This window comes from Elioraea sp. (assembly GCF_051860475.1).
Lineage (GTDB): Bacteria > Pseudomonadota > Alphaproteobacteria > Acetobacterales > Acetobacteraceae > Elioraea.
This window is the reverse complement of record NZ_JBHYDW010000019.1, coordinates 1-46,433: the sequence shown is the minus strand read 5'-3', so window position 1 is coordinate 46,433 and position 46,433 is coordinate 1. Positions and strand designations below refer to the sequence as shown.

Here is a 46,433-nt window from a genome sequence, read left to right as displayed (position 1 = left end):
GGCGGGCAGGTCGCCGGTGAAGGTGCCGGGCAGCAGCAATCCCGGTGCGGTGGGCCAAGGGTCGCTCGCCTCCGCGACCGACGACGCGGCGATCGCAAGGGCGGCCGCCATGGTGATGATCCACTGTCGACGCATCGTCATTCCCCGTTCGCGCTGATCGGTCGCGACGGGTCTTGCCAGAGCCGCGCAGCCGAGCCCCACGCCGAAACGGCGCTCTCGCCGAGACGTGACCCGCGCCCTACCCGCGCGCGCGCATGATCCGCGCCTTGTCGCGCTGCCAATCGCGCTCCTTGATCACCGCGCGCTTGTCCACCTTGCGCCGGCCCTCGGCGAGCCCCAGCAGCACCTTCGCCCGGCCGCGGTCGTTGAAATGGATCTGCAGCGGCACGATCGTCGCGCCCTCGCGCGCCACCGCGCCGATCAGCGAGCGGAGCTGCTTGCGGTGCACCAGCAGCTTGCGCGGCGCGCGTGGCTCGAACCGGCTCAGCACACCGCCCTGGTATTCCGGGATGTAGAGATTGAACAGCCAGAGCTCGCCCTCGCGCTCGCCCGCCCAGGCCTCGGTCAGCGTCGCGCGGCCATGCCGGAGGCTCTTGACCTCCGGCCCCTTCAGCACGATCCCGGCCTCAAGCGTCTCCTTGATGGCGTAGTCATGCCGCGCCTTGCGGTTCTGCGCGACCATGCCATACGCGATCAGGCCCTTCTTCTTCGCGTCCTTCGCCACTCAGAACCCTTGCGTTCGCGCGCAGCCGCCACACCAACCCTGCGCGCACCGGCGGCCCTGGGGGCCACCGGGATCAGTTCATCAGCCCCGCATCGACCAGCGCGGCGCGCACCTTCTCCCGGCTCGCGGGTGCGATCGGCGCGAGCGGCAGCCGGCAGGTCTCCTCGCACTTGCCGAGCAGATGCGCGGCATACTTCACCGGCCCGGGCGAGGTCTCGCAGAACATCGCGTCGTGCACAGGGGTCAGCCGGTCCTGGATCTGCGTCGCGGTCGCCACGTCACCCTTGGCCCAGGCGCTCTGCATCTCCGCGCAGAGCCGCGGGGCCACGTTTGCGCTCACGCTGATGCAGCCCACCCCGCCCGAGGCATTGAAGGCGAGCGCGGTGTGATCCTCACCCGAGAGCTGGATGAAGTCCGACCCGCAGCTCCGCTTCTGGTGCAGTGGCCGCGTGAGGTTCGCGGTCGCGTCCTTCACGCCGACGATGTTCGGCAGCTTCGCCAGCCGTCCCATCGTCTCCGGTGTCATGTCCACCGCGGAACGGCCGGGGATGTTGTAGATCACGATCGGGATGTCCACGGCCTCGGCGATCGCCTTGAAGTGGAGGTAGAGCCCCTCCTGGGTCGGGCGGTTGTAGTAGGGGGTCACCACCAGTGCGCCATCGGCGCCGGCCTTCTTGGCGTGGCGCGTGAGGTCGATCGCCTCCTCGGTGCTGTTCGAGCCCGTGCCCGCCATGACCGGCACCTTGCCCGTCGCCACCTCGAGGCAGAGCTCCACCACGCGCTTGTGCTCGTCATGGCTGAGCGTCGGCGACTCGCCGGTGGTGCCCACGGGGACCAGCCCGTGCGTGCCCTCGGCGATCTGCCAGGCGACGAAGTCCTGATACGCCTTCTCGTCGACCGCGCCGTCCCGGCGCATCGGCGTGATCAGCGCGACGAGCGATCCCTTGAACATGGCGGTGCTCTCCCCGAAGGCGGCCTGGCCGCAAAGCGCGCAAACTGGCCCCTGCACGCCCCCGTGTCCATGGGGCGCTTGTTTTGTTAACTGCTCGGCCTCTACAACCGGGACATGCGCGGGCTCGCGAGTCGGCTGCTTCCGCTGCTGCTGCTGCCGGGGATTGCCGTCGCCCAGCCGCTGGATCCCGGCTGCCGGGCGGCCCTGACGGCTGCCGCCAACGGACGCTGGGGGGAGCCGGCGCGCTGCACCCAGCCGGTCGCGGCCAAGACCGTCACATGGCTGCGCCTGATCTCCGGACCCACCAGCGCCGGCGAGCTGGCCCGCTTCATCGCCGAGAACCCCGACTGGCCGTTGCAGATGACCCTGGCCCGCCGCGCCGAGGAGGTGCACGCGGCCCTGATCGACCACGCCGCCGTGCGCCGCTGGTACGCCCATCATCCGCCGACCGGCCTGAACGGACGCCTCCGCCACGCCGAGGCGCTGGAGGCGACCGGCGACCGCGCCGGCGCGACCCGGCTGCGGCGCGCCGTCTGGACCGACCTTCCGGGCAGCGGGACCGAGGAGCGGGCGTTCCTCGAGCGGCATGGCAGCATCGTGCGCGCGGAGGACCACTGGGCGCGGGCCGACCGGCTGACCTGGGCGCGCGACGCCGAGGGCGCACGACGGCGGCTCGACAGCATCCCGCCGGCAGGCCAGGCGGTGCTGCGCGCGCGGCTTGAGGCGCTGTCCGGGTCGGCCGGCGATTTCGGCTTCACGCCCGAGCACCGGCGCGACCCGGTGGTGTTCTTCGAGCGCGCCCGCGCGCTCCGCCAGCAGGACCGCGACAGTGAGGCCGCGCGGTTCTGGCTCGCCGACGGAACGCCTGCGCAGAGGGCGGCGCCGGTCGAACGCCAGGGGCAGTTCTGGTCCGAGCGTCACATCCTGATCCGCCGCCTGATCCGGCTGCGTGACGCGCCGGCCGCCTACCGGCTCGCGGCCGCGCACGGACTGACCGATCGCGGGTCCGTGGACTTCCTCGAGGCCGAGTTCCTCGCCGGCTGGATCGCGCTGCGCCAGCTCGGCCGGCCCGAGGACGCACTGCGCCACTTCGTCGCGCTCGAACAGGCAGCCACGGCGCCGATCAGCGTCAGCCGCGGCGCCTACTGGCGCGGCCGGGCGCTGCTGGCTGCCCAGCGTGCCGAGGAGGCGCAGGCCGCCTATCGCGCGGCGGCGGAACATCCCCTCACCTTCTACGGCCAGCTCGGAGCGCTTGCCGCCGGCGAGACCGAGGCATCGCTGCGCGGGCGCATCGCCGCACTCTCGGACCCCGAGGCCGACCCCGAGCACGCCGCCCTCTGGGAACGGCGCGAGCTCGCCCAGGCCGCGCGGCTGCTGGTCGAGGTCGGCGAGGCACGGCGCGCGCGCCAGGTGCTGCTCCAGCTCGCCGACCTTGCGCCCGACGCGGTGGATCGCGCGCTCGCCGCACGACTCGCGGTGCGTCTTGGCCAGCAGGACACCGCGGTCTGGATCGCGCGCCGGGTGATGGCGCGCCACGGCACGGTGCTGCCGCTGGCCGGCTGGCCGACCCCGTTCAGCCCGCCGCCCGAGGTCGAGCCCGCGCTGGCACTGGCGCTGATGCGCCAGGAGAGCAACTTCGAGACCAACGCCGTCAGCCCCGCCGGCGCGCGCGGGCTGATGCAGCTGATGCCGGCCACCGCGCGCGGCATGGCGCGCGAGCTGGGCGAACCGTCCCTCGCGACCCGGCTGTTCGAGCCGTTCGCGAACATGCGGCTGGGCACGGCCTATCTCGCCAAGCGGCTCGACGATTTCGACCGCGCGGTGCCGCTTGCCCTCGCGGCGTACAATGCGGGCGCGCATCGCGTGCGCCAGTGGCTCAACACGAACGGCGATCCGCGTGTGGGTGAAACCGACCCGATCGACTGGATCGAGCTCATTCCGTTCAACGAGACCCGCAACTACGTGATGCGCGTGATCGAGAGCCAGACCATCTACCAGGCCCGCGCGGGCGCGGGCGCCGGCCATCCGGTCCTTGTGATGGGACGATGAGCGGCAGGCTCGACGCGATCCGTGCGGTGGTGTTCTCTGGCTACGGCACGGTGTTCGACAGCATCGGCGCGGTGCTGCGCGCGGAGGACGCACTCGGCGACACGGCCGGACCGCTCGCGCGGCTCTGGCAGGCGAAGCGATTCGAGTATGCGTGGCTCTCCGCCATCACCGGACGGCGGATCGATCTCTGGGAGGTGACCGGCGAGGCGCTCGACCACGCGCTCGCCGTCCTCGGCCTCGGCAGGAACGCGCTCTTGCGCGCGCGACTGATGCAGGGCCAGCTCCAGGCCCCGCCCTTCCCGGACATCCGCCCGGTGCTCGAGGCGCTGAAACGCACGCGCGGTCGTCAGGTGGGCCTGCTCAGCAACGCCTCCGTGACCATGCTGACGGCGGCGGTGAAGGCGGGCGAGCTCTATCCGCTGTTCGACGCGCTGATCAGCGCCGAGCCGACCGGCCTGTTCAAGCCCGCGCCCGAGGTCTATGCGCTCGCGCCGGCGCGGTTCGGCGTCGCACCCGGCGAGATCGCCTATGTCTCCGCGCATCCCTGGGACGTCGCCGGCGCGACCGCGTCGGGCCTTGCCGCGATCTGGTTGAACCGCGACGGCGCGCGGGGCGAGTTCGCGTGGGCGCCGCCCGCCGAGACCATCGCAGCGCCGGAGGGGCTCCCGGCCCTGCTCGCGGGTGCGGCCGCAGCGGCGTGAGCGGGAGCGTCCGCCGGATCCCGGCCGCGGACGGTCTCGGCATCGCGGTGCGGATCTGGGGCGAGCGCACCGCGCGCACGCCGCTTCTGTGTCTCGCCGGCATGGTTCGCACCGGTGGGGATTTCGGCCGGGTGGCGCTGCGCCATGCCGGACGGCGGCTTGTTGTGGCGCCGGATTATATCGGTCGCGGGCTGTCCGAGCGTGCGCGCGACTGGCGGCGCTACCGGGCCGAGCGTTCCCTCGCCGACGTTCTCGATGTCTGCGCCGCCCTGCACATTCCGCGCGCGGTCGTGCTCGGCACGTCGCTCGGCGGGCTGCTCGCGATGGGGCTTGCGGCCGCGCGGCCAGGACTGGTCGTGGCGGCGATGCTGAACGACATCGGCCCGGAGGTCGGCGGCAGCGGGCTCGCCTTCGTGCGCGGCTTCGTCGGCGGCCGCCACACCCAGCCGGACCTCGACCATGCGGCTGGCTTCCTGCGGCAGACGCTGCCGTGGCTGTCACTGAGCACACCCGAGGAGTGGCGCGAGTTCGCGGCACTGACCTTCGCGCGCGATCCTGACGGGCGCTGGTCGGCGCACTGGGACCCGGCGATCGCGCGCACGCTGGACGGGCGATCCCTGCCCGATCTCTGGCCGCTGTTCGATGCGCTCGCCCGCGTACCGGTCCTCCTCGTGCGCGGCGGGATCAGCGACATTCTCTCGTCCGAGACCGCAGCGCGGATGCGCGCCCGCTGCCCCGACATGACAGAGCTGGTGCTGCCCGGTGTCGGTCATGCGCCGACGCTGTCGGAGCCGGAGATCGCGCCCGCGCTCGACGCGTGGATCGAGGCGCAGCCGTGACGCGCGCGATCGCCTCGCTGTTCGGCGTCGGTTTCCTGCACCCGGGTCCCGGCACCTGGGGTTCCGCGGTCGCGCTGGTGCCGGGAGCCGTGATGCTTGCGCTCGCCGGGCCGCTCGCGGTGGCGGCGAGTGCCCTGGCATTGACGGCGCTCGGCTGGTGGGCGGTCGCGCGGGAACTGGAACGGACGCCGGAGTCCGACCCGGGTTGGATCGTGATCGACGAGGCGGCCGGGATGTGGCTCGCGCTCGTCGGCCTGCCCGCGTTCGGCTGGGCCGGCGTGGCAGCAGCCTTCGCGCTGTTCCGGCTGTTCGACATCGCCAAGCCCGGCCCGGTCGGCTGGGCGGATCGCCAGGGCGGCGCGACCGGGGTGATGCTCGACGACCTGATCGCCGGCGCGCTCGCTGTCTTCGCGCTTCTCGCCCTGTCATCCGTTCTGCCGACCGAGTGGTTCCCATGATTGACCCGACCCTGCTGGCCGAGGCCGAGGCGCTGCTCGCGCTCTACCGGGCAGGCGGCCTGCGGATCGTGACCGCCGAGAGCTGTACCGGCGGGCTGATCGCGGCGACGCTGACCGCGATCGCCGGCTCGTCCGACGTTATCGAGCGCGGCTTCGTGACCTACTCGAACGAGGCCAAGGCGGAGATGCTCGGCGTGCCGGAGACGCTGATTGCGTCCGCCGGTGCCGTGAGCGCGGAGGTCGCGCGCGCGATGGTCGAGGGCGCGCTCGCGCGCAGCCTCGCCGACGTGGCCCTCAGCGTGACCGGGATCGCCGGGCCGGGCGGAGCGACGGCCACCAAGCCGGTGGGGCTCGTGTTCCTCGGCGCGCAGCGACGCGGGACCCAGCCCATGGTCGAGCGGCACGTATTCCCGGGCGACCGCGCGGCGGTGCGCGAGGCGAGCGTGGCGGCAGCGTTCCGGCTCGCGCGCGGCGCTGGTCAGTCCTGAGGCCAGACGGGGGCGCGCTTGTCGAGGAACGCGCCGATCCCCTCCTCCGACGCCTCGGCGAGCAACTGCGCCACCATCGCGCGCGAGGCGTCGGCGTAGGCCGCATCCAGCGCACGCCCCTCCTGGCGCAGGAACGCGGCCTTGCCGCCCTGCACCACGCTCGCGGGCCGTTCGGCGATGCGTGCGGCGAGCGCCCGCGCCTCGGGGAGCGCCTGTCCATCGCCGACCACCCGATTGACGAGGCCGATGCGGTGCGCGTGCGCCGCGTCGACCAGCTCGCCGGTGTAGAGCATCTCCAGCGCGTCGCGTCGCGGCACCGCGCGCGATAGCGCCACCGCCGGCGTGGCGCAGAACAGGCCGATATTGACCCCGGGCGTGCAGAACCGCGCGTGAGCGTCGGCGATCGCGATGTCGCAGGAGGCGACGAGCTGGCAGCCGGCCGCCGTAGCGATCCCGTTCACCGCGGCGATGGTGGGCTTCGGCAGCGTCGCGACCGCCTGCATCACCGCGGCACAGCGCGCCATGGTCGTCTCGAAGAACGCCCGTCCGCGGTCGGGATCGTTGCGCGCCTCGGTCAGCTCGCGCAGGTCGTGCCCGGCACAGAAGCCGGGGCCGGCGCCGGTGATCACCACGACCTTCACCGCACGGTTGGCGGCGAGCGCGGCGAGCGTGGTCTCGAGCGCCCCGAGCAGCGCGAGCGAGAGCGCGTTGCGCGCGGCTGGACGGTTCAGCGTCAGCGTAGCGACGCCGGTGTCGTCCTCGCGCAGCAGCAGGCTGGGTTGGGCGGTGGTCGCGGTCATGTCGGGGACCCGGGTTGGGCGTGACGCGGACGGTCCGGCAGGACGTGGACGCCGTCGGGCGCGGGCTCGCATTCCGGCGTCGTGCCGATCGGATCGGACCGGGGCGTGACGACGATCACAGCGCGCGCACTCGTGACTTCCCTACCCTCCGTGCCGCATCTGGGCATTGGAGGCAACCATGAAGCGCCTGTTCATCTCAAGCTTCGGCATCACCTTCCTCGCTGCCGGCAGCGCATTGGCACAGTACAGCTACAGCGCCCCCAACCCCTACGCGGAGCAGGGCGGGAGCTTCTACCCGGTCACCACGACCGTCGTCATGCTGACGCCGGAGGTGGCGCTGGAGCGTCTGCGGGTGCGCGTTCCGGGGGAGGCCGGGTCGCCCGGCCAGGGGATCCTCCGGTTCCGCAACGGCGGTCTCCACAAGGCCGTCACCTGCGGCACGATCGACGCGTTCTATCCCAACGGCGCGAGCGCGGCCCTCGCCGGCACCAGCAAGATGCCGGTGTCCTCGCCGGACGTGGCGTTCATGGCCTGGCGCCCTGATGGCACGCTCGTCATGGCCGAGGCGGCCGCCGAGGTCGAGGCGGACGCGCGCATGCAGGTGCAGCCGGAGAACGGCGGCATGGCGTCGCGCATCACCGTCGACGTCACCTACCGCGTGACGCGTACCCTGACGCTCGATGGCGTGCGTCAGCCCGAGGTGACCATGAAATTCACCTCCGCGCGGCGCGGCGAGGCGGCGGCCTTCACGCCGTACACGGCCATGCACCCGGTCGGCTTCGGCGTCGCCCCGATGGGCAACTCGATGAACGCCCTGCCCTTCGCGCGCCTTGCCTGCATGGCAAGTGGTGCGCTGGAGAAGGCGCTGCTGCTCGACGAGGCGACGCTTACGGCTGATCAGACCTGCATGCTCGGCCTCGCGCCAGCGGACAGCCCGACGTGTCCGCGGCTCGCCGCTCGCGCGGAGCCGCGGCCGGCGCCGGCGCGCGGGGGCCTGGGCGAGATGACCGCTATCGCAGAGCAGCGACCGCGCTGACGACGCGATCGAGCTTGTCCTCGGTGTTGTAGGCATGGGAGACGCGTGGACGAGCTCGCTCAGTCCGCGCGGCTCCATGTCCCAGCGCGCGAAGGGGGCGGTCGAGGATCGTCCGGCTGACGCCGAAGAATTCGATGCCGCGCCGCCCTGCCAGGTGCCGACGGTCGGATGGACGCCTCTGAGGTCGACCGATACCATATTGATATCGACATCAGTATGGAATACAGTTTCATTGGTTGACAGATGCGTGATGGTCGTAACGGAAGGACATCCCGTGCGCGTACGAGCCATTCCGGCCGTGATTGCACTTCTTTGGGCCCCTGGGTACGCCCTCGCGCAGTATTCCTATTCGCCGCCGCCGGCCTACAACGAGCAGCCCCCGCCGTCTCCGGCCCGCTCCGCGTTCTTCCCGATGCTGAACGGTGTCACAATGCGGTCGATCGAAGAGACACGAAGTGAGCTCGCGTTGCGCCTGAAGAATGCGCAGCAAGCCGAGCCTCCTCCGGCGGATTGGACGCGTCTCGAACGTCGCTTCGAAGGTGCGGGCCTGCTGAAGGCCGTGAATTGCGGCAGGGTAACCACCTACTACGCAGAGGGGATGATGCCCGGCCTGGCCGGCATGGAAATGCCGGCAGCAAGCCGGGAAACAACATTCCTTGACTGGCGCCCCGGCGGCTCGATGGCGACCGTCAGGACCGAAGCGTCCGTTACGGCCATCGTAACCCTCAGTTTGAGCCAGATGGCGGGCGACACCGCGACGCGGATCGCTCTCGCCGTCCGCTACACCGTGTACCGATCGCTCAAGATCGGCGACGGCGAGAAGCAGGAGGTGGAGATCGTCTTCAACGCCGACGCGGTCGGCGAGCCCTCCATGATGACGCCGTACTCGGCGATGCACCCCGTCGGCTTCGCCGTCGCTCCGACCGGCCGCAGCGCGAACGCGGCCCCCTTCGGCCAAATCAAGTGCATGTCCGCGGGCGTGCTCGAAGGCGCCCTGCTGCTTGTGAGCGCTGCGCCGAAGGACGACGAGAAGTGCGTGCTCGGTCTGCTCTCGGGGACCGACGCTAAGTGCCAATGATGCGCCACGGTGACGCCCCACCACCGGCAGCGCCCAGTGGGGACTTCATCGTCAGGGCAGTCCGGCGATCGCGGACACGAAGCGATCGAGCTCGTCCTCGGTGTTGTAGGCATGGGGAGACGCGCGGACGAGCTCGCTCAGTCCGCGCGGCTCCATGTCCCAGCGCGCGAAGGGGGCGGTCGAGACCGAGGTGTTGATCCCCTGCGCGCGCAGCCGCGCCGAGGTGTCGCGCGCAGTCACCCCTTCAAGCGTGAACGTCACGATCCCGCACCGCTTGCGCCCGAGGTCGTGCACGACGACCCCGGGAAGTGCCGCGAGCCGTTCGCGCAGGATCTCGGCGAGCGTGCCGATGCGCGTCGCGATCGCCTCGATGCCGAGCGCCAGCGCGTAGGCCACCGCCGCGCCGAGGCCGAGCCGGCACGCGATCGAACTCTCCCACATCTCGAACCGTGCCGCGCCGGGCTCGACCGCGTAGTCGCGCGCGCCGGTCCAGCGCGCGGAGTGCAGGTCGAGGAAGGGCGGGCGCAGGCGGTCGAGGATCGTACGGCGCACGTAGAGGAACCCGGTGCCGCGCGGGCCGCGCAGGAACTTCCGGCCCGTCGCCGAGAGCATGTCGCACCCGATCGCGTCCACGTCGATCGGCAACTGCCCGACCGATTGACAGGCATCGAGCAGGAACGGGATGCCGTGCGCGCGGGCCACCGCACCGATCGCGGCGGCCGGATTGACCAGCCCGCCATTGGTCGGCACATGCGTCACCGCGATCAGCTTCGTGCGCGCGTCGATCATCCGCCGCAGAGCCTCAACGTCCAGCACGCCATCGCCGTCCGACGGCACCACCTCCACCACCACGCCGCGGGCACGGGCGAGATGCAGGAACGAGATCACGTTCGAGGCGTACTCCGCCCGCGCGGTCAGGATGCGGTCGCCCTCGCCGAACTCGAAGGCGTGGAAGCCGAGCGTCCAGGCCTGGGTCGCGCTCTCGACCAGGGCGATCTCGTCCGGTGCGGCGCCGATCAGGCGGGCGATCGCGCGGTAGCCCATCTTCAATCCAGGCTCGGCCTCGTCCGCCGCCTCGTAGCCGCCGATCTCGGCCTCGCGCCTGAGATGCCCGATCACCGCGTCCAGCACGGGCGCCGGCGGCAGCGCCGCGCCGGCGTTGTTGAGGTGCAGAACCCTTGCGCAGCCGGGGGTGTCCGCCCGCAGCCGCGCGACGTCCAGGCTCATCCGCGCAGGATCGTCCGGATCGCGTCGGCCGCCTCCTCCACCATGGCGGCCGTCACGTCGAGATGCGTGCAGGCGCGGCCGCGGCCGTTCAGCACGCTGATCCAGATCCCCTGCCCGGCGAGCTTCGCGGCAAGGGTGGCGGCCGATGTTCCGGTGCCGGAGGGATCGAAGAACACGAGATTGGTGTCGGGCTCCTGCACCACCACACCCTCGATCTGCGCCAACGCACGCGCAAGCGACTTCGCGTTCGCGTGGTCCTCGGCGAGCCGCTCGACATTGTGGTCGAGCGCATGGAGGCAGGCGGCCGCGCAGATGCCGCCCTGGCGCATCGAGCCGCCCATGCGCTGCTTCCAGCGCCACGCCTCGTCGATGAAGCGGGCCGAACCGGCCAGCACCGCGCCAAGCGGCGCGCCGAGCCCCTTGGTGAAGTCAAGCCAGACGGAGTCGTAGCCGGCGGTCATTTCGGCCGGGGTCACGCCCGAGGCGACGCAGGCGTTCATCAGCCGCGCGCCATCCATATGCGTCGTCAGCCCCGCCGCATGCGCGACCGCGGCAACCGCGTCGAGCTCAGTCTTCGGCCAGACCGCGCCGCCGCCGAGATTGGCGGTCTGCTCCACCTCCATCAGCGCCTGGTTCGCGGCATAGCGGCCCTTGGGTGTGATCGCCGCCTTCAGCGCCTCAGGCGAGAACATGCCGCGCTCGCCCTTGAGCGTGCGCACGCCGGCACCCGCATTCGCCCACGGGCCGCCGTGCTCGCTGGTGACGATATGCGCGTGCTCGTGCGCGATGATCTCGTCGCCGGGGCGGCAGTGCACGCGGATCGCGATCTGGTTGCACATCGTGCCCGACGGCAGGAACACCGCCGCCTCCTTGCCGAGCAGAGCGGCCATGCGGTCGCAGAGCGCCCAGACGGTTGGGTCGTCGCCGTGCTGCTCGTCGCCGACCTCGGCCGCCATCATCGCCGCCTTCATCGCCGCTGACGGCTTCGTTTGGGTATCGGAATAGAGGTTGATGCGCGGCGGCGGCAGCCGCGGGTCGGGCTTGCGCGGCGTGTAGTGGAGGGCGGTGTCGGTCGCGACCATGGGAACTCCTTGCGAAGGCGGGGAGGAAAGCAAGGAGGGACGCGCTTGGCTACCCCGCCAGGCGCTTCTCCATGAAGACGCGCGGGAAACCGGCCTCGACGCTGCGCCCCGTTTCGGCATAGCCGAGCGCACGATAGAGCGCGACGTTCCGCTCCATGCGCTGGTGCGTGTAGAGCCGGATCGCGCCGTAGCCGCGGTGGCGCGCCTCGGCCTCGGCGAAGCGGATCAGCCGCCGCCCGAGCCCCTTGCCGGCGTAGGCGGGCGCAGTCGCGACATTGTCGAGCCAGAGAGCGCCAGCCTTCTCCTCGATCACCACGAGCCCGGCGAGCACGTCCGAGGCTTCCGCGACGACGAAGACCTCGCCGCGCGCGATCCTGCCGGCGTAGTCATCGTCCATCGGTCCGGGCCGCTGGCCGACCACCGGCACCCAGGGCGCATAGGCCGCCTCCACCAGCGCGGCCACGGACGCCGCCTCGTCGGCGCGCGCGGGGCGGACCGGCTCGTAGTTGCGGGTCCAGATCGCCGCCGCCGAAGGCCGCGCCGCCGTCGTGCGGACGACCTCGGCGATGCGCGGGCAGTGCTCATCCACCCACTCGGCCGGCCCGTTGGTCCAGCGGCTCATCACCAGGATCTGCGCGTCCAGCGCCGAGAACCGCTCGCCGAGCACGTAGGGGCCCGGGCCGAGGTTGCCATCGAGCAGCGACCACAGCCGGCGCGTCTCCGCGACCGCCGAGTCGCGCACGGCGGTCGTGCCGCCCGGGTCGGTGGTGTAGCGTTCCGGATAGTCGAAGCGCCCGACCGCGCCGTAGAGCTCGCCGGCGAGGAACGCCATCCAGCGCAGCACGGTCGCACGCCCGGGCGTGGCGGGCGGCGGGAGCAGCCTCGCGTCGGGCACGTGCTCGGCGAGCACCAGCACGCACGCCAGACTTTCGGTCACCAGCATGCCGCCCGGCACAACCAGAGCGGGTAGGCGCCGCATCGGATTGATCGCACCGAACGCGGCATCGAGCTGCTGGTCGCGCGCGATCGAAATCTGGCGAAACGCGAACGGTGCAGCCGCCTCGTTGAGCAGAATCTCGACGATCGTCGCGCCGGAATTCCAGTCGCCGTAGAGCGTCCAGGTCATCCGCCGATCGTGCGCAGCTCCCTGCCGAGCGTCCAACGCGAAAGCTTGATCGCACCGATCAGCGCGACCGGCGTCATCATTTCGTCAAACACAAAGCCGACGCTTGCTCCCTGCGCCGCGGATGGTTCAGACTTCACAACCAAAAGGCGCAAGACCCGTCCACCAAGAGGGAGTTGCCGATGAACCTTCAGCAGCGGCTCATGACCTTGACCGGCCGCCACGCTGCTCTCGAGGAGCAGCTTTCGGCGGAGATGACCCGGCCCCGCGCCGACGAAACAACGGTCACCCGGATCAAGCGCGAGAAGCTGAAACTGAAGGAGGAAATGGAGCGGCTCAGGAAGGAACTCGAACTCACCTGACCGGCCCAGCCGGACTCAGGTCCCTGCGCTCGGCAGGGGCCGGGCGGCCGGTGCGGTGTCGGGCGGCCCGTAGATGCGGCGCGCCCGGCGCTCGAACGCGTTCACCATCAGCTTGACCGCCTCGTTGAACACCAGCCCGATCGCCGCCTGAAGCAGCTTCGAGCGGAACTCGAAATCGACATAGAAGTCGACCAGCGTGCCGTCGTTCTCGGGAACGAAGCGCCAGTGGTTGTTGAGGTAACGGAACGGGCCTTCCAGGTAGCGCACATGGATGTGGTCCGGCCGCTCCAGCGTCACATGGCTGGTGAAGCGCTCGCGGAACACCTTGAAGCCGATCACGAGATCGGCGACCAGCAGCGTCTCGGTCCGCTCGCGTACGCGTGCGCCGACACACCAGGGCAGGAACTCGGGGTAGCGGCCGACATCCGCGACCAGGTCGAAGAGCTGGTCGGGCGCGTAGGGCATGAACTGCTTCTGCGCGTGCGTCGGCATGGCACTTCAATCTAGGCGCCGGCGGCGCGAAGGAAAGGACAAAGCGGGGATCGGTCCTATGCGCCAGCCGCCAGCTTTGCCGCGCGCGCGGCGCGCAGCGCCGCGAAATCGGCATCCGCGTGGTAGGACGAGCGCGTCAGCGGGCTTGATGCCACCATCAGGAACCCCTTGCCGCGGGCCAGTGCCGCGAAATCGGCGAACTCCTCCGGCGCAACGAAGCGGTCCACCGCCGCGTGCTTCACGGTCGGCTGGAGATACTGGCCGAGGGTGAGGAAATCGACCTCGGCCGCGCGCAGATCGTCCATCACCTGGATCAGTTCCTCGCGCGCCTCGCCGAGCCCGACCATCAGCCCGGACTTGGTGAAGATCGTGGGGTCCATCTCCTTCACCCGGCCGAGCAGGCGGAGGCTGACGAAGTAGCGCGCGCCGGGGCGGATCGTGGGGTACAGCCGCGGCACGGTTTCGAGGTTGTGGTTGAACACGTCCGGCTTCGCCTCGACCACGGTGGCGATCGCGCGGTCACCCTTGCGCAGGAAGTCGGGCGTCAGGATCTCGATCGTGGTGCCGGGCGCGGCCGCGCGGATGGCGCGGATCACGGCGGCGAAGTGGGCCGCGCCGCCGTCGTCCAGATCGTCACGATCGACCGAGGTGATCACCACGTGGCGCAGCCCGAGTGTGGCCACCGCCTCGGCCACGCGCCGCGGCTCGTCCGCGTCGAGCGGACCCGGCACCCCGGTCGCGACGTTGCAGAAGGCGCAGGCGCGCGTGCAGGTGTCGCCCATGATCATCATGGTGGCGTGGCGTTGCGACCAGCACTCGCCGATGTTCGGGCAGGCCGCCTCCTCGCAGACCGTGACGAGCTTCTTTTCGCGCAGCAGGTTGCGCGTCTCGACATAGACCGGATGGGTCGGCGCCTTGACCCGGATCCAGGCGGGCTTGCGCTGGATCGGGTTGTCCGGGCGGTGCGCCTTCTCGGGGTGGCGCGCGGCGCCTTGGCGGTGGTCGATCTCGATGCGGGTGGTCATGGTGGTCAGGTGGCGCGGAATGCGGCATGGGTCAAGCGAGGGCCCTCACCCTGTCCCTCTCCCGCGCGCGGGAGAGGGAACCCGGTGGCGATGCGCGTCCCCTCTCCCATCATGGTGGGAGAGGGACAGGGTGAGGGTCAGATGTGGATCACCCTTCCGTACGCGTCGAGCACGCTCTCGTGCATCATCTCCGACAGCGTCGGGTGCGGGAATACGGTGTGCATCAGCTCCGCCTCGGTCAGCTCCGCCGTGCGCGCGATCGCGTAGCCCTGGATCAGCTCGGTCACCTCGGCGCCGACCATGTGCGCGCCGAGCAGCTCGCCCGTCTTGGCGTCGAACACGGTCTTCACCAGGCCCTCGGGCTCGCCGAGCGCGATCGCCTTGCCGTTGCCGATGAACGGGAAGCGCCCCACGCGCACCTCGTGGCCCTTCGCCTTCGCCGCCGCCTCCGTGAGCCCCACCGAGGCCACCTGCGGCCGGCAATAGGTGCAACCGGGGATGTTGGTCGCGTCGATCGGGTGGACGTCGTTCTTGCCCGCGATCGCCTCGACGCAGACCACGCCCTCGTGGCTGGCCTTGTGCGCGAGCCAGGGCGGGCCGGTCAGGTCGCCGATCGCATAGACCCCCGTCTCGCCGGTGCGGCCGAAGCCGTCGGTGACGACGTGCGTCTTCTCCACCGTCACCTTGGTGCCTTCGAGGCCGATCCCCTCGACATTGCCGACGATGCCGACCGCGCTGATCACCTTCTCGACCGCGATCTCGTGCACCTTGCCCTTGCCGTCCTCGACGATCACGGTGGCGGTGGCGCCGTTCTTCTTCACGCCCTGCACCTTCGCACCGGTCAGGATCGTCATGCCCTGCTTGGTGAAGGCCTTGTGCGCGAAGGCGGAGATCTCCTCGTCCTCCACCGGCAGCACGCGGTCGAGCACCTCGACCACCGTCACCTTGGCGCCCATGTTGGCGTAGAACGAGGCGAACTCGATGCCGATCGCGCCCGAGCCGATCACCAGAACCGACTTCGGCATCGTCTTGGGCACCATCGCTTCCTTGTAGGTCCAGACCGTTTCGCCGTCAGGCTCGATGCCCGGCAGCACGCGCGCGCGCGCGCCGGTGGCGAGCAGGATGTGCGGGGACTTCAGCTCAGCGTCCTTCTCGGCCGCGACGGTCTGGGGCCCCGCGAGCTTGCCGTGGCCGTCGATCACCGTGACCTTGTTCTTCTTGAGCAGGTGCTTCACGCCGCCCGAGAGCTGGCTTGCGACCTGGCGCGAGCGCTTCACCACCTTGGCGAAGTCGTAGCGCGGGTTGTCGGCGGCGAAGCCGTAGGCGTCGAGCGTGTGCAGCAAGTGGTTGATCTCGGAGGAGCGCAGCAGCGCCTTGGTCGGGATGCAGCCCCAGTTGAGGCAGATACCGCCCAGGTGCTCGCGTTCGACGAGCGCGGTCTTGAGGCCGAGCTGGGTGGCGCGGATCGCCGCGACATAGCCGCCCGGGCCGCCGCCGATCACGATGAGGTCGTAAGTATCAGCCACCCGCTCCTCCATTCCCAGAGATCCGGCCAAGTTTGTAGCCAGGAAGGTCCACGTAACGAAAAGTCTTGATTTTTGTTTGATCAGAGAAAGTTATTTCTGCCACACACAAAAACGGTGCATATACAAAAGTTTTCATAGCAAATAAACCATGTCTATCTTTCGAAACAAATGACTGCTTACCCCAAGCATCTCCAAAATAATACTCTACACTCTCTATATCTTCCATGCCCTTAAATTCCTTCCTTTGTGGTGATATGTGGCGATCAAGTTCAACTTTTACCTCCCAATGCATTTGACCAGACTGTGTTTCCAGGCCAAATGCGCTAACCTCTTTGTCATTCATCAATCGAGCCTCATGAACAATAAATATATTTCGTTGGTCAAGGTAAATTTGATGCCTAAAGTCACGAATGCTACTTACATCTTCTTTAGCAGACAGGCCTCTACTCCCATCACTTTGAATATGTCCGTCCGGCGTCACCGTTGGTGCATCGAACTCGACTGGTCCGAATTTTCTTATTGGCCCTGCTTCTGCCAACTTCCGCGCGCTGTGAGACAGCGCAAGTGCAATTGGTTCACGAAATAGAAATGCAAATGCGATTACTGCGCCAGGCCAAGCGAGCTTCGAAAGCGCCTCGACTAGCCAGATAAACCAGCGGGGACCATCGGTAAGTAGGCCCCAGAGAATGAGTAAGCATAGAACAAAACTTAAGATAGTCCATACGAATTTACGGGCGCAAAGCCTTAGGGTGTCCATTTCTGTTGTCACCCCTCTGTTATTATTCTCTCCAATTATAGCATCATCTGCAAGGGATCCTCGACGATCCCCTTGAACACGCCGAGCCACTCGGCCGCCAAGGCGCCGTCGATCACGCGATGATCGACGCTGATCGTCACCGTCATCATCGTCGCGATCGCGAGTGCGCCGTCCTTCACCACCGGCCGCTGTTGGCCCGCGCTCACCGCCAGGATCGCGGCCTGCGGCGGATTGATGATGGCGGAGAAGTCCTTCACCCCCATCATGCCCATGTTGCTGATCGAGAACGACCCGCCCTGGAACTCCTCGGGCTTCAGCTTGCCCGTCTTCGCTCGCGCGGCGAGGTCCTTCATCTCGTTCGAGATCGTCGCGAGGCCTTTGAGGTCGGCCTTGCGGATGATCGGCGTGATCAGACCGTCCGGGATCGACACCGCGACCGAGATGTCCACGTCCTGGTACATCACCATCGCATCGTCCTGCCACGACGCGTTCACCTTCGGCAGCCGGCGCAGCGCGATCGCCGAGGCCTTGATGACCATGTCGTTGACCGAGACCTTCCACGCCCCGGGCCCGTCCTTCGGCGACTTCGCGTTCAGCTCCGCGCGAAGCTTCAGCAGCGCGTCGAGCTCCACATCCACCGTGGCGTAGAAGTGGGGAATCGTCGCCTTGCTCTCCGACAGGCGGCGCGCGATCACCTTGCGCATCGTCGAGTGCGGAACGATCTCGTGCGGTGCGGCGATCGGCGCGGCCGGTGCCTTCGGCGCGGGAGCGGCAGCCGCCGGAGCAGGTGCCGCAGCCGGCGCGGCGGCGGCCTTCGGCGCGGCACCCGACATCGCCGCCTCGATATCCGCCTTCACGACGCGCCCGTTCGGCCCGCTGCCCTTCAATGCGGCGAGGTCGATCCCGGCCTGCGCAGCCATGCGCCGCGCGAGCGGGGACGCGAACACGCGCTCGCCCTTGTCGTGTCCGTTGCCGGCGGGCTTCGGCGCCGGCTCGGGCTTCGGTGCCTCGACCTTGGGCGCCTCGGCCTTCGCCTCCGGCTTCGGCGCGGCCTTCGCGCCCCCCTCGCCCGCCAGCTCGGCGATCGGCGCGTTCACCGCCACACCGGCCGTGCCCTCGGGCACCAGGATCTTCTCAAGCACCCCCTCGTCGACCGCCTCGACCTCCATCGTCGCCTTGTCGGTCTCGATCTCGGCGATCACGTCACCCGCCTTGATCGTGTCGCCTTCCTTCTTCAGCCAGCGCGCGAGCGTGCCCTCGGTCATGGTCGGGCTCAGCGCCGGCATCAGGATCTGCGTGCCCATCGTCCGTCTCTCTCCCCGACCTCAGCGATACGTCACGCGCTTCGCCGCCTCGACCACCTGCGCCACCGAGGGCAGCGCCAGCTTCTCGAGATTGGCGGCATAGGGCATCGGCACATCCACGCCGTGCACCCGCACCATCGGCGCATCGAGCCAGTCGAAGCAGTGCTCCATCGCCACCGCAGCGATCTCCGAACCGATCCCCGCGAAGGGCCAGCCCTCCTCGACCGAGACGAGGCGATTGGTCTTCTTCACGGACTCGACGATCGTGTCGATGTCGAGCGGACGGATCGTGCGCAGGTTGATCACCTCCGCGCTGATCCCTTCCTCGGCGAGCTTCTCGGCGGCCGCCATCGCGTAGCCGACCGCGATCGAGAACGCGACAATCGTCACGTGCTCGCCCGCGCGCTCGATCTTCGCCTTGCCGATCGGCAGGATGAAGTCCTCCGAGACCGGGCACGGGAAGGTCTGGCCGTACACCACCTCGTTCTCGAGGAAGATCACCGGGTTCGGATCGCGGATCGCGGCGCGCAGCAGCCCCTTCGCGTCCTCCGACGACCAGGGGGCGATCACCTTCAGCCCGGGGCAGTGCGCGTACCACGACGCGTAGCACTGGCTGTGCTGCGCGGCGACGCGCGACGCGGCACCGTTGGGACCGCGGAACACGATCGGGCAGCGCACCTGGCCGCCCGACATGTAGTTGGTCTTGGCGGCCGAGTTGATGATCTGGTCGATCGCCTGCATCGAGAAGTTGAAGGTCATGAACTCGACGATCGGTTTCAGCCCCGCGAACGCCGCGCCGACCGCAAGCCCGGTGAAGCCGTGCTCGGTGATCGGCGTGTCGATCACGCGCTTCGGCCCGAACTCGTCGAGCAGGCCCTGGGAGATCTTGTAGGCGCCCTGGTACTGGCCGACCTCCTCGCCCATCAGGAACACATCCGCGTCGCGCCGCATCTCCAGCGCCATCGCGTCGCGCAGCGCCTCGCGCACCGTGATCGGCTTCGCTTCGCCCCAGTCCTTGTCGCGTGTGGCCGCCTTCGCCGCCGGCGGCGGCTTGGCGGGCTCGGACGCCTTGGCCGGCTCGGGTGCCTTCTCGGGTGCCTTGGTCTCCGCCGGCTTGGGCGCCGGTGCGGGCGCCGAGGCGTCGCCGTTCAGCACCGCGATCACGGAATTCACCTGCACCCCCTCGGTGCCCTCGGGCACGACGATCTTGGTGAGCTTCCCCTCGTCGACCGCCTCGACCTCCATGGTCGCCTTGTCGGTCTCGATCTCGGCGATCACCTCGCCGGCCTTGATCGTCTCACCCTCCTTCTTGAGCCACTTCGCGAGCTTGCCCTCCGTCATGGTCGGGCTGAGCGCGGGCATCAGGATGTTCGTCGCCATGGTCGTGTCCCCTGCCCGCTCAGGCCGCCTCGGTCAGCACATCGGTCCAGAGCTCGCTCTCCGGCGGTTCGGGGCTTTGCTGCGCGAAGTCCGCGGCGTCCTGCACGATCGCCTTCACCTCGTCCTCGATCGCCTTGAGCTCACCCTCGGCGACGCCGAGCGTCTCGATCAGCACCTTGCGCGCGCCCTCGATCGGGTCGCGGGTCTCGCGCATCTTCTGCACCTCGTCGCGGGTGCGGTACTTCGCCGGGTCCGACATCGAGTGGCCGCGGTAGCGGTAGGTCAGGATCTCCATCAGGTACGGACCCTTGCCGGAGCGGCAATGCGCCACCACCACCTCGGCCGCCTCGCGCACCTTCAGCACGTCCATCCCGTCCACCTGCATCCCCGGAATGCCCCAGGGCTCGCCCTTCTTCGAGAGATCCTTCGAGGTGGTGGCGCGCGACTGCTCCGTGCCCATCGAGTAGCGGTTGTTCTCGATGATGAACACGCAGGGGAGCTTCCACAGCGCGGCGAGGTTGAAGCTCTCGTACACCTGCCCCTGGTTGGCCGCGCCCTCGCCGAAATAGGTCAGGGACACATTGTCGTTCTCGCGATACCAGTTGGCGAAGGCGAGACCGGCGCCGAGGCTCACCTGCGCACCGACGATGCCGTGCCCGCCGTAGAACCCCTTCTCGGTGGAGAACATGTGCATCGAGCCGCCCTTGCCCTTCGAGTAGCCGCCGATGCGCCCGGTGAGTTCCGCCATCACGCCGCGCGCCTCCATGCCGCAGGCGAGCATGTGCCCGTGGTCGCGGTAGGAGGTGATCACCTGATCGCCCGGCTTGAGCACGGACTGCATGCCCACCACCACGGCCTCCTGGCCGATATAGAGATGGCAGAATCCGCCGATCAGCCCCATGCCGTAGAGCTGGCCGGCCTTCTCCTCGAAACGGCGGATCAGCAGCATGTCGCGGAACGCGGTGAGCAGTTCCTCGCGCGACATCGCCAGCGGCTTCGCAGCCTTGCCCTTCTTGCGCTGCGCGGTATCGGCGGTTGCCATCCTCGTTCCCCCCGTTGGATCGGTTCGGTCGTGCCTGCACCTAAAGGGCACGCATGGGCTTAGCAAGACAGAGGAAACTGTTGCCCGGCAAGCCACCCGGACGCAACAGAGCGTCCCTGCCCCACCCGTACGCGACGCGAAAGCTGCGCGCCGCAGGGCGCGCTCAGCGGCCCAGCCGGTCGCCGCGCGGCAGGGTGCGCCTGCCGCCCGAGGGCTGGAACACCATGACCGGGGCACTCCCGTCCCACCCGTCGACCGCTATGCTGGGATCCGGGGTCGGGTCGGGCCGGACCGAATAGACGCAGGTCGCGGCACTGCTCACGACCTCCGCGTTCAGCAGCTCGGCAAGCCGGCGGCAGAACTGCTCGCGCGCGACGTTGTTGAGATAGGCGCGATCGAGCGTCGGGCTGCGCTCGCCACACGCATAGAGCCGCACGCGGCGGAACACGTTCTGCACCGGTGCCCAGTGATGCAGCGTCGGGCTGCCGAGGCCGGTGCCGAGCTGAAGGGCATAGCCCAGTCCCGAGATGCCGTAGGCGTCCGAGACGGGGCCCGGCACGTGCGGCCCCGAATAGCCGAACGCCATGCCGTGGCAGACGATGTCGAGCTCGGCGGTCTCCGCGCCCCGGCGATGGGTGGCGAGGACACTCTGGAGCCGCGCGACGATGCCCGGCTGATCCTCGCCCTCATCGGTGGTCAGCGTGATGCGGCAGCGCGTCAGCCAGACGCGCCGCCGTTGCGCGCGCCAAGCGGCGACCGCGTCGAACCGCCCCTGCTTGGAATGCGGCGATGGCACGCGCAGATCGACCAGCCCGATGCAGAACGTCATGACCAACCTCCGTCGCGATTCTGAGGGGGTCAAGCCGGACGACGCAACCTCGCCGGGCTGCCGCCGGTTAGACCGCAATCGGCGGCGCGCGGCGCAGTGATGATCCGGGCCAGGGTCGCGCCATGTCCGCGTCCGCGCCGCTGCACCGCCTCACCGCCGCTGCCTTCGCCGCCCACGCGGCGGACCAGCTCGTCTTCGCCGCCCTGCCGCTGCTCGCCGTACTGCTCGGCCACGGGCCGGGCGTGGTCGGGGTGCTGGTCGGGGTGCAGTCCTCCGCCTGGCTGCTGGTGTCGCTGCCAGCGGGGCGATGGGCTGACCGGCTTGCGACCCGGGCGCTGGTGCTGCGCGCGCTGATGCTGTCGCTTGCCGGGCTGGCGGTCGGCGCCGCTTCCGCCGGCGTCGAGGCCGTCGCGATGACGGCGCTCTCCGGCTTCGCCGTCGCCGGCGCGGCGGCGGCGGTCGCGATCGCCACGGTCGCCGCGGTGCCGCGCCTGGCGCCGCCGCCGCTTGCGCGCGCCAATGCGCGGGTCGAGCTGGCCCGCGCGGCCGCGAGCCTCGGCGCGCCGCTCTGCGCCGGGCTGCTGGTGGGGCTCGACGCCCGTCTGCCCTTCGCCGCGGCGGCGGCTGTGATCCTGCTGGTCACGCCGGCAGCGTCTCGACTGCCGGACGACGACGCGCGGCCGGTCGGCCACGCCGCGCCGTCGACCGGGCTGCGCGACGCGGCCGCGAGCATCTGGTCGGAGGCGCGGCTGCGTGCGGTCGCCTGCTGCGCGGTCGCGTGGAATTTCGGTTTCTTCGCGCTCGCCGGCGTGTTCGTGCCGCTTGCAGCCGCGCGCGGGCTCTCGTCCGCGACGATCGGTGCGGTGCTGTCCGGCTACGGCGCGGGGCTGATCCTGGGCGCGCTGGCCGCGCCCCGCGTGCTGGCGCGTGCCGCCCCGGGTGCGGTGCTGGTGTTCGGGCCTGCGTCGTCGATCCTGGGCGCCGCGCTGATCGCGGCCGCGCCTCAGGCGGTGGCCCTCGCCGCCGGACAGTTCCTGCTCGGCCTCGGGCCGATGCTGTGGATGGTCGCGCGCACCGGGTTGCTGCAATCCGTCACGCGGCCGGATCAGCGCGGCCAGGTCGCGGCGGTGATGCAGGTGAGCGTGTTCGGCGTGCGCCCGCTCGGCGCGCTGGCCGGCGCGGCGCTGAGCGCGGCTGGCGGCATCGAAGCGACACTCGCGCTCGCGCTTGCCGCCTTCACCGCCTCGCTGGTCGTGATCCTCGCCTCGCCGGCGGGAGCGCTGCGCCGCGCCCCGGCTCAGTAGAGCCGCTCGTTCGGGCCGTAGGGCAGCACGATGTCGTCGGGCGCCGCCATGTTCAGCATCAGCCGCACGCGCTCGTCCAGCGCGTCGCCGTCGAGATGCTCGACCCGCAGCGCATTGACCTTGCGCTCCATCCGCAGCCGCTCGCGATCGAGCCGCGCGACCTCACCCTCGGCCAGCGCGATCTGCTCCTGGATCGCGCCGAGCGCGATCAGGCCGCGGCTGCCGTGCAGCGTGTGCCAGGCGAAGAAGCCCACGAGCGCCAGTCCCAGCACGGGCGGCACGGCGGCGAGCGCGCGGCGCTTCAGTTCGGCGGCGACGGACATCCGTGACAGGGAATCATCTCCCGCCGCGTCGGCGCAAGAGCCGAGTTGTCCTCAGCTTCGCATCACCACACGGCGGCCGCCGTAGCGGCCGGCCTCGCCCAGCATCGCCTCGATCCGCACGAGCTGGTTGTATTTCGCGGTGCGGTCCGAGCGCGACAGGCTGCCGGTCTTGATCTGCCCACAATTGGTTGCGACTGCGAGATCGGCGATGGTCGCGTCCTCGGTCTCGCCCGAGCGGTGGCTCATCACGCAGCGCCAGTTCGCGCGGTGCGCCATCTCGACCGCAGCCAGCGTCTCGGTGAGCGTGCCGATCTGGTTCACCTTGATCAGGATCGCGTTGGCGCTGCCCTTCTCGATCCCCTGGGCCAGCCGGTCGGTGCTGGTGACGAACAGGTCATCGCCGACGAGCTGCACCTTTGCGCCGAGCGTGCGCGTCAGGTGCGCCCAGCCCTCCCAGTCATCCTCGGCGCAGCCGTCCTCGATCGAGACGATCGGGTACTTCGCGCAGAGCCCGGCGAGGTAGTCGGTCATGCCGCCGGCGTCGAAGGTCTTGCCCTCGCCTTCCATGACATACTTGCCGTCCTTGAAGAACTCGGTGGCGGCGCAGTCGAGCGCGAACACCACGTCCTCGCCCGCACGGTAGCCCGCCTTCTCGATCGCACGCGCGAGGAAGCCGAGCGCCTCGTCGGCCGATTTCAGGTTCGGCGCGAACCCGCCTTCATCGCCGACATTGGTGGCATGACCGGCCGCCGAGAGCTCCTTCTTCAGCATGGCGAACACCTCTGAGCCGATCCGCACAGCGTCCGCCATGGTGCCGGCGCCGACCGGCAGGATCATGAACTCCTGGATGTCGATCGGGTTGTCGGCATGCGCGCCGCCGTTGATCACGTTCATCTGCGGCACCGGCAGGGTGCGCGCCATGGTGCCGCCGACATAGCGGTAGAGCGGCATGCCCAGCGCCATGGCCGCCGCCTTGGCGACCGCGAGGCTGACGCCGAGGATCGCATTCGCCCCCAGGCGCGACTTGTTCGGCGTGCCGTCGAGATCGATCATCAGCTCGTCGATCTTCACCTGCTCGGTCGCGTCGAGCCCCGAGAGCGCATCGAAGATCTCGCCCTCGACCGCGTCGATCGCCCTGCGCACCCCCTTGCCGCCGAAGCGCGCCGTGTCGCCGTCGCGCAGTTCGATCGCCTCGTGCGCGCCGGTCGACGCGCCCGAGGGCACGGCCGCCCGGCCCATCGCCCCGTTGTCGAGCACCACATCCACCTCGACGGTCGGGTTGCCGCGGGAATCGAGGATCTCGCGCGCGACGATGTCGGCGATGGCGGTCTCGGTCATCGGGGAGGCTCCAGAGAAGGGGACGCCCGGACCTAGCGCGGCGGGCGCAAACCGGCAACCCTGCGGCCCCAAAGGGAGGAGACCGCATGCGCATCACGGACGTCACGCTGACCCTGTTCGCCTGGGACGGCATCCCGCCGACCGTCTATGGCGCGCACACCGGAAAGTTCTCCGGCTCGTCTGCCCTCGGGCTGCTCGCCGTCGAGACCGACCAGGGGATCACCGGGCACGCCTTCCTCGGCTCGGCCATGAACCCGGCGACCGGCGACGGCCAGGCGCTGATCACGCATCTGAAGCCGATCCTGCTGGGGCGGAACCCGCTGGACCGCGAACTGCTCAACCGCGACCTCTGGCGGCGCCAGCGCAGCGCAGGGGTGCGCACGATCGGCGCAGCCGACATCGCGCTCTGGGACATCGCCGGCAAGGCAGTGGGCCAGCCGATCCATCGGCTGCTCGGATCGTTCCGCGAGTGCCTGCCGGCCTATGCCTCCTCCGCCGTGCTGGCCTCGCCCGCCGCCTATGCCGAGGAGGCGCAGGGCTTCAAGGCGAACAACTGGGCCGCCTACAAGATCCATCCGCCCGCGCGCCGTGCCGAGGACATCGCCGTGTGCGAGGCCGTGCGGCGCGCGGTGGGCGACGACTACACGCTGATGCTGGACGCGACCTGGAGCTACGACTTCCCCGACGCGCTGCGGGTGGGCCGTGCGATCGAGGCGCTTGGCTTCCACTGGTACGAGGACCCGCTGTCGGACCAGGACATCTACAACTCCGCCAAGCTGAAGCAGGCGCTGCGCATTCCGCTGCTCGCGACCGAGTATCCGATCACGGGGCTGGACGGCTACGCGCCCTGGATCCTTGCCCGCGCGACCGACTATCTGCGCGGCGACGTTGCGGTGAAGGGCGGCATCACGACGCTGATGAAGGCGGCGCACCTTGCGGAATCGTTCCGGATGAACTTCGAGATCCACCACGGCGGCAACTCGCTGAACAATGTTGCCAACCTTCATGTCGCGATGGCGATCCGCAACACCGAGTTCTTCGAGGTGCTGCTGCCGGATGCGGCGCAGAAATACGGGCTGGTGCAGGACATCGTGGTGGACGCGAACGGGCTCGTGCACGCGCCCACGGCGCCGGGGCTCGGCTACGAGATCGATGTCGGGCTGGTGACGCGCAAGACGATCGCGGTGCTGCGCTGAGCGCCCTCACCCTGTCCCTCTCCCGCACGCGGGAGAGGGAACCCGGTGGCGACGTGCGTCCCCTCTCCCACGCAAGTGGGAGAGGGTCAGGGTGAGGGAAGTGCCGCATGCCTACTGGTACTTCCGCCGCTTGAACGCGGCGAGATCGGCTGGCTTGAGCTTGAACCACTCGCCGCTGGCTCGCTTGTTGGCGAAGCGACGGTGCCAGTACGCCTCGATCCCGGCCGGATCGTCGGTCCTGATGGTGTGCACGAGCGTCGCGGCCTCTGGCAGAGCGTGTAGACGTTTCGATCTGAACGGACGGTTGGCATGAGCGGCGGGGATGGAGGCTGCGGCACGGAGCCACAGGCGAAGCGCAGCGCCCCGGCCGGCCCGATGGAAGGGCCCCATGACCCAGACCGAATGAAAGGTGAACCGCGCCAAGGCTGGCCTGCCGGAGCTGGCCGCGCAGTTGGGCAACGTGACGCCGGCGTGCCGCGTGCTCGGCTACAGCCGGGAGCCGTAGGCGGCCAGAGGCCACACCCGCCACGCCAAGCCGGACGACCGTCAGATGAAGTTCAAGTGCAGACTTCTACAACGACCGGCCGCTTCCACCTGATCGGACACCAGACACCGCAGATGTCATCGGCGTAGACGTTCATCAGACTGCCAGCGCCGCCACCCCCGGCAGGGTCTTGCCCTCCATCCACTCCAGGAACGCCCCGCCGGCGGCCGAGACATAGGTCAGGTCCTCGGCCACCCCGGCATGGCGCAGCGCCGCGACTGTGTCGCCGCCGCCCGCGACCGACAGCAGCGTGCCGGCCTTGGTCAGCCAGGCGACCCCCTTGGCGACGCGCACGGTGGCGACGTCGAAGGGCGGGGTCTCGAAGGCCCCGAGCGGGCCGTTCCACACCAGCGTGCGGCATGCCGCAAGCCGGTCCAGGACGCTGGCCGTCGTCAGCGGACCGACATCGAGAATCATCGCATCGTCCGGCACTGCATCGATCGTCACGGTCTCGGAGGGCGCGCCGGCACGCAGATCGCGCGCGACCACGGCGTCCACCGGCAGCAGGATCGCGCAGCCGGCCGCCTTGGCCTTGGCCTCGATCTCGCGGGCGGTGTCGTGCAGCTCGGCCTCCTGGAGGCTCCTGCCGACCGCGACGCCGCGCGCGGCGAGGAAGGTGTTCGCCATCGCCCCGCCGATCACCAAGTGGTTCACCTGCGCGACCAGGTTGCCGAGCAGGTCGAGCTTGGTGCCGACCTTCGACCCGCCGACGATCGCCGCCACGGGGCGCGCCGGGTTCCCCAGGGCCTGCTCCAGTGCCTCGAGCTCGGCCTGCATCAGCCGCCCGGCATAGGGGGGCAGGCGGTGCGCCAGCGCCTCGGTGGTGGCATGGGCGCGATGCGCGGCCGAGAACGCATCGTTCACGTAGGCGTCACCGAGCCTGGCGATCGCGTCCGCCAGCGCGGGCTCATTCCTCTCCTCGCCGGCGTGGAAGCGGGTGTTCTCCAGCACGAGCACGTCGCCCGGCTGCATCCCAGCAACGGCCTTCTCCGCCGGCGCGCCGATGCAGTCCGCGGCGAAGCCGACCGGGCGGCCGAGCACGCGGCCCAGCGCCTCCGCCACGGGCTTGAGCGACATCTCCGGCACGCGCTTGCCCTTCGGCCGGTCGAAGTGGCTCAGCACGATTACCTTCGCGCCCTTCTCGGCGAGCTCACGAATGGTGGAAGACAACCGCTCCAGCCGCGTGAGATCGCTGACTTTCCCGTCCTGCATCGGCACGTTCAGGTCAGCACGCAGCAACACCCGCTTGCCGCGCGCCTCAAGCGTGTCGAGGGTGCGGAACCCCGGCATCAGAGCGTGCCCAGCAGCACCGCCGTGTCCGTCATGCGGTTCGAGAAGCCCCACTCGTTGTCGTACCAGCCCATCACGCGCACGAGGCTGCCCTCGATCACCGCCGTCTGGGTGGCGTCGAAGGTGCAGGAGGCGGGGCTGTGGTTGAAGTCGGAGGAGACCAGCTTCTCGGTCGAGTATTCGAGAATGCCCTTCATCGGGCCGTCGGCGGCGGCCTTCATCGCCGCGTTCACCTCGTCCTTGGTGACCGACCGCTTCAGGTTGGCGTCCAGCGACACGAGCGAGACGTTCGGCACCGGCACGCGCACGGCGGTGCCGTCCAGCTTGCCCTTGAGGTCCGGCAGCACAAGCCCGACCGCGCGAGCGGCCCCCGTGGTGGTCGGGATGATGTTCACCGCCGCGGCGCGCGCCCGATGCAAATCGCGGTGCAGCGTGTCGACCGTGTTCTGGTCGCCCGTGTAGGCGTGAATGGTGACCATGTAGCCGCGCTCGACCCCGAAGGCGTCGTGCAGCACCTTCACCATCGGTGCCAGGCAGTTGGTCGTGCAGGAGGCATTCGACACCACCGTCATGTCCTTGGTGATCACGTCGTGGTTCACGCCGTAGACCACGGTGGCGTCCGCGCCGTCACCCGGGGCCGAGATCAGCACCTTGCGCGCACCGGCCGTGAGCAGCGGCTGGACCTTCTCTTTCGAGGTGAAGATTCCGGTGCACTCCATTGCCACATCAACATTCCTGAGCGGCAGCTTGCCGGGATCTCGCTCGGCCGTCACCGTGATCGGGCCGAGCGTGCGGCCGCCATGACGGATGATCATGCTGTCGGCCGTGGTCTCCACCGTGCCGGGGAAGCGGCCGTGCACGGAGTCGTACCGGAACAGGTGCGCGTTCGCCTCCACCGAGCCGAGGTCGTTGACCAGCACGCACTCGACGTCGCTGCGCCCGGACTCGACGATCGCGCGCAGCACCAGCCGTCCGATCCGGCCGAAGCCGTTGATCGCAACCTTCACCGCCATGGTTGGTCTCCCTCCTCCGAATTCACGACAGGCGACGCGTCACCGCGGCCGCCACGGCCTCCGGCGTGATGCCGAAGTGCCGGTAGAGCTTCTCGTAGGGGCCCGAGGCACCGAACCCTGTCATGCCGACGAAGATCCCCGAGAGCCCGAGCCAGCGCTCCCAGCCGAAGCCGCAGGCCGCCTCGATGCCGACGCGCAGCGCGCCGCCGAGCACGACGGCCTGCCACGCCTCCTCCTGCCGGGAGAACAGCTCGAAGCAGGGCATCGACACCACGGCCGTGGGGACGCCCTGGGATTGCAGCAGTTCCCGCGCGGCGAGGGCGATCGCGACCTCGCTGCCCGAGGCGATCAGCGTGGCCTTGCGCTGCCCCTCGGCATCGGCGAGCACGTAGCCGCCGCGCGCGACCATGTTCTCGGGCGTGTGGGCCGTGCGCACGGTCGGCAGGGCCTGGCGGGTGAGCGCCAGCGCCGACGGCCCGTCGGTGCGGGCAAGGGCGAGCGCCCAGGATTCCGCGGTCTCGACCGCATCGGCCGGGCGGAACACGCAGAGGTTCGGCATCGCACGCAAGGCCGCGAGATGCTCGACCGGTTGATGTGTCGGCCCGTCCTCGCCAAGGCCGATGGAGTCGTGGGTGAACACGTAGACCACCCGCTGCTGCATCAGCGCGGCAAGCCGGATCGCGGGACGCATGTAGTCGCTGAACACCAGGAAGGTGCCGCCATAGGGGACGAGCCCCCCGTGCAGCGCCATCCCGTTCAGGGCCGCGCCCATGCCGTGCTCGCGCACGCCGAAATGGATGTGCCGTCCGGCCCAGTTGTCGCGGCTGAGCGTGCCCATCGCCTTGACATGGGTCAGGTTGGACCCGGTGAGGTCCGCCGAGCCGCCGACCAGCTCCGGGACCGCCGGCGCGAGCGCCTCGAGCGCCTTCTGGCTGGACTGGCGCGTGGCAAGCTTCGGCTGCTCCGCGGCGCAGGCTTCCTTCCAGGCGTCGAGTGCGGCGCGCCAGCCCTCCGGCAGGCGGCCCGAGATGACGCGCTCGAACTCGGCATGCTGGGGCGAGCGCTGGTAGCGGCGCAGCCAAGCCATGCGCTCCTTGGCACCACGCCGTCCGGCCTCCTGCCAGGCGCGGGCGATCTCGGCCGGCACGGTGAAGGGGGGGGCATCCCAGCCGAGCGCGCGCTTGGCGGCAGCCGCTTCCTCGGCGCCAAGCGGCGCGCCGTGGGTCGCGGCCGTGCCGGCCGTGGTGGGGGCGCCGAAGCCGATGATGGTGCGGCAGGCGATCAGGGTCGGCTTGCCGGACCGCTCGGCATAGGAGAGGCCGGCGGCGATCTCGGCCGGGTCGTGCCCGTCCATGCGCTTGGTGGCCCAGCCATAGGCGGCGAAGCGCTTCAGCGCGTCGTCAGAGCAGGCGAGCGAGGTCGGCCCGTCGATCGAGATCGCGTTGTCGTCATAGAGCACGGTCAGCTTGGCAAGCCGCAGGTGCCCGGCAAGCGAGGCGGCCTCATGGCTGACGCCCTCCATCAGGTCGCCATCCGAGGCGATCACCCAGGTGCGATGGTCAACCAGCGACCGGCCGAACCGGGCGGCGAGCATGCGCTCGGCCATGGCCATGCCAACGGCGGTGGCGATGCCCTGGCCAAGGGGCCCGGTGGTCGTCTCGATCGCGGGGTGTTCGCCGTATTCGGGGTGCCCGGCGGTGCAGCTGCCGAGCTGGCGGAAGCCGCGCAGCTCCTCCATCTCCATGCCGTCATGGCCGGTGAGGTGCAGCAGCGCGTAGAGCAGCATCGAGCCGTGCCCGGCGGAGAGCACGAAGCGGTCGCGGTCCGGCCAGCGCGGATCGGCGGCGTCGAACTTCAGGAACCGGGTCCAGAGGACGGTGGCGACGTCGGCCATGCCCATGGGCATGCCGGGATGGCCGGACTTCGCGGCCTCGACGGCGTCGATGGCGAGCGCGCGGATGGCGTCGGCCATCGCGCGCTCCGGGCCGGCGGTGTCGGCGAGCAGGTTGCGCATGGTGTCGAGCGCGGGGTTGGCGGCAGGCGCTTCGGTGACGGCCACCTGGCACTCCGTTGGGTTCGAGGGAGGGCGGGGGCTGCTATAGAAAGCGCGCGGCGGAGGGGCAAGGGTCAGGGTCGCGCAGGCAGCCCAGACGGGCCCGATATCGGGACACTCACACCCGCCCGGTCCAGGCCATGCGCGCGACCGCCCATTGCGCCCCCAGAAGCGGCCCCGCCACGCGCGGATCCCCCGGATCGAACCCAACCCGGCGCAGCCGGCGCAGCGTGCGCACGCCGAGCGCCGCCGGCAGCAGCGCCGGGCGCGCCTCCCGCGGGACCTCCGGCAGCAGCCCGCGCAGCGTCACCGCGTGGTTCTCGGCAAGCTCGGCGATCACGCGCGCCACCCGCCGCACCCCCTCCCCGGCCGGCGTGCGCGCCAGATCGGCCAGCCGCACCCCCTCGGCGCGCAGCAGCGCGCGCGGCAGCAGCGTGCGCCCGCGCGCCGCCAGCACCGGAGCGGCGCGCAGGATGCCGCTGAGCCCGTACACGGCGCCGCCATGCCGCGCGGCCGACACGCCAGCGGGCGTCTCCGCCCCCAGCACGCCGAGGGCGAGCCGCATCAGCCCGCCCGCGCTCGCCGACGCATAGGTCTCCAGCGCGGCCGGATCGGGGATCCCCTCCTCGGCGAGTTCCGCCTCGCGCGCGGTGATCACGGCGTCGAGCAGCGCGGGGTCGAGCCCGCGCGCGGCGATCAGCCGGCCGAGCGGCTCGGCCACCTCGTGGCGGCGGAAGCGCCCGTGCGATGCCTCCTCCACCACCTCGCGCCACCACTGCAGCCGGATCAGCCCGAGCGCCGGCTCGGTCACCGCGTCGCGCACCCCCGCCAGCGCCACGTTGAACGCCCCGAGCGTGAACAGCGCCTCGCGCACAGGCTCAGGCGCGAACAGCGCGCAGAGGAAGCGGTCCGGGTCGTCGCGGCGCAGGATCGCGCCGCAGGGCGAGAGCGGGGGCGGCATCGCGCGTCACGTGGCACGGCGCGGCCCGGTTGACGATCCCCCGCAACGGGCCTTACCTGCCGCCTGCCTTCACCCCCATTCCGCGGAGACAGACGCCATGGCCTTCACCCTGCCGTCGCTGCCCTATGCGCATGACGCCCTCGCCGCCTCGGGCATGTGCCAGGAGACGCTCGAGCTGCATCACGGCAAGCACCACCAGGCCTATGTCACGGCGCTGAACGGTTTCGTCGAGAAGGACGCCAACCTTCAGGGCAAGTCGCTCGAGGAGATCGTCAAGCTGTCCCACGGCAAGGCCGAGATGGCGGGCGTGTTCAACAATGCCGGGCAGATCTGGAACCACAACCTGTTCTGGCCCTGCATGAAGCCGAACGGCGGCGGCAAGCTGCCCGGCAAGCTGGAGGCGAAGATCGCTTCCGACTTCGGCTCGGTCGATGCGTTCAAGGACGCGTTCAAGCAGGCCGGGGCGACGCAGTTCGGCTCGGGTTGGGCCTGGCTCGTGGTCGGCAAGGACGGCAAGCTCGCAACCGCCAAGACGCCGAACGGCTCCAACCCGCTCGCCGAGGGCCAGGGCACCGCGATCCTCGGCTGCGACGTGTGGGAGCACAGCTACTACCTCGACTTCCGCAACCGCCGCCCCGACTACCTCACCAACTTCCTCGAGAAGCTGGTGAACTGGGAGTATGTCGAGAGCCTGCTGGCCAAGGCCTGAACCAGCCGGGGCGGCCACGTGCCGCCCCACCGCTTCCCGGAGAGACGATCATGATCACCCGCCGTTCGGCTCTGGCGCTCGCCCTCGCCGCCGTGGCCGCGCCCGCGGCCGCGCATCACGATCACCGCATCGAGGTGCAGGAGCCCTGGGCGCGCGCGGCCCTCGCCGGGCGGACGAGCGCGGCCTACATGACGCTGGTGAACCCCACTGAGACGCCGGACCGGCTCGTGTCGGCGGCGAGCCCGGTCGCGCAGACGGTGGAGCTGCACGCGCATCTGCACGACGGGGGTGTGATGCGCATGCGCCCCGTCGCCGGCATCGAGGTGCATCCGGGCGAGCCGTCGGTGCTGGCGCCCGGCGGGCTGCACGTGATGCTGATCGGGCTCATGCGCGACCTTAGGCGCGGCGAGACGATCCGGCTGAGCCTCACCTTCGAAAAGGCGGGCAAGGTCGAGGTCGAGGTGCCGGTGCTGGCCGCCGGCGCGCGGGGGCCGGAGGGCCATGGCGGCCACGGCCGCCACACCCACTAGCTACAGCGCGATCAAGGCGGCGGCCACGCGCCGACCCTCCGCCGCAAGCGTCGGGTAGGTGCGGCAGGCGGCGGCCGTGTCCATCGCCTCGACGGCAACGCGGACCGCACGCAGTGCCGCCGCCACCTCCGCGGGCGCGAGCGCGAAGCGCCGGCCGGTACCGAGCACCAGCAGATCGAGCTCAGCGCCCGCCGCGATCACGGGGCCGAGGCTCGCGGCGTCGGCCTCGGCGAGCGAGCCGGCCGCCCAGGGCAGCATCCGGTCCGGCAGCAGGATCACCGAGCCCGCCACGGTCGCACCCGAGATGCGGAACCCGCCCGGCCCATAGCCCTGGAGCACCGGCGCCGCGGGGTCGGCCACGCTCAGGCCTGGCGCGGCGGCGTCTGATCGTTGGCCGGGCTCGGTTCCTGTGGCGCCTGATGCGGCGGCTCAGCCTGTTCGGCCGGCGGCGGCTCCGCGGCCTCGGCCGGCGCTTCCGTCGGCGCGGCCTCGGCCTCGGGCCGGCCCTTGCGCCGCTTGCCCTGGCGCTGCGGCTGCGGCTGTTCGGCGTCCTCCGGCTTCGGCGGCTCTGTGGGCTCGCGCAGCACCGACTGGATCGTGCTCTTCACCACCGTCACGCGCAGCTGCGGGTTCTTCGAGACCTCGACGATCACCTCGTCGCTCTCCGGGGTGACGCGGATCACCGTGCCGAACACGCCCCCACCGGTCACCACCCGGTCGCCGCGCTGGAGCTGACCCAGCATCTCGCGGTGCTCGCGCGCCTTCTTCTGCTGCGGCCGGATCAGGATGAAGTAGAACACGACGAAGATCAGGATCAGCGGGGCCAGGCTCATCAGCCCGCCGGTGGGGTCGCCGGCCTGCGCATAGGCGGGAGAAATCAGCATCGCTCGCTCGTGCCCATGTCTCGGGAAAGGGCGCGGACCATAGCAGCGGCCCCCTGCCCTTCATACCCCGCGGGCCCGGCCTCCCGCGCGCCGATGCCGGGGGAGCCGAGGGGCCCGTGCCAGGGCCGCGCCCGGGCGCCGACCATGGCACCGCGCATCCACACCGTGCCCGCCCCAACGGTGAAGATGCTCTTGATCTGCACGGCACTTATGTTACAAACGCATGACCAGGAGATGACTCCGGGGTCGGGATGGCGGCGCGTGGGACCGACGTCCAACCCTCCGCCGGGGTCGGAAGTCTCGGGATCGCCAAGGATCCCCAATAAGTCCACCCCAATAAGTCGCCTAGCGTTGCAGTGTCCTCTTCCACCCCGCGTCCGAAACGGGGGAAGCGGGGCGTGGTGGAGGCTCGGAGGAGGCTTACCACCATGGCCGAGACCGGCTACAACTGGCCGTTGATCACCGGCGTGTTGATCGCGGTGGGGCTCTATTGGGCCTACTGCATCTACTGGAGCATCGTTGGCTACCGGCAGGCGCGCACGCTCGCCGGATGGGGCATCTCCGGGCGCACCCTGCCGCCCTGGCTGTTCCTGCTCGCCGCCTCGGTGACCTCCTTCAGCGCCTGGACCTATATGGGCCATCCCGGCACGGTCTATGCTGGCGGGCTCGCCTATGCCTTCGCCGGGCTCTACGCCATCACTATCCCGTTCACCGGCGCGCTGTTCCTCAAGCGCCAGTGGATGCTCGGCCGGCGCTACGGCTTCATCACGCCTCCCGAGCAGTACCGCACCATCTTCGACTCCAACCTGTTCGGGATGACGATCGTCGTCGTCTCGTTCCTCTACAGCTGCTTCTACGTAGCGGTGCAGCTGATCGGCTCGGGCCTGCTGTTCACCGTCATCACCGGCGGATTCTTCCCCTTCATCATCGGCTCCGTCGCGCTCGCGCTGATCATGCTGATCTATGTCGGCGCCGGCGGGCTGCGCACCATCGCCTGGGTGGACGCGCTGCAATATTTCCTCGTGTTCGGCGGCATCACCCTGATCGGCGCCTCCGTGCTCTACGGCTTCGGCGGCTGGGCCAGCTTCATGGACCAGGTGACGACGCTGCACACCTACTACACCCACTCGCATGGCTGGGTTCTGTGGAGCTGGAACTGGGTCGGCGATGTCGGCGGCATCGGCCCGATGGTCCATTGGACCGGCATCATGATGCTGACCTACATGTTCGCGCTCGCCGGTATCCAGGCCTCGCCCGCCTTCACCATGTGGGCCTACAGCATGCGCCATGCGCGCCTGATCGCCTGGCAGGTGACCGTCGGCATCGGCACGGTCGTCACCGCGACGCTGGTGCTGTGGTCGGTGGTGCAGGGCATGGGCGCGCGCATCCATGCGCACCAGGACCCGGGCACCTGGGGCGGTGCGGCGCTGGTGAACTTCATCCGCGCGGCCGGCGCGATGGGCGCAGGCTCGGACGGCGTGGTGCCGATGCTGATGCTGAACTACCTGCCGCTGGTGCTGATCCCGCTCGCCGCAATCGGCCTGCTGGCCGCCGCGCAGTCCACCGCCGGGCCCTATGTCTCGTCCTTCGCCGCGATCGCGACGCGCAACATCGTCGGCGAGACGCTGCTGCATCGCGCCCGGCGCCGTGCGCGCGACACGGCCGCCGCCTCGGCGGTCGGCGCCGACGTCACCGCGCAGGGCGAGCCGCGGCGCATCCGCGACGTCTTCCCCGAACAGTCGCAGGTGCACTGGTCGCGCTTCTTCTGCCTCGTACTGCTCGGCTGCGCGCTCTACGTCGCCTTCGCCCAGCGCGACCTGATGGTGATGCTGGGCGGGCTCGCGGTCTCCTACGGGTTCCAGCTCTACCCGGCGCTGATCGTGACCTGCTACGGCTTCCGCGGCTGGCCGATGCGCTGGACGCCGCAAGGCATCCTCGCCGGCCTGATCATGGGCATCATCTTCGTCACGCTGAGCTACATCTGGGTCGACTACCGCTACACGCTGAGCATCCATTCCGCCGGCTGGGGCATCATCTTCAACCTGCTGACGATCTGCGCGGTCTCGACCGTCACCTCGCCGAGCCGGACGCACGAGGAATGGATGCAGCGGCTGGACTCGTTCTACCGCAGGCACGATCCGGCCTTCTACGAACCGAAGGCCCAGGCGTGGCGCCGCTTCCTGTGGTTCTACATCCCGTTCTGGTGGATCATGTTCGTCGGGCCCGGCATCGAGTTCGGCAACTACCTCGACGGCGTGGTCTTCGGCCTGCCTGGTCTCTGGACCTGGCTGATCCTGGGCGGGCTCACCGGCGTGTTCCTGCTCTGGAGCATGTGCTGGCCGGCGCAGATGGCGACCGCGCCGCGCTACACGCCGCAGCCCAGAGACGAGACCGCCCTGGCCTCGATCGACCACATGCGCGGCTGAGAACAGAGGAGGCACGTCATGGGCGCGGGAACCAGCACCTTCATCGCCCTCCTGGGGTGGGCATTGCCGATCGCCATCGCCCTCGGCCTGATGATCAGACTCTACGAGTCGCCCTCGCCGGAGGAGCTCACCGAGACCGACAAGGTGCAGCCGGACGACCCCGCACCGCAGGCGGCGGAGCGGCGGTGAGCGCCATGCCGCTCCGCCGCGGGGCCGCCGCCCCGCTTCACCGCTCGGGAGGATGACGCATGCCGACCCAGACGACCCGGATCATCGCCGCGGTCGACGGCTCCGAGGACGCGGGCCGTGCCGCCGCCGTCGCAGCGGGACTCGCGAGGGAGATGAAGCGGCCGCTGACGCTGCTCTACGTGTTCCCCGCGCCCGGGCCGCATGAGTTCGTCAGCCTCGACTCCGTCACCGGTGCGCTCGCCGAGCCCGCCGTGCTCAGCCCTCAGGGGCTCGAGGAGGCGAGCCGCAAGGCTGCCGGGAAGGTGTTCGCGGCCGCGCGCAAAGCGGTCGGCGACGGGGTGGAAATCGAGGAGCGGATCGTCAGCGGCGCCGTGGTGCCGGAGATCGGCAAGGTGGCGGACGGTCTGAAGCCGGCGATCGTCGTGGTCGGGCGCCGCGGCCTCGGCCGGCTCGGCGAGTTCCTGCTGGGCAGCGTCAGCAACAAGCTGGTGCACCAGCACGCCTTCCCCGTGCTGGTGGTCTGAGGCCGCGCGCCGGGGAGCGTCCGCCACGCGCCCGGCTCCGCATCATTCCCGGCACGGCCGCATGGGCACAGCCCTCCGCCACGCCCTGCTCGCGGCCCTGTTGCTCGCCGCAGGCTGCGACCAGACGGACCACGCGCTGTTCGAGGCCGCCCGGTCCGGCGATCCCGGCGCGGTCGCGGCCGCACTCCAGGCCGGGGCACGCGTCGATGCGCTGAACGCCGAGGCGCAGACGCCGCTGATGTTCGCGGCCTCCCGCAACACCCTTCCGGTCGTGCGTGCCCTGCTGATCGCCGGCGCGGAGGTGAATATCGGCGACCGGCGCGCGGTCACGCCGCTGATGCTCGCGGCCTCGCGCAACGACGCGGCGGTGGTGCGCGCGCTGCTCGCCGCCGGCGCCGACATCCATGCGCGCGACTTCGGCGGCGCCACCGCGCTGATGATCGCCGCACGCAACAACACCGCCGAAGTGGTGCGCGCGCTGATCGAGGGCGGCGCGGAGGTGGACGCGCTCGACCAGGGGGGCGCGAGCGCGCTGATGATCGCGGCCGGGCACAACGACGCGGCGGTGCTGCGCGCGCTGATCGCGGGCGGCGCCTCGGTCGATGCGCGTCCCGAGGGCGCCTGGACCCCGCTGATGATCGCCGCGCGCCGCAACGACGCCGCTGCGGTCGCGGCGCTGATCGAGGCCGGCGCGGCGGTCGATGCGCGCGACCGCGACGGTGCGACCGCGCTGATCATCGCCGCCCGGCACAGCGACGCCGCGGTGGTCGGGCTGCTGGTCGGTGCGGGTGCGACGCTGGAGGCGCGCGCCCGCGGTGGCTGGACCGCGCTGATGGTGGCGGCGCGCGGCGGCGGCGCGGAGGTGGTGCGCGTCCTGCTCGCCGCCGGGGCCGATGCGGACGCCACGGACCCGGCCGGGATGACGCCGCTGATGATCGCCGCCGCGGACAACGAACCGGCGGTGCTGCGCGCGCTCCTCGATGCCGGCGCCGACCCGGCGCTGCGCGACGCGCGCGGCCGCAATGCTGCCGACCACGCGCGCGGCAACCGCCGGGTTCGGGGAACCGAACTCGCTGGCCGGCTTGACGCGGGGCAGCGGCAGTGACCGCGAAGCGCAAGCACGGCACGGCGAAGCGCGCGACGCCGCGCGTGGCACCGCCGCCTGCGCCGGATCTGCCCGCGGAGATCGCCGCCGCGCTCGAGCCCGGCGAGACGGTGGAGGCGCATTTCGAGTTCGGTGGGCTCGTGATCTGGGCCACCGGCACGCGGCTGTTCGGCTGGCGCGAGGGGCGTGCGATCGACATCCGCTACACCGAGATCACCGGCGCACGGCGGCGCACCGCCGACTGGCGCAGCCTGGGGGGCCTGGGCCGGATCGGACTCGGCCTGGTGTTCGTGCTCTCGGGCGTGATCACGGGCTTCGCCGGTCCGGTTGCGGCACTGATCGGGTTCGCCCTGATCGCGATCGGCGCCTTCTTCGTCGGGCTCGGCGCGATGCGGCGCGAGGACTGGGTTGAGCTGAAGATCGACCGGCGCGAACCGCCGCCGTCGTTCTGGTACATCGTTCTGTTCCTGCCGTTCTGGCTGATCATGCAGTCGCGCCGGCGCTATCGCGTCGCTGGCGATCCGGCGCAGGTGGACGCGTTCCACGGGTTCCTGACCGCGCGGCTCGGGGTGCGGCCGTAGACGGGCGCGAAGATTGCGCGCGGGTTCAGGCGGCGCTGGCCCGCTCCTGCGGCTCGCGGGTGCGGCGCCAGGCACCGGGCGGGATGCCCATCACCTTCTTGAAGGCGCGGTTGAACGCCTCCTCGGACTCATAGCCGACCTCGCGCGCCACCTGGGCGATCGCAAGGCCAGGCCGCTCCAGCAGCCGTGCCGCGAGCTGCAACCGCCACCGACCGAGATACTGGATCGGCGCGAGGCCGACGAACTGCGCGAAGCGCTCGGCGAACACCGTGCGCGACAGCCCGACCTCGCGCGCCAGCCCCTCGAGCGTCCAGGGCTCCACGGGCCGGCCGTGGATCAGCCGCAGCGCGGCGCCGACATGGCGGTCGCGCAGGCCGGCGAGCCAGCCACGCGACTCCTCGGGTAACCCTTCCAGGTAGCCGCGGATCACCTCGACGAACAGCAGTTCGCTCAGACGCGCGAGCACGATCTCGCCACCCGCACGCCGCGTCTCGGTCTCATGCACCGCGAGCTCGATCAGCCGGGTGATCCAGGCCGCCCCACCCGCCCTCCCCTGGGCATGGATGATGGTCGGCAGCGCGTCGAGCAGCGGGTTGAACGGCTTCGTGTCGCAGCCGAGATAGCCGCAGACGAAGCGGGTCGTCTCGGCCTCGCCCCCGCCGCCGCGCAGCACGAAGGGGAGCGGGCGATCGTTCGGCCGGCAGTAAAGACTGAGATCGCGCACGCCGCGCATGCCCGGCGTGGATGCCAGCGAGTGCGCGATCCCTGCGGGCACCACCAGCACGTCCCCGCCCTCAAGCCGGAGCGGGGGCAGCGAGTGGTCGTCCATCTCGGCCCAGCACGCGCCCGCCAGTACGGCGTGGAAGCAGATCACCCGGTCCGATCCCGGCATCACGCGCTGCGCGAAATCGGCCACGGGCGGCCCCTCCGCGACCCATGGCGCGGTCATCTCGCTGTCGAAGAACAGCGCGCCGTCGAGCCGCACCGCGCGTAGCACCTCGGAGAGAATGTCCATGCACGATCTCCCGACAGACGGCCGATCAACCGGACCGGACGCGCCGTCAACGCGGCGCCGCGTTCCGGACGAAGCGTCAACGCAACAGGATGTCCCGTCATGGCGCGCGCCCAGCCATAGGCGCAGTTTCGGGGCCTCATCCGGCCATGACCGCCAGGAGGCTAGCATGCTGATCGACACACTGGAAACTTTGCGGCCGCGCCTGCGCGGCGATCTGATCGGGCGGAGCGATCCGCGCTATGATGACACCCGCGCGCTGTACAACGGCATGATCGACAAGCGGCCCCTCGCGATCGCGCGCTGCGTCAATGTCGCCGACGTGATCGCCGCCGTGACCTTCGCGCGCGAGAACGGGCTGCTGCTCGCGATCCGTGGCGGCGGCCATAACGGCCCCGGCCTCGGCAGCTGCGACGACGGCCTGGTGATCGACCTCTCGCCGATGAAGGGCGTGCGCGTCGATCCGGCCGCGCGCACCGTGCGCGTGGAGGCGGGCTGCACCCAGGGCGACGTCGATCACGCCACGCACCCGTTCGGGCTCGCGGTGCCCTCGGGCGCGGTCTCGACCACGGGCATCGCCGGGCTGACGCTCGGCGGCGGGCACGGCTACCTGACGCGCCAGTACGGGCTGACGATCGACAACCTGATCGAGGCCGATGTGGTGCTCGCCGACGGCACGCTCGTCACCGCGAGCGCCGAGCAGCACCCGGACCTGTTCTGGGGCCTGCGCGGCGGCGGCGGCAATTTCGGCGTCGTGACGAGCTTCCTGTTCCGCGCCCATCCCGTGCGCTTGGTCTATGCCGGGCCGATCATCTGGGACCGCGCCCATGCCGGCACCATCATGCGCTGGTACCGCGACTGGCTGCCGACCGTGCCGCGCTCCCTCACCAGCTTCTTCGGGCTGAAGACCGTGCCCTCGACCGCGCCGTTCCCGGAAGAGCACTGGGGCAAGCCGGTCTGCGGCCTGGTCTCCTGCGTGAACGGCACGCAGGAGGAGGGCGATGCGGCGATGCGGCGCGTGCGCGACGAGCTGCCCGCGCCGCTGTTCGACTGGATGGGGCAGATGCCCTTCCCCACCGTGCAGTCGCTGTTCGATCCGCTGCTGCCGAAGGGCTTGCAGTGGTACTGGAAGGGCGACTTCGTCACAGAGCTCTCGGATGCGGCGATCGAGACGCATCTGCACCACGCCGCGCGCGCGCCGAGCGAGCTGTCGCTAATGCATCTCTATCCGATCGATGGGGCGGCGCATGACATCGCCCCGGCCGAGACGCCGTGGGCCGGGCGCGCGGCGCGCTGGTCGATGGTGATCGCGGCGATCGACGCCGATCCGTCGAAGGCCGAGGCGCTGAAGGCGTGGGGCCGCGCCTACTGGCAGGCGGTGCACGCGTTCAATCCGGGCGGGGCCTATGTGAACTTCCTGCACGACGACGAGGCTGCCGGCAGGCTGCGCGCGTCCTACGGCGCGAGTTGGGACCGGCTGGTGGCGGTGAAGCGCATGTACGATCCGCAGAACCTGCTCCGGGTGAACCACAACATCGATCCGTCTGTGTAACGGCGCCGCCGGATCGCGCGGGCCGACCGCCTTCCCTCTCCCCCCGCGCGCGGGGGGAGAGGGTTGGGTGAGGGGGGGATGTGCCGCAGTCTCGCCCGACTGCGCGAGGACTCGATGCTGCCGCATCCGCGCGTCAGGCTGCCCGGCAATCGTCGCGCGGCGGCACCCCCCTCACCCAGCCTCTCCCCCCGCAAGCGGGTGGAGAGGGGAAGCGAAAGGCGCTGCTCGCGGAGCGGTCCCGACACCGGCGATCGCCCTGCGGAACGTCGCAGCGCGCTCGACATCCGGCGGAGGCATGGCAGGCTGCCCGCGCAGCAGCAAGGACAGAACCATGCCCCATCCCGGCTTCGACCTCAGCGGCCAGCGCGCGCTCGTCACCGGCTCGACGCGCGGCATCGGCTTCGCGATCGCGCGCGCGCTCGGGCTCGCCGGCGCCGAGGTGGCGCTGAACGGCCGCTCGCCCGAGTCCGTGGCGGCGACGGCGGAGGCGCTCGGCCGCGAGGGCATCGCCACCCGCCCCGCCCCCTTCGACGTCACCGACACCGAGGCTGCGCGCGCGGTGCTCGCCACACTCGGCCCAATCGACATCCTGGTGAACAACGCCGGCCAGCAGCACCGCGCCCCCGCCGTCACGTTCCCCGACGACGCCTGGAGCGCGATCATCGAGACGCACCTGAACGCGGCGTTCCGGCTGATCAAGCTGGTCGCTCCCGGCATGATCGAGCGCAAGCGCGGGCGGATCATCAACATCGCCTCGGTGCTGTCCGAGCTCGGCCGCGCCAACATCCCCGCCTATGGCGCGGCCAAGGGCGGCATCCGCTCGCTGACGCGCTGCCTCTCCACCGAATGGGCGAAGCACGGCGTGACCGTGAACGCGATCGGCCCGGGCTATGTGCTGACCGAGATGAACAAGCCGCTGGTCGAGGATGCGGCCTTCAACGCCTGGGTCTGCGACCGCACCCCGGCCGGGCGCTGGGCCGCGCCGGGCGAGATCGCCGGGGCGGCGGTGTTCCTCGCCTCGCCAGCCGCGAGCTACGTCTCGGGCCAGATCCTCTACGTCGATGGCGGGTTCACGGCGGCGATGTAGCCGCCCGTCTTGACGCGGCCGCGTGCGCCGACGACACCCCGCGGCCATGATGGACAGCCACGACACCCCGGCCCTGCTCGCCCGCATCGCCACCGCGCTGGAGCGGCTCGCGCCCCCGCCGCCACCACCCGCCGACCTCGCCACAGCGGATGCCTTCGTCTGGCACCCGGAGCGCGCGATGCTCTGGCCGGTGCCGAAGGTGAGCGCGATCCCGCTCGACCTGCTGCGCGGCATTGAGCGCCAGCGCGACATCCTGCTCGAGAACACGCGCCGCTTCGCTTCCGCCCTGCCCGCCAACAACGCCCTGCTCTGGGGGGCACGCGGCATGGGCAAGTCCTCGCTGGTGAAGGCGATCCACGCTTCGGTCAACGACGAGACCCGCGCCACCGGCGGCGTGGCGCTGATCGAGATCCACCGCGAGGACATCCGCTCCCTGCCGACGCTGATGGGGCTGCTGCGCGAGGCGCCGCGGCGCTGCCTGCTGTTCTGCGACGACCTTTCCTTCGACGCCGGCGAGAGCGACTACAAGAGCCTCAAGGCCGTGCTGGAGGGCGGGGTCGAGGGGCGGCCGGGCAACGTGCTGTTCTACGCCACCTCGAACCGCCGCCACCTGCTCTCGCGCGACATGATCGAGAACGAGCGCTCCTCGGCGCTCAACCCGGGCGAGGCGGTGGAGGAGAAGGTGTCCCTGTCGGACCGGTTCGGCCTCTGGCTCGGCTTCCACCACTGCGACCAGCAGACCTACTTCGCCATGGTGGAAGGGTACGCCGGCGCCTACGGCATCGCGGTCGATCCCGAGACGATCCGCAGGGAGGCGGCCGAGTGGGCGGTCACGCGCGGGTCGCGCTCGGGCCGCGTCGCCTGGCAGTTCATCCAGGACCTCGCCGGCCGGCATGGCGTTCGGATCGGCTGAGCAGGATGGTATCCGCCACCCCGGCGGACATGCTATCGCGACGCCCCCCGCCGTCACGGAGACCAGTCCATGGGCCAGTGCTTCGCCACCGAACGCCGCCTCGTGTCCGAAGCCGAGTACGGCCAGATCGTGAAAAGCCACTACCCCGAGGTGGAGACGCTGCCGGAGGAGGAGCTGCGCGCGCTCGCCCGCTGGCTGCGCGAGGCGCGCGACCGGGCGCGCGGCGTGATCGCCGGACGCCGCCGGGCACGCCGCGGCAAGGCCGGGAACCCCGAGGCCGGCGCCGCCAGCGAGCGGGGCGTTGCCGCCAAGAAGCAGGTCTATGCCCGCGCGCTCAAGCGGGTGAACGCGCGGCTCGACCGGTTCTCGGCCGAGCGCAAGCGGGCCTCGATGCAGGCGCGGATGGAGGCGGCAATGGCGCGGCGGCGCGAGGCGCCGGTGCACCACCCGGATGCCGGGATGGCGGCAGGGCGCGGCATGGCGGCCAAGGGCATCCGCCGGTCGCGGCAGGGGCCGCCCGGGATCGTCGTCGGCAGCGTCTCGCAGAGGGGCAAGGCGGCGCAGGCGCGTCGCGACGCGCGGGGCTGAGGGTGCCACGACCCTGTCGTTTGGCCCGGCCATCTGACAGTTCCCAGCCTACTTCCCTCCTCGGCGCACCGTGGCATTTCGCGAATGGGGCACTTACCCCTAGCGTCGTCCCAAGCAAAACGGCATGAATGGGATCTCTAAGAATTGCGTAGCGAATCGGTTCACGGTAGCTCATACTAGAGATAGGAATAAATGCTCGCCAGACAACGTCGGAGACAAGACGGATAACAAGAGTTGTCGTATTTCTTCTCAGTACCGCATCCCTTGGCAGAGCACAGGAGGGTCGTGATGGGGTGGTCAGAAGAAAAAGAAGACTGGCTCGGTAACAAATATACCCAGCATTACGACGACAGCGGAAACAAGACGGGCTGGTCAGAGCACAAAGAGGATTGGCTCGGCAACGAATATACACAGCACCACGACTCAGATAGCAACAAGACGGGCTGGTCAGAGCAGAAAGAGGATTGGCTCGGCAACGAATATACACAGCACCATGGCGCAATACAAAAAAATACCAATATTGCGTACAATGAAAAAACATCAAGCACGCGAACATCACCACCTACAGGCCTTATAAAAAGTGCCAAAAGTTCATGTAGATCTGATGTCAAGCATGACGGAGGAGGCAATACCGACGGCAGTGGACGGTTTCTTTTCTTTGTGTTTTTCTTCTGTACAGTTATTGGCATTGTTATCCTTTTCCAGGACGCTGACGTCCGCAACGGTTCGACTTTGCCGGACCCGGTTGAACGCGCATCTGGCCCCCCCACTCACGCCGCACGACCGGCCGAACCACCCTCGGGAGTCGCCGTCGGTTCTCAAGTGACCAGTGGCCCGTTTAACCCCAGAGTGGTACCGCCTGAACCTGTGAGGTCCTCTGAACCCGTGCGGCCCACAGCGCCGCCCCCCGCGCCCGCGCCTTCCACGGCAGTGGCCCCTCCCGATGGCTCCGCGAGAGCGGCGGCTCCTCCTCTGACTTCTCCTATGGAACCGCACCTGCAAGGCAGCCCCAACCGAGTCGCGATTTCTCCGCCGAAAGCGTCAGTCGATCACCAAGCCGCCCAGGCAAAGGCCCCAGTCGGCAGCGTGGGTCCTGATATTGGGAGCCGCCCACGTCGCGCGGACGCAGCGGAAGACCCTCTTGTGGATGCGGTCGGCCGTGCTGTGATCGAAAGGTTACAGGCGAGCCTTGCCATCCTTGGGTTTGATGTTGGGCCAGTAGATGGGATAATGGGGCCACGAACGAGCCGTGCAATCAGAGCATTTGAGAAGAGTCAGAGTTTACCGGAAAGTGGTATTGTTAGCGTTGTTCTCATGAACCGCCTTGAGAATCTAGTGCCGAGAAGCCAATTAATTGTATTCTTTAGGCGGAGTGTCCCGACGCCTCAACACGAGAATCAGATCGCTGTTCATCCCCCCGCCCGGGGGCGAACAACCGTCCCAGGAAATTGCCTTGCCTTTGACGGTCGCACATTCTGCGACTAACGGATCGACAGTGGAAAGAAATGCTGTGGCGGCCGCAGTCTAGCCCATGATCCCATATGACTCACCGTACCCTCGTAGACAGGGAGAAGTTGACCGGGGCCATCGACAAACCCAACAAGGCGAGACTCTCCAGAAAAAGTATACAAGTTATCAAAGCAATTTAATAAGAATCTGAATGTGTTTTCTTCAACATGCTGCGACGTTCCATGACAAAGACTCCTTCCATTTAATCTTAAGATTGTGATAGGTACGGGGCTTTCAGTTTGCTTGGGCGGGATACCGATGTGCACTGAGCCTGAAAAATCAAAGAGGGCGGGCTCGGATCGGAGTATTGCCTCAATTGTTGTGATGCGCCTGGTCCTAGCATCAAACGTATCAACAAGTGCTGGGACGTCTGGCGAAGGGGCATTGACCATCGAAATAAGCCGATTAAGATCAACAAATTTCTGCCCATCAAATATCATAGTGCATCTAATTGGTATACTTTTAAACCTTATGCTTTCCTCGCAAAATTTGTGACCCTGGCTGATCAAATGCACATTTGTTGGAAGGCTCCCTTTGATAGTACAAGTGATCGTGCCAATGTTTGTAACATACAGGAGAACATTGGATATTCCCCATCGAAAGCAAAGAAGTGTGCTTCCCTCAGTATAGCGCATGGGTTGGTAGAAATCAGGACTCTTATAAAGCGCCTCAAGAAGACTGACATCAATTTCATCATCTCCGTCCAAACTTCGAAATCTCCGAAAATCACGGGCAGCGCGTCGTGTCGATGGTCCCACCCGTCCGTCTACGGACGCTTTTAGGTGACCATACGCACGAAGTGCTATCTGAATGAGTACTACATTGCTTTCTATATTAAGGTCACCTGAATTCCATTCAGGCTGAATTTGACCCATCGAGCATGAACAGAACCAGATCAAAATGAAAAGCGAGGAGACGCGCCTCATCTTTCTCTTTTCCTTGACACTGTGGATATTTGCATTCAATCCTCGATGTTTTCCTATGAAAGAAAGACCACCCCTGCATAGATGCAATCTAGATCCACGCACACCAAACACAGAGTCACAACAGGCGAGGAGCGGAGAGCGGTCGTATAACCCTCCTATCCATTAGCAGCTATATCCAATCTTGTTGCGTGTCATTGATTCGCCACCTGCCCGCCGAGATAGCGCATCGGATCGACCGGGCGGCCGTCGCGGCGCACCTGGAAGTGGAGCTGCGGCGCGCTCACCGCGCCGGTGCGGCCGACCCGGCCGATCACCTGCCCCTCGCGCACGCTCTGCCCCTGGCGCACCGCCACCGCGTCGGCATGCGCATACGCCGTGACCACGCCCGAGGCATCGCGCACCAGGATCAGATTGCCGAAGCCGCGCACCTCGTTGCCGACATAGACGACCGTGCCGGCATGCGCCGCGCGGATCGGCGTGCCGAGCGGCGCGGCGATGTTCACCCCGTCATTCACCAGCCCCCCGCCCTTGCGGCCGAAGGTGGATACCACCTGCCCGCGCACCGGCCAGGCGAAGCGGCCCGACCCGCGCGTCCAGCGCTG

Annotated in this window: 49 protein-coding genes; 22 read left to right on the top strand and 27 right to left on the bottom strand. The window is 69.5% G+C overall.

What is annotated here, in order from left to right; all coding sequences use genetic code 11:
• Positions 1-238 precede the first annotated feature (238 nt).
• Both smpB and dapA read right to left on the bottom strand, forming a co-directional pair.
• Positions 239-682: an SsrA-binding protein SmpB gene (smpB, locus tag ACTIFU_RS05970; protein WP_439577379.1), complete on the bottom strand. Its 444-nt coding sequence runs from the start codon at positions 680-682 to the stop codon at positions 239-241.
• Between the two features lie 115 nt (positions 683-797).
• The gene (gene dapA / locus ACTIFU_RS05965) at positions 798-1,676 is read right to left on the bottom strand and encodes a 4-hydroxy-tetrahydrodipicolinate synthase (protein WP_439577373.1); all 879 of its coding nucleotides are present in this window, start codon (positions 1,674-1,676) and stop codon (positions 798-800) included.
• 114 nt (positions 1,677-1,790) lie between these two features.
• Between dapA and ACTIFU_RS05960 the strand changes: the two genes are divergently transcribed.
• The 5 genes from ACTIFU_RS05960 to ACTIFU_RS05940 are packed head-to-tail and all read left to right on the top strand — an operon-like array spanning position 1,791 to position 6,211.
• Complete coding sequence (locus ACTIFU_RS05960) at positions 1,791-3,725, top strand: transglycosylase SLT domain-containing protein (protein ID WP_439577372.1); 1,935 nt, start codon at positions 1,791-1,793, stop codon at positions 3,723-3,725.
• Positions 3,722-4,426, top strand: a complete 705-nt coding sequence (locus ACTIFU_RS05955) for a haloacid dehalogenase type II (RefSeq protein ID WP_439577371.1) — start codon at positions 3,722-3,724, stop codon at positions 4,424-4,426. Before ACTIFU_RS05960 ends, ACTIFU_RS05955 begins: the two co-directional genes overlap by 4 nt.
• A complete protein-coding gene (locus ACTIFU_RS05950; RefSeq protein ID WP_439577370.1) occupies positions 4,423-5,265 on the top strand; it encodes an alpha/beta fold hydrolase in 843 nt (280 codons plus the stop codon). Before ACTIFU_RS05955 ends, ACTIFU_RS05950 begins: the two co-directional genes overlap by 4 nt.
• Positions 5,262-5,723 (top strand): phosphatidylglycerophosphatase A family protein, encoded by a 462-nt coding sequence (locus ACTIFU_RS05945; RefSeq protein WP_439577369.1) that lies wholly within the window; start codon positions 5,262-5,264, stop codon positions 5,721-5,723. Before ACTIFU_RS05950 ends, ACTIFU_RS05945 begins: the two co-directional genes overlap by 4 nt.
• Complete coding sequence (locus tag ACTIFU_RS05940) at positions 5,720-6,211, top strand: CinA family protein (RefSeq protein ID WP_439577368.1); 492 nt, start codon at positions 5,720-5,722, stop codon at positions 6,209-6,211. Before ACTIFU_RS05945 ends, ACTIFU_RS05940 begins: the two co-directional genes overlap by 4 nt.
• Here the strand turns inward: ACTIFU_RS05940 and ACTIFU_RS05935 are convergent.
• The gene (locus tag ACTIFU_RS05935) at positions 6,202-7,011 is read right to left on the bottom strand and encodes an enoyl-CoA hydratase (protein WP_439577367.1); all 810 of its coding nucleotides are present in this window, start codon (positions 7,009-7,011) and stop codon (positions 6,202-6,204) included. The two genes, ACTIFU_RS05940 and ACTIFU_RS05935, sit on opposite strands and share 10 nt — an antisense overlap.
• 178 nt (positions 7,012-7,189) lie before the next feature.
• Between ACTIFU_RS05935 and ACTIFU_RS05930 the strand changes: the two genes are divergently transcribed.
• Positions 7,190-8,047 (top strand): hypothetical protein, encoded by an 858-nt coding sequence (locus tag ACTIFU_RS05930; RefSeq protein WP_439577366.1) that lies wholly within the window; start codon positions 7,190-7,192, stop codon positions 8,045-8,047.
• A 274-nt stretch (positions 8,048-8,321) separates the two neighbouring features.
• Positions 8,322-9,125, top strand: a complete 804-nt coding sequence (locus ACTIFU_RS05925; RefSeq protein ID WP_439577365.1) for a hypothetical protein — start codon at positions 8,322-8,324, stop codon at positions 9,123-9,125.
• A gap of 51 nt (positions 9,126-9,176) precedes the next feature.
• Here ACTIFU_RS05925 and ACTIFU_RS05920 read toward each other — a convergent pair whose 3' ends face one another.
• The 4 genes from ACTIFU_RS05920 to ACTIFU_RS05905 are packed head-to-tail and all read right to left on the bottom strand — an operon-like array spanning position 9,177 to position 12,712.
• On the bottom strand, positions 9,177-10,352 hold the full coding sequence (locus tag ACTIFU_RS05920) for an aminotransferase class V-fold PLP-dependent enzyme (protein WP_439577364.1): 1,176 nt from the start codon (positions 10,350-10,352) through the stop codon (positions 9,177-9,179).
• On the bottom strand, positions 10,349-11,434 hold the full coding sequence (locus tag ACTIFU_RS05915; RefSeq protein ID WP_439577363.1) for a threonine aldolase family protein: 1,086 nt from the start codon (positions 11,432-11,434) through the stop codon (positions 10,349-10,351). Before ACTIFU_RS05915 ends, ACTIFU_RS05920 begins: the two co-directional genes overlap by 4 nt.
• A gap of 49 nt (positions 11,435-11,483) precedes the next feature.
• Positions 11,484-12,560: a GNAT family N-acetyltransferase gene (locus tag ACTIFU_RS05910; RefSeq protein WP_439577362.1), complete on the bottom strand. Its 1,077-nt coding sequence runs from the start codon at positions 12,558-12,560 to the stop codon at positions 11,484-11,486.
• Positions 12,557-12,712, bottom strand: coding sequence for a hypothetical protein (locus ACTIFU_RS05905; protein WP_439577361.1), 156 nt, complete (start codon positions 12,710-12,712; stop codon positions 12,557-12,559). Before ACTIFU_RS05905 ends, ACTIFU_RS05910 begins: the two co-directional genes overlap by 4 nt.
• A 27-nt stretch (positions 12,713-12,739) precedes the next feature.
• Between ACTIFU_RS05905 and ACTIFU_RS05900 the strand changes: the two genes are divergently transcribed.
• On the top strand, positions 12,740-12,919 hold the full coding sequence (locus ACTIFU_RS05900) for a YdcH family protein (RefSeq protein ID WP_439577360.1): 180 nt from the start codon (positions 12,740-12,742) through the stop codon (positions 12,917-12,919).
• A gap of 15 nt (positions 12,920-12,934) precedes the next feature.
• Here the strand turns inward: ACTIFU_RS05900 and ACTIFU_RS05895 are convergent, their stop codons facing one another.
• The 8 genes from ACTIFU_RS05895 to ACTIFU_RS05860 form a co-directional block, all read right to left on the bottom strand.
• A complete protein-coding gene (locus ACTIFU_RS05895) occupies positions 12,935-13,411 on the bottom strand; it encodes a type II toxin-antitoxin system RatA family toxin (RefSeq protein WP_439577359.1) in 477 nt (158 codons plus the stop codon).
• 56 nt (positions 13,412-13,467) lie between these two features.
• Positions 13,468-14,436, bottom strand: a complete 969-nt coding sequence (lipA, locus tag ACTIFU_RS05890) for a lipoyl synthase (RefSeq protein ID WP_439577358.1) — start codon at positions 14,434-14,436, stop codon at positions 13,468-13,470.
• A 137-nt stretch (positions 14,437-14,573) separates the two neighbouring features.
• The gene (gene lpdA / locus ACTIFU_RS05885; protein WP_439577357.1) at positions 14,574-15,974 is read right to left on the bottom strand and encodes a dihydrolipoyl dehydrogenase; all 1,401 of its coding nucleotides are present in this window, start codon (positions 15,972-15,974) and stop codon (positions 14,574-14,576) included.
• Positions 15,955-16,731 carry a pYEATS domain-containing protein gene (locus tag ACTIFU_RS05880; protein ID WP_439577356.1) on the bottom strand — a complete coding sequence of 259 codons (777 nt, stop codon included), beginning with the start codon at positions 16,729-16,731 and terminating at the stop codon, positions 15,955-15,957. Before ACTIFU_RS05880 ends, lpdA begins: the two co-directional genes overlap by 20 nt.
• Before the next feature lie 23 nt (positions 16,732-16,754).
• Entirely contained in the window at positions 16,755-18,023 is a 1,269-nt protein-coding gene (locus tag ACTIFU_RS05875; RefSeq protein WP_439577355.1) for a pyruvate dehydrogenase complex dihydrolipoamide acetyltransferase, read from the bottom strand.
• Between the two features lie 21 nt (positions 18,024-18,044).
• Positions 18,045-19,403 carry a pyruvate dehydrogenase complex E1 component subunit beta gene (locus ACTIFU_RS05870; RefSeq protein WP_439577354.1) on the bottom strand — a complete coding sequence of 453 codons (1,359 nt, stop codon included), beginning with the start codon at positions 19,401-19,403 and terminating at the stop codon, positions 18,045-18,047.
• A 19-nt stretch (positions 19,404-19,422) separates the two neighbouring features.
• Positions 19,423-20,388 (bottom strand): pyruvate dehydrogenase (acetyl-transferring) E1 component subunit alpha, encoded by a 966-nt coding sequence (gene pdhA / locus ACTIFU_RS05865; protein ID WP_439577378.1) that lies wholly within the window; start codon positions 20,386-20,388, stop codon positions 19,423-19,425.
• 220 nt (positions 20,389-20,608) lie between these two features.
• Positions 20,609-21,274, bottom strand: a complete 666-nt coding sequence (locus ACTIFU_RS05860; protein ID WP_439577353.1) for a hypothetical protein — start codon at positions 21,272-21,274, stop codon at positions 20,609-20,611.
• Between the two features lie 122 nt (positions 21,275-21,396).
• Between ACTIFU_RS05860 and ACTIFU_RS05855 the strand changes: the two genes are divergently transcribed.
• Positions 21,397-22,578: an MFS transporter gene (locus ACTIFU_RS05855; protein WP_439577352.1), complete on the top strand. Its 1,182-nt coding sequence runs from the start codon at positions 21,397-21,399 to the stop codon at positions 22,576-22,578.
• On the opposite strand, the gene ACTIFU_RS05850 is transcribed toward ACTIFU_RS05855, so the two are convergent.
• Both ACTIFU_RS05850 and eno read right to left on the bottom strand, forming a co-directional pair.
• The gene (locus ACTIFU_RS05850) at positions 22,572-22,901 is read right to left on the bottom strand and encodes an FtsB family cell division protein (RefSeq protein WP_439577351.1); all 330 of its coding nucleotides are present in this window, start codon (positions 22,899-22,901) and stop codon (positions 22,572-22,574) included. The two genes, ACTIFU_RS05855 and ACTIFU_RS05850, sit on opposite strands and share 7 nt — an antisense overlap.
• Before the next feature lie 51 nt (positions 22,902-22,952).
• Complete coding sequence (gene eno, locus ACTIFU_RS05845) at positions 22,953-24,239, bottom strand: phosphopyruvate hydratase (protein ID WP_439577350.1); 1,287 nt, start codon at positions 24,237-24,239, stop codon at positions 22,953-22,955.
• Between the two features lie 86 nt (positions 24,240-24,325).
• Here eno and ACTIFU_RS05840 point away from each other — a divergent pair, with 86 nt between their 5' ends.
• Positions 24,326-25,435, top strand: a complete 1,110-nt coding sequence (locus ACTIFU_RS05840) for an enolase C-terminal domain-like protein (RefSeq protein WP_439577349.1) — start codon at positions 24,326-24,328, stop codon at positions 25,433-25,435.
• A gap of 111 nt (positions 25,436-25,546) precedes the next feature.
• Here ACTIFU_RS05840 and ACTIFU_RS05835 read toward each other — a convergent pair whose 3' ends face one another.
• The 5 genes from ACTIFU_RS05835 to ACTIFU_RS05815 form a co-directional block, all read right to left on the bottom strand.
• Positions 25,547-25,825, bottom strand: coding sequence for a GIY-YIG nuclease family protein (locus ACTIFU_RS05835; RefSeq protein ID WP_439577377.1), 279 nt, complete (start codon positions 25,823-25,825; stop codon positions 25,547-25,549).
• Positions 25,826-26,075: 250 nt separating this feature from the next.
• Positions 26,076-27,269 (bottom strand): phosphoglycerate kinase, encoded by a 1,194-nt coding sequence (locus ACTIFU_RS05830; RefSeq protein ID WP_439577348.1) that lies wholly within the window; start codon positions 27,267-27,269, stop codon positions 26,076-26,078.
• Entirely contained in the window at positions 27,269-28,282 is a 1,014-nt protein-coding gene (gap, locus tag ACTIFU_RS05825) for a type I glyceraldehyde-3-phosphate dehydrogenase (RefSeq protein ID WP_439577347.1), read from the bottom strand. The genes ACTIFU_RS05830 and gap overlap by 1 nt, the downstream gene beginning before the upstream one ends.
• 22 nt (positions 28,283-28,304) lie before the next feature.
• Positions 28,305-30,341 carry a transketolase gene (tkt, locus tag ACTIFU_RS05820; protein WP_439577346.1) on the bottom strand — a complete coding sequence of 679 codons (2,037 nt, stop codon included), beginning with the start codon at positions 30,339-30,341 and terminating at the stop codon, positions 28,305-28,307.
• A gap of 112 nt (positions 30,342-30,453) precedes the next feature.
• Positions 30,454-31,296 (bottom strand): phytoene/squalene synthase family protein, encoded by an 843-nt coding sequence (locus ACTIFU_RS05815; RefSeq protein ID WP_439577345.1) that lies wholly within the window; start codon positions 31,294-31,296, stop codon positions 30,454-30,456.
• A gap of 97 nt (positions 31,297-31,393) precedes the next feature.
• Between ACTIFU_RS05815 and ACTIFU_RS05810 the strand changes: the two genes are divergently transcribed.
• On the top strand, positions 31,394-32,005 hold the full coding sequence (locus ACTIFU_RS05810) for a superoxide dismutase (RefSeq protein ID WP_439577344.1): 612 nt from the start codon (positions 31,394-31,396) through the stop codon (positions 32,003-32,005).
• 50 nt (positions 32,006-32,055) lie between these two features.
• Positions 32,056-32,535, top strand: a complete 480-nt coding sequence (locus ACTIFU_RS05805) for a copper chaperone PCu(A)C (RefSeq protein WP_439577343.1) — start codon at positions 32,056-32,058, stop codon at positions 32,533-32,535.
• Here ACTIFU_RS05805 and ACTIFU_RS05800 read toward each other — a convergent pair whose 3' ends face one another.
• A complete protein-coding gene (locus ACTIFU_RS05800; protein WP_439577342.1) occupies positions 32,536-32,895 on the bottom strand; it encodes an Mth938-like domain-containing protein in 360 nt (119 codons plus the stop codon).
• Positions 32,896-32,897: 2 nt separating this feature from the next.
• Complete coding sequence (gene yajC, locus ACTIFU_RS05795; protein WP_439577341.1) at positions 32,898-33,419, bottom strand: preprotein translocase subunit YajC; 522 nt, start codon at positions 33,417-33,419, stop codon at positions 32,898-32,900.
• Positions 33,420-33,847: 428 nt separating this feature from the next.
• On the opposite strand from yajC, the gene ACTIFU_RS05790 reads away from it, so the two are divergent.
• The 5 genes from ACTIFU_RS05790 to ACTIFU_RS05770 all read left to right on the top strand — a co-directional run bounded on the left by ACTIFU_RS05790 (position 33,848) and on the right by ACTIFU_RS05770 (position 38,244).
• Complete coding sequence (locus ACTIFU_RS05790; protein ID WP_439577340.1) at positions 33,848-35,845, top strand: sodium:solute symporter family protein; 1,998 nt, start codon at positions 33,848-33,850, stop codon at positions 35,843-35,845.
• A gap of 18 nt (positions 35,846-35,863) precedes the next feature.
• A complete protein-coding gene (locus ACTIFU_RS05785; RefSeq protein ID WP_439577339.1) occupies positions 35,864-36,034 on the top strand; it encodes a hypothetical protein in 171 nt (56 codons plus the stop codon).
• 59 nt (positions 36,035-36,093) lie between these two features.
• Entirely contained in the window at positions 36,094-36,558 is a 465-nt protein-coding gene (locus tag ACTIFU_RS05780) for a universal stress protein (RefSeq protein WP_439577338.1), read from the top strand.
• 61 nt (positions 36,559-36,619) lie between these two features.
• Positions 36,620-37,663: an ankyrin repeat domain-containing protein gene (locus tag ACTIFU_RS05775; protein ID WP_439577337.1), complete on the top strand. Its 1,044-nt coding sequence runs from the start codon at positions 36,620-36,622 to the stop codon at positions 37,661-37,663.
• Positions 37,660-38,244 carry a hypothetical protein gene (locus tag ACTIFU_RS05770; protein WP_439577336.1) on the top strand — a complete coding sequence of 195 codons (585 nt, stop codon included), beginning with the start codon at positions 37,660-37,662 and terminating at the stop codon, positions 38,242-38,244. Before ACTIFU_RS05775 ends, ACTIFU_RS05770 begins: the two co-directional genes overlap by 4 nt.
• A gap of 25 nt (positions 38,245-38,269) precedes the next feature.
• On the opposite strand, the gene ACTIFU_RS05765 is transcribed toward ACTIFU_RS05770, so the two are convergent.
• Complete coding sequence (locus ACTIFU_RS05765) at positions 38,270-39,259, bottom strand: AraC family transcriptional regulator (protein ID WP_439577335.1); 990 nt, start codon at positions 39,257-39,259, stop codon at positions 38,270-38,272.
• Positions 39,260-39,425: 166 nt separating this feature from the next.
• On the opposite strand from ACTIFU_RS05765, the gene ACTIFU_RS05760 reads away from it, so the two are divergent.
• The 5 genes from ACTIFU_RS05760 to ACTIFU_RS05740 all read left to right on the top strand — a co-directional run bounded on the left by ACTIFU_RS05760 (position 39,426) and on the right by ACTIFU_RS05740 (position 44,881).
• Positions 39,426-40,808 carry an FAD-binding oxidoreductase gene (locus ACTIFU_RS05760; protein WP_439577334.1) on the top strand — a complete coding sequence of 461 codons (1,383 nt, stop codon included), beginning with the start codon at positions 39,426-39,428 and terminating at the stop codon, positions 40,806-40,808.
• A gap of 331 nt (positions 40,809-41,139) precedes the next feature.
• Entirely contained in the window at positions 41,140-41,895 is a 756-nt protein-coding gene (locus ACTIFU_RS05755) for an SDR family oxidoreductase (protein ID WP_439577333.1), read from the top strand.
• Positions 41,896-41,941: 46 nt separating this feature from the next.
• Complete coding sequence (locus ACTIFU_RS05750) at positions 41,942-42,808, top strand: ATP-binding protein (RefSeq protein WP_439577376.1); 867 nt, start codon at positions 41,942-41,944, stop codon at positions 42,806-42,808.
• 69 nt (positions 42,809-42,877) lie between these two features.
• Positions 42,878-43,396 carry a hypothetical protein gene (locus ACTIFU_RS05745; RefSeq protein WP_439577332.1) on the top strand — a complete coding sequence of 173 codons (519 nt, stop codon included), beginning with the start codon at positions 42,878-42,880 and terminating at the stop codon, positions 43,394-43,396.
• Positions 43,397-43,684: 288 nt separating this feature from the next.
• A complete protein-coding gene (locus ACTIFU_RS05740) occupies positions 43,685-44,881 on the top strand; it encodes a peptidoglycan-binding domain-containing protein (protein WP_439577375.1) in 1,197 nt (398 codons plus the stop codon).
• On the opposite strand, the gene ACTIFU_RS05735 is transcribed toward ACTIFU_RS05740, so the two are convergent.
• Entirely contained in the window at positions 44,878-45,780 is a 903-nt protein-coding gene (locus ACTIFU_RS05735) for a peptidoglycan-binding protein (RefSeq protein ID WP_439577374.1), read from the bottom strand. The two genes, ACTIFU_RS05740 and ACTIFU_RS05735, sit on opposite strands and share 4 nt — an antisense overlap.
• A gap of 242 nt (positions 45,781-46,022) precedes the next feature.
• The coding region (locus ACTIFU_RS05730) for a murein hydrolase activator EnvC family protein (protein ID WP_439577331.1) at positions 46,023-46,433 on the bottom strand (411 nt) is incomplete at its 5' end.

Coding starts and splice junctions, on each gene's coding strand:
- smpB (WP_439577379.1), bottom strand. CDS start 682: ATGGTCGCGCAGAACCGCAAGGCGCGGCATGACTACGCCATCAAGGAG.
- dapA (WP_439577373.1), bottom strand. CDS start 1,676: ATGTTCAAGGGATCGCTCGTCGCGCTGATCACGCCGATGCGCCGGGAC.
- ACTIFU_RS05960 (WP_439577372.1), top strand. CDS start 1,791: ATGCGCGGGCTCGCGAGTCGGCTGCTTCCGCTGCTGCTGCTGCCGGGG.
- ACTIFU_RS05955 (WP_439577371.1), top strand. CDS start 3,722: ATGAGCGGCAGGCTCGACGCGATCCGTGCGGTGGTGTTCTCTGGCTAC.
- ACTIFU_RS05940 (WP_439577368.1), top strand. CDS start 5,720: ATGATTGACCCGACCCTGCTGGCCGAGGCCGAGGCGCTGCTCGCGCTC.
- ACTIFU_RS05935 (WP_439577367.1), bottom strand. CDS start 7,011: ATGACCGCGACCACCGCCCAACCCAGCCTGCTGCTGCGCGAGGACGAC.
- ACTIFU_RS05930 (WP_439577366.1), top strand. CDS start 7,190: ATGAAGCGCCTGTTCATCTCAAGCTTCGGCATCACCTTCCTCGCTGCC.
- ACTIFU_RS05920 (WP_439577364.1), bottom strand. CDS start 10,352: ATGAGCCTGGACGTCGCGCGGCTGCGGGCGGACACCCCCGGCTGCGCA.
- ACTIFU_RS05915 (WP_439577363.1), bottom strand. CDS start 11,434: ATGGTCGCGACCGACACCGCCCTCCACTACACGCCGCGCAAGCCCGAC.
- ACTIFU_RS05910 (WP_439577362.1), bottom strand. CDS start 12,560: ATGACCTGGACGCTCTACGGCGACTGGAATTCCGGCGCGACGATCGTC.
- ACTIFU_RS05900 (WP_439577360.1), top strand. CDS start 12,740: ATGAACCTTCAGCAGCGGCTCATGACCTTGACCGGCCGCCACGCTGCT.
- ACTIFU_RS05895 (WP_439577359.1), bottom strand. CDS start 13,411: ATGCCGACGCACGCGCAGAAGCAGTTCATGCCCTACGCGCCCGACCAG.
- lipA (WP_439577358.1), bottom strand. CDS start 14,436: ATGACCACCCGCATCGAGATCGACCACCGCCAAGGCGCCGCGCGCCAC.
- lpdA (WP_439577357.1), bottom strand. CDS start 15,974: ATGGAGGAGCGGGTGGCTGATACTTACGACCTCATCGTGATCGGCGGC.
- ACTIFU_RS05875 (WP_439577355.1), bottom strand. CDS start 18,023: ATGGGCACGCAGATCCTGATGCCGGCGCTGAGCCCGACCATGACCGAG.
- ACTIFU_RS05870 (WP_439577354.1), bottom strand. CDS start 19,403: ATGGCGACGAACATCCTGATGCCCGCGCTCAGCCCGACCATGACGGAG.
- pdhA (WP_439577378.1), bottom strand. CDS start 20,388: ATGTCGCGCGAGGAACTGCTCACCGCGTTCCGCGACATGCTGCTGATC.
- ACTIFU_RS05860 (WP_439577353.1), bottom strand. CDS start 21,274: ATGACGTTCTGCATCGGGCTGGTCGATCTGCGCGTGCCATCGCCGCAT.
- ACTIFU_RS05855 (WP_439577352.1), top strand. CDS start 21,397: ATGTCCGCGTCCGCGCCGCTGCACCGCCTCACCGCCGCTGCCTTCGCC.
- ACTIFU_RS05850 (WP_439577351.1), bottom strand. CDS start 22,901: ATGTCCGTCGCCGCCGAACTGAAGCGCCGCGCGCTCGCCGCCGTGCCG.
- eno (WP_439577350.1), bottom strand. CDS start 24,239: ATGACCGAGACCGCCATCGCCGACATCGTCGCGCGCGAGATCCTCGAT.
- ACTIFU_RS05840 (WP_439577349.1), top strand. CDS start 24,326: ATGCGCATCACGGACGTCACGCTGACCCTGTTCGCCTGGGACGGCATC.
- ACTIFU_RS05835 (WP_439577377.1), bottom strand. CDS start 25,825: ATGGGGCCCTTCCATCGGGCCGGCCGGGGCGCTGCGCTTCGCCTGTGG.
- ACTIFU_RS05830 (WP_439577348.1), bottom strand. CDS start 27,269: ATGCCGGGGTTCCGCACCCTCGACACGCTTGAGGCGCGCGGCAAGCGG.
- gap (WP_439577347.1), bottom strand. CDS start 28,282: ATGGCGGTGAAGGTTGCGATCAACGGCTTCGGCCGGATCGGACGGCTG.
- ACTIFU_RS05815 (WP_439577345.1), bottom strand. CDS start 31,296: ATGCCGCCCCCGCTCTCGCCCTGCGGCGCGATCCTGCGCCGCGACGAC.
- ACTIFU_RS05810 (WP_439577344.1), top strand. CDS start 31,394: ATGGCCTTCACCCTGCCGTCGCTGCCCTATGCGCATGACGCCCTCGCC.
- ACTIFU_RS05805 (WP_439577343.1), top strand. CDS start 32,056: ATGATCACCCGCCGTTCGGCTCTGGCGCTCGCCCTCGCCGCCGTGGCC.
- yajC (WP_439577341.1), bottom strand. CDS start 33,419: ATGCTGATTTCTCCCGCCTATGCGCAGGCCGGCGACCCCACCGGCGGG.
- ACTIFU_RS05790 (WP_439577340.1), top strand. CDS start 33,848: ATGGCCGAGACCGGCTACAACTGGCCGTTGATCACCGGCGTGTTGATC.
- ACTIFU_RS05785 (WP_439577339.1), top strand. CDS start 35,864: ATGGGCGCGGGAACCAGCACCTTCATCGCCCTCCTGGGGTGGGCATTG.
- ACTIFU_RS05780 (WP_439577338.1), top strand. CDS start 36,094: ATGCCGACCCAGACGACCCGGATCATCGCCGCGGTCGACGGCTCCGAG.
- ACTIFU_RS05775 (WP_439577337.1), top strand. CDS start 36,620: ATGGGCACAGCCCTCCGCCACGCCCTGCTCGCGGCCCTGTTGCTCGCC.
- ACTIFU_RS05765 (WP_439577335.1), bottom strand. CDS start 39,259: ATGGACATTCTCTCCGAGGTGCTACGCGCGGTGCGGCTCGACGGCGCG.
- ACTIFU_RS05760 (WP_439577334.1), top strand. CDS start 39,426: ATGCTGATCGACACACTGGAAACTTTGCGGCCGCGCCTGCGCGGCGAT.
- ACTIFU_RS05755 (WP_439577333.1), top strand. CDS start 41,140: ATGCCCCATCCCGGCTTCGACCTCAGCGGCCAGCGCGCGCTCGTCACC.
- ACTIFU_RS05750 (WP_439577376.1), top strand. CDS start 41,942: ATGATGGACAGCCACGACACCCCGGCCCTGCTCGCCCGCATCGCCACC.
- ACTIFU_RS05745 (WP_439577332.1), top strand. CDS start 42,878: ATGGGCCAGTGCTTCGCCACCGAACGCCGCCTCGTGTCCGAAGCCGAG.
- ACTIFU_RS05740 (WP_439577375.1), top strand. CDS start 43,685: ATGGGGTGGTCAGAAGAAAAAGAAGACTGGCTCGGTAACAAATATACC.
- ACTIFU_RS05735 (WP_439577374.1), bottom strand. CDS start 45,780: ATGGGTCAAATTCAGCCTGAATGGAATTCAGGTGACCTTAATATAGAA.